Annotated in this window: 57 protein-coding genes and 1 tRNA gene (1 of these 58 only partly in view); 22 read left to right on the forward strand and 36 right to left on the reverse strand. The window is 65.5% G+C overall.

All coding sequences use genetic code 11. The features are described from left to right. A protein-coding gene (locus J0J06_RS15930) for a hypothetical protein (RefSeq protein WP_294043688.1) crosses the window boundary here: on the reverse strand, nucleotides 1-234 show its 5' end (the start). It extends 279 nt beyond the left edge of the window; the window shows 234 of its 513 coding nt (coding positions 1-234); it begins with the start codon at nucleotides 232-234; the stop codon falls past the left edge of the window. Next, the gene (locus J0J06_RS15935) at nucleotides 221-628 is read right to left on the reverse strand and encodes an EVE domain-containing protein (RefSeq protein ID WP_294043689.1); all 408 of its coding nucleotides are present in this window, start codon (nucleotides 626-628) and stop codon (nucleotides 221-223) included. Before J0J06_RS15935 ends, J0J06_RS15930 begins: the two co-directional genes overlap by 14 nt. Nucleotides 629-771: 143 nt before the next feature. On the opposite strand from J0J06_RS15935, the gene J0J06_RS15940 reads away from it, so the two are divergent. After that, complete coding sequence (locus J0J06_RS15940; RefSeq protein WP_294043690.1) at nucleotides 772-1,131, forward strand: hypothetical protein; 360 nt, start codon at nucleotides 772-774, stop codon at nucleotides 1,129-1,131. A gap of 112 nt (nucleotides 1,132-1,243) precedes the next feature. Here J0J06_RS15940 and J0J06_RS15945 read toward each other — a convergent pair whose 3' ends face one another. Then, nucleotides 1,244-1,684, reverse strand: coding sequence for a hypothetical protein (locus J0J06_RS15945; protein ID WP_294043691.1), 441 nt, complete (start codon nucleotides 1,682-1,684; stop codon nucleotides 1,244-1,246). A 129-nt stretch (nucleotides 1,685-1,813) separates the two neighbouring features. Between J0J06_RS15945 and J0J06_RS15950 the strand changes: the two genes are divergently transcribed. The 6 genes from J0J06_RS15950 to J0J06_RS15975 all read left to right on the forward strand — a co-directional run bounded on the left by J0J06_RS15950 (nucleotide 1,814) and on the right by J0J06_RS15975 (nucleotide 4,477). Next, on the forward strand, nucleotides 1,814-2,080 hold the full coding sequence (locus J0J06_RS15950) for a DUF3297 family protein (protein ID WP_294043692.1): 267 nt from the start codon (nucleotides 1,814-1,816) through the stop codon (nucleotides 2,078-2,080). A gap of 347 nt (nucleotides 2,081-2,427) precedes the next feature. Beyond that, nucleotides 2,428-2,673, forward strand: coding sequence for a translation initiation factor IF-1 (infA, locus tag J0J06_RS15955; RefSeq protein WP_146574510.1), 246 nt, complete (start codon nucleotides 2,428-2,430; stop codon nucleotides 2,671-2,673). A 2-nt stretch (nucleotides 2,674-2,675) separates the two neighbouring features. Then, complete coding sequence (locus tag J0J06_RS15960; RefSeq protein ID WP_294043693.1) at nucleotides 2,676-3,272, forward strand: nucleoside triphosphate pyrophosphatase; 597 nt, start codon at nucleotides 2,676-2,678, stop codon at nucleotides 3,270-3,272. Next, nucleotides 3,265-4,200 (forward strand): ribonuclease, encoded by a 936-nt coding sequence (locus tag J0J06_RS15965; RefSeq protein ID WP_294043694.1) that lies wholly within the window; start codon nucleotides 3,265-3,267, stop codon nucleotides 4,198-4,200. The genes J0J06_RS15960 and J0J06_RS15965 overlap by 8 nt, the downstream gene beginning before the upstream one ends. Continuing rightward, complete coding sequence (gene yacG / locus J0J06_RS15970) at nucleotides 4,197-4,370, forward strand: DNA gyrase inhibitor YacG (protein ID WP_294043695.1); 174 nt, start codon at nucleotides 4,197-4,199, stop codon at nucleotides 4,368-4,370. Before J0J06_RS15965 ends, yacG begins: the two co-directional genes overlap by 4 nt. A gap of 31 nt (nucleotides 4,371-4,401) precedes the next feature. Further along, nucleotides 4,402-4,477: transfer RNA gene (locus J0J06_RS15975), tRNA-Phe, on the forward strand. A 74-nt stretch (nucleotides 4,478-4,551) separates the two neighbouring features. On the opposite strand, the gene J0J06_RS15980 is transcribed toward J0J06_RS15975, so the two are convergent. From J0J06_RS15980 to J0J06_RS16035, 12 genes are all read right to left on the reverse strand, one after another. Beyond that, nucleotides 4,552-4,911: a PilZ domain-containing protein gene (locus tag J0J06_RS15980; RefSeq protein WP_294043696.1), complete on the reverse strand. Its 360-nt coding sequence runs from the start codon at nucleotides 4,909-4,911 to the stop codon at nucleotides 4,552-4,554. A gap of 140 nt (nucleotides 4,912-5,051) precedes the next feature. Continuing rightward, nucleotides 5,052-5,417, reverse strand: a complete 366-nt coding sequence (gene speD, locus J0J06_RS15985; protein ID WP_294043697.1) for an adenosylmethionine decarboxylase — start codon at nucleotides 5,415-5,417, stop codon at nucleotides 5,052-5,054. Between the two features lie 8 nt (nucleotides 5,418-5,425). Continuing rightward, nucleotides 5,426-7,045 carry an FAD-dependent oxidoreductase gene (locus J0J06_RS15990; RefSeq protein ID WP_294043698.1) on the reverse strand — a complete coding sequence of 540 codons (1,620 nt, stop codon included), beginning with the start codon at nucleotides 7,043-7,045 and terminating at the stop codon, nucleotides 5,426-5,428. A gap of 1 nt (nucleotide 7,046) precedes the next feature. Next, on the reverse strand, nucleotides 7,047-8,582 hold the full coding sequence (locus J0J06_RS15995; protein WP_294043699.1) for a polyamine aminopropyltransferase: 1,536 nt from the start codon (nucleotides 8,580-8,582) through the stop codon (nucleotides 7,047-7,049). Further along, nucleotides 8,575-8,784, reverse strand: a complete 210-nt coding sequence (locus tag J0J06_RS16000; protein ID WP_146572643.1) for a DUF350 domain-containing protein — start codon at nucleotides 8,782-8,784, stop codon at nucleotides 8,575-8,577. The genes J0J06_RS15995 and J0J06_RS16000 overlap by 8 nt, the downstream gene beginning before the upstream one ends. A 15-nt stretch (nucleotides 8,785-8,799) precedes the next feature. Continuing rightward, nucleotides 8,800-8,949 (reverse strand): hypothetical protein, encoded by a 150-nt coding sequence (locus tag J0J06_RS16005; RefSeq protein ID WP_294043700.1) that lies wholly within the window; start codon nucleotides 8,947-8,949, stop codon nucleotides 8,800-8,802. Beyond that, nucleotides 8,949-10,358 carry a DUF4178 domain-containing protein gene (locus J0J06_RS16010; protein WP_294043701.1) on the reverse strand — a complete coding sequence of 470 codons (1,410 nt, stop codon included), beginning with the start codon at nucleotides 10,356-10,358 and terminating at the stop codon, nucleotides 8,949-8,951. The genes J0J06_RS16005 and J0J06_RS16010 overlap by 1 nt, the downstream gene beginning before the upstream one ends. Next, the gene (locus J0J06_RS16015; protein WP_294043702.1) at nucleotides 10,355-11,026 is read right to left on the reverse strand and encodes a DUF4178 domain-containing protein; all 672 of its coding nucleotides are present in this window, start codon (nucleotides 11,024-11,026) and stop codon (nucleotides 10,355-10,357) included. The genes J0J06_RS16010 and J0J06_RS16015 overlap by 4 nt, the downstream gene beginning before the upstream one ends. A 6-nt stretch (nucleotides 11,027-11,032) precedes the next feature. Next, nucleotides 11,033-12,043, reverse strand: coding sequence for an SPFH domain-containing protein (locus J0J06_RS16020; protein WP_366931236.1), 1,011 nt, complete (start codon nucleotides 12,041-12,043; stop codon nucleotides 11,033-11,035). A 42-nt stretch (nucleotides 12,044-12,085) separates the two neighbouring features. Beyond that, on the reverse strand, nucleotides 12,086-13,339 hold the full coding sequence (locus J0J06_RS16025; protein ID WP_294043703.1) for a sigma-70 family RNA polymerase sigma factor: 1,254 nt from the start codon (nucleotides 13,337-13,339) through the stop codon (nucleotides 12,086-12,088). Nucleotides 13,340-13,433: 94 nt separating this feature from the next. Then, on the reverse strand, nucleotides 13,434-13,862 hold the full coding sequence (locus J0J06_RS16030; RefSeq protein ID WP_294043704.1) for a YciI family protein: 429 nt from the start codon (nucleotides 13,860-13,862) through the stop codon (nucleotides 13,434-13,436). Between the two features lie 102 nt (nucleotides 13,863-13,964). Continuing rightward, nucleotides 13,965-16,142, reverse strand: a complete 2,178-nt coding sequence (locus J0J06_RS16035; RefSeq protein WP_294043705.1) for a penicillin acylase family protein — start codon at nucleotides 16,140-16,142, stop codon at nucleotides 13,965-13,967. Between the two features lie 107 nt (nucleotides 16,143-16,249). Between J0J06_RS16035 and J0J06_RS16040 the strand changes: the two genes are divergently transcribed. The 7 genes from J0J06_RS16040 to J0J06_RS16070 all read left to right on the forward strand — a co-directional run bounded on the left by J0J06_RS16040 (nucleotide 16,250) and on the right by J0J06_RS16070 (nucleotide 26,448). Then, nucleotides 16,250-17,338 (forward strand): heparan-alpha-glucosaminide N-acetyltransferase domain-containing protein, encoded by a 1,089-nt coding sequence (locus J0J06_RS16040; protein ID WP_294043706.1) that lies wholly within the window; start codon nucleotides 16,250-16,252, stop codon nucleotides 17,336-17,338. Between the two features lie 110 nt (nucleotides 17,339-17,448). Next, nucleotides 17,449-18,717: a hypothetical protein gene (locus J0J06_RS16045; RefSeq protein WP_294043707.1), complete on the forward strand. Its 1,269-nt coding sequence runs from the start codon at nucleotides 17,449-17,451 to the stop codon at nucleotides 18,715-18,717. 50 nt (nucleotides 18,718-18,767) lie between these two features. Next, nucleotides 18,768-23,375 carry an NAD-glutamate dehydrogenase domain-containing protein gene (locus J0J06_RS16050; protein ID WP_294043708.1) on the forward strand — a complete coding sequence of 1,536 codons (4,608 nt, stop codon included), beginning with the start codon at nucleotides 18,768-18,770 and terminating at the stop codon, nucleotides 23,373-23,375. A gap of 117 nt (nucleotides 23,376-23,492) precedes the next feature. Then, on the forward strand, nucleotides 23,493-24,131 hold the full coding sequence (locus tag J0J06_RS16055) for a PepSY-associated TM helix domain-containing protein (RefSeq protein ID WP_366931237.1): 639 nt from the start codon (nucleotides 23,493-23,495) through the stop codon (nucleotides 24,129-24,131). 11 nt (nucleotides 24,132-24,142) lie between these two features. Further along, nucleotides 24,143-24,655 (forward strand): DUF2271 domain-containing protein, encoded by a 513-nt coding sequence (locus J0J06_RS16060; protein WP_294043709.1) that lies wholly within the window; start codon nucleotides 24,143-24,145, stop codon nucleotides 24,653-24,655. Nucleotides 24,656-24,667: 12 nt separating this feature from the next. After that, nucleotides 24,668-25,477, forward strand: a complete 810-nt coding sequence (locus J0J06_RS16065) for a DUF4198 domain-containing protein (RefSeq protein WP_294043710.1) — start codon at nucleotides 24,668-24,670, stop codon at nucleotides 25,475-25,477. A gap of 71 nt (nucleotides 25,478-25,548) precedes the next feature. Continuing rightward, nucleotides 25,549-26,448: an FAD:protein FMN transferase gene (locus tag J0J06_RS16070; protein WP_294043711.1), complete on the forward strand. Its 900-nt coding sequence runs from the start codon at nucleotides 25,549-25,551 to the stop codon at nucleotides 26,446-26,448. Here the strand turns inward: J0J06_RS16070 and J0J06_RS16075 are convergent. From J0J06_RS16075 to J0J06_RS16105, 7 genes are all read right to left on the reverse strand, one after another. After that, on the reverse strand, nucleotides 26,445-27,128 hold the full coding sequence (locus J0J06_RS16075) for a Fe2+-dependent dioxygenase (protein ID WP_294043712.1): 684 nt from the start codon (nucleotides 27,126-27,128) through the stop codon (nucleotides 26,445-26,447). The two genes, J0J06_RS16070 and J0J06_RS16075, sit on opposite strands and share 4 nt — an antisense overlap. Further along, nucleotides 27,122-27,862 carry a tetratricopeptide repeat protein gene (locus tag J0J06_RS16080; RefSeq protein ID WP_294043713.1) on the reverse strand — a complete coding sequence of 247 codons (741 nt, stop codon included), beginning with the start codon at nucleotides 27,860-27,862 and terminating at the stop codon, nucleotides 27,122-27,124. The genes J0J06_RS16075 and J0J06_RS16080 overlap by 7 nt, the downstream gene beginning before the upstream one ends. A gap of 5 nt (nucleotides 27,863-27,867) precedes the next feature. Beyond that, nucleotides 27,868-30,366 (reverse strand): TonB-dependent siderophore receptor, encoded by a 2,499-nt coding sequence (locus J0J06_RS16085; RefSeq protein ID WP_294043714.1) that lies wholly within the window; start codon nucleotides 30,364-30,366, stop codon nucleotides 27,868-27,870. Between the two features lie 54 nt (nucleotides 30,367-30,420). Continuing rightward, complete coding sequence (locus J0J06_RS16090) at nucleotides 30,421-30,699, reverse strand: ribbon-helix-helix domain-containing protein (protein ID WP_294043715.1); 279 nt, start codon at nucleotides 30,697-30,699, stop codon at nucleotides 30,421-30,423. After that, nucleotides 30,696-32,519 carry a cobaltochelatase subunit CobT gene (gene cobT, locus J0J06_RS16095; RefSeq protein ID WP_294043716.1) on the reverse strand — a complete coding sequence of 608 codons (1,824 nt, stop codon included), beginning with the start codon at nucleotides 32,517-32,519 and terminating at the stop codon, nucleotides 30,696-30,698. Before cobT ends, J0J06_RS16090 begins: the two co-directional genes overlap by 4 nt. Nucleotides 32,520-32,529: 10 nt before the next feature. Then, entirely contained in the window at nucleotides 32,530-33,534 is a 1,005-nt protein-coding gene (gene cobS, locus J0J06_RS16100; protein WP_294043717.1) for a cobaltochelatase subunit CobS, read from the reverse strand. Between the two features lie 72 nt (nucleotides 33,535-33,606). Continuing rightward, on the reverse strand, nucleotides 33,607-34,203 hold the full coding sequence (locus tag J0J06_RS16105) for a winged helix-turn-helix transcriptional regulator (protein WP_294043718.1): 597 nt from the start codon (nucleotides 34,201-34,203) through the stop codon (nucleotides 33,607-33,609). Between the two features lie 155 nt (nucleotides 34,204-34,358). Here J0J06_RS16105 and J0J06_RS16110 point away from each other — a divergent pair, with 155 nt between their 5' ends. From J0J06_RS16110 to J0J06_RS16145, 7 genes are read left to right on the forward strand one after another with little or no spacing between them, the layout of a single operon-like run. Further along, the gene (locus tag J0J06_RS16110; protein ID WP_294043719.1) at nucleotides 34,359-34,790 is read left to right on the forward strand and encodes a VOC family protein; all 432 of its coding nucleotides are present in this window, start codon (nucleotides 34,359-34,361) and stop codon (nucleotides 34,788-34,790) included. A gap of 48 nt (nucleotides 34,791-34,838) precedes the next feature. Continuing rightward, nucleotides 34,839-35,543, forward strand: coding sequence for a glutathione S-transferase family protein (locus J0J06_RS16115; RefSeq protein ID WP_294043720.1), 705 nt, complete (start codon nucleotides 34,839-34,841; stop codon nucleotides 35,541-35,543). Next, entirely contained in the window at nucleotides 35,540-36,256 is a 717-nt protein-coding gene (locus tag J0J06_RS16885) for a DUF1428 domain-containing protein (RefSeq protein ID WP_366931238.1), read from the forward strand. Before J0J06_RS16115 ends, J0J06_RS16885 begins: the two co-directional genes overlap by 4 nt. Nucleotides 36,257-36,266: 10 nt before the next feature. Beyond that, nucleotides 36,267-37,043 carry a VOC family protein gene (locus J0J06_RS16130; protein WP_294043721.1) on the forward strand — a complete coding sequence of 259 codons (777 nt, stop codon included), beginning with the start codon at nucleotides 36,267-36,269 and terminating at the stop codon, nucleotides 37,041-37,043. 24 nt (nucleotides 37,044-37,067) lie between these two features. Continuing rightward, a complete protein-coding gene (locus J0J06_RS16135) occupies nucleotides 37,068-37,565 on the forward strand; it encodes a VOC family protein (protein ID WP_294043722.1) in 498 nt (165 codons plus the stop codon). Next, on the forward strand, nucleotides 37,558-38,226 hold the full coding sequence (locus tag J0J06_RS16140; RefSeq protein ID WP_294043723.1) for a dihydrofolate reductase family protein: 669 nt from the start codon (nucleotides 37,558-37,560) through the stop codon (nucleotides 38,224-38,226). The genes J0J06_RS16135 and J0J06_RS16140 overlap by 8 nt, the downstream gene beginning before the upstream one ends. Before the next feature lie 42 nt (nucleotides 38,227-38,268). Further along, nucleotides 38,269-39,546, forward strand: a complete 1,278-nt coding sequence (locus J0J06_RS16145) for a phospholipid carrier-dependent glycosyltransferase (RefSeq protein WP_294043724.1) — start codon at nucleotides 38,269-38,271, stop codon at nucleotides 39,544-39,546. Here J0J06_RS16145 and J0J06_RS16150 read toward each other — a convergent pair. The 14 genes from J0J06_RS16150 to J0J06_RS16215 all read right to left on the reverse strand — a co-directional run bounded on the left by J0J06_RS16150 (nucleotide 39,543) and on the right by J0J06_RS16215 (nucleotide 49,919). Further along, nucleotides 39,543-40,643: a glycosyltransferase family 2 protein gene (locus J0J06_RS16150; protein WP_294043725.1), complete on the reverse strand. Its 1,101-nt coding sequence runs from the start codon at nucleotides 40,641-40,643 to the stop codon at nucleotides 39,543-39,545. The two genes, J0J06_RS16145 and J0J06_RS16150, sit on opposite strands and share 4 nt — an antisense overlap. After that, nucleotides 40,640-41,689, reverse strand: a complete 1,050-nt coding sequence (gene leuB / locus J0J06_RS16155) for a 3-isopropylmalate dehydrogenase (protein ID WP_294043726.1) — start codon at nucleotides 41,687-41,689, stop codon at nucleotides 40,640-40,642. Before leuB ends, J0J06_RS16150 begins: the two co-directional genes overlap by 4 nt. A gap of 43 nt (nucleotides 41,690-41,732) precedes the next feature. After that, nucleotides 41,733-42,344 (reverse strand): recombination protein O N-terminal domain-containing protein, encoded by a 612-nt coding sequence (locus tag J0J06_RS16160; protein WP_294043727.1) that lies wholly within the window; start codon nucleotides 42,342-42,344, stop codon nucleotides 41,733-41,735. Between the two features lie 9 nt (nucleotides 42,345-42,353). Next, nucleotides 42,354-43,271, reverse strand: coding sequence for a GNAT family N-acetyltransferase (locus tag J0J06_RS16165; protein WP_294043728.1), 918 nt, complete (start codon nucleotides 43,269-43,271; stop codon nucleotides 42,354-42,356). After that, a complete protein-coding gene (locus tag J0J06_RS16170; RefSeq protein ID WP_294043729.1) occupies nucleotides 43,268-44,218 on the reverse strand; it encodes a polysaccharide deacetylase family protein in 951 nt (316 codons plus the stop codon). Before J0J06_RS16170 ends, J0J06_RS16165 begins: the two co-directional genes overlap by 4 nt. Before the next feature lie 153 nt (nucleotides 44,219-44,371). Beyond that, the gene (gene uvrC, locus J0J06_RS16175) at nucleotides 44,372-46,297 is read right to left on the reverse strand and encodes an excinuclease ABC subunit UvrC (protein WP_294043730.1); all 1,926 of its coding nucleotides are present in this window, start codon (nucleotides 46,295-46,297) and stop codon (nucleotides 44,372-44,374) included. Nucleotides 46,298-46,336: 39 nt separating this feature from the next. Then, nucleotides 46,337-46,672: a hypothetical protein gene (locus J0J06_RS16180; RefSeq protein ID WP_294043731.1), complete on the reverse strand. Its 336-nt coding sequence runs from the start codon at nucleotides 46,670-46,672 to the stop codon at nucleotides 46,337-46,339. Nucleotides 46,673-46,739: 67 nt separating this feature from the next. Next, a complete protein-coding gene (locus J0J06_RS16185) occupies nucleotides 46,740-47,060 on the reverse strand; it encodes a chorismate mutase (protein WP_294043732.1) in 321 nt (106 codons plus the stop codon). Further along, nucleotides 47,057-47,512: an SgcJ/EcaC family oxidoreductase gene (locus J0J06_RS16190; protein ID WP_294043733.1), complete on the reverse strand. Its 456-nt coding sequence runs from the start codon at nucleotides 47,510-47,512 to the stop codon at nucleotides 47,057-47,059. Before J0J06_RS16190 ends, J0J06_RS16185 begins: the two co-directional genes overlap by 4 nt. A gap of 9 nt (nucleotides 47,513-47,521) precedes the next feature. Continuing rightward, nucleotides 47,522-48,070 carry a hypothetical protein gene (locus J0J06_RS16195; RefSeq protein WP_294043734.1) on the reverse strand — a complete coding sequence of 183 codons (549 nt, stop codon included), beginning with the start codon at nucleotides 48,068-48,070 and terminating at the stop codon, nucleotides 47,522-47,524. Beyond that, complete coding sequence (locus J0J06_RS16200; protein ID WP_294043735.1) at nucleotides 48,063-48,557, reverse strand: ATPase; 495 nt, start codon at nucleotides 48,555-48,557, stop codon at nucleotides 48,063-48,065. The genes J0J06_RS16195 and J0J06_RS16200 overlap by 8 nt, the downstream gene beginning before the upstream one ends. Nucleotides 48,558-48,580: 23 nt before the next feature. Beyond that, nucleotides 48,581-48,811: a F0F1 ATP synthase subunit C gene (locus J0J06_RS16205; protein ID WP_294043736.1), complete on the reverse strand. Its 231-nt coding sequence runs from the start codon at nucleotides 48,809-48,811 to the stop codon at nucleotides 48,581-48,583. A 38-nt stretch (nucleotides 48,812-48,849) separates the two neighbouring features. Further along, on the reverse strand, nucleotides 48,850-49,632 hold the full coding sequence (locus J0J06_RS16210; protein ID WP_294043737.1) for a F0F1 ATP synthase subunit A: 783 nt from the start codon (nucleotides 49,630-49,632) through the stop codon (nucleotides 48,850-48,852). Beyond that, complete coding sequence (locus J0J06_RS16215) at nucleotides 49,632-49,919, reverse strand: AtpZ/AtpI family protein (protein WP_294043738.1); 288 nt, start codon at nucleotides 49,917-49,919, stop codon at nucleotides 49,632-49,634. The genes J0J06_RS16210 and J0J06_RS16215 overlap by 1 nt, the downstream gene beginning before the upstream one ends. A 217-nt stretch (nucleotides 49,920-50,136) precedes the next feature. On the opposite strand from J0J06_RS16215, the gene radC reads away from it, so the two are divergent. Continuing rightward, nucleotides 50,137-50,715 (forward strand): RadC family protein, encoded by a 579-nt coding sequence (gene radC, locus J0J06_RS16220; RefSeq protein ID WP_294043739.1) that lies wholly within the window; start codon nucleotides 50,137-50,139, stop codon nucleotides 50,713-50,715. Nucleotides 50,716-50,795 lie beyond the last annotated feature (80 nt).

Here is a 50,795-nt window from a genome sequence, read left to right on the forward strand (position 1 = left end):
TTCGTCGCCCCAATCAGGCCACCACGCCCCATGCTCTATATCGAATGAGAGCAGATCAAACGGCCATGCGAGCATTTCACGAACGTTGTCGTTCTCCGTCGACCAATCGCATGCACCTTGTCCCACCAACCGCCTCTCGCGCAGCAGTGCAGTCAGATCGTCGGGGAAGATCAGCTCATACCGTGCCTGAGCATCATCTAGCTGGTCCTGAGTGTATCCCTCACCCCATTCCACCCGCCATCTCCATCAACACCTTCCACTCATCCTCGCGCACCGGCGTCACCGACAGGCGCGACTGACGCAGCACTTCGATCTTCGCGAGCCGGGGTTCGGCCTTCATCTCGGCGAGCGTAACATGGTGCTTGAGCGGCGCGACCGGCTTGACCTGGACGCTAGCCCAATTGCCCTTCTCGCCATCGGGCCGCCACGTCCGCGTGATCTCCATCACGCCCGCACACGCTTTCTCGGTGTTGGAATGATAAAGGATCGCGCGATCGCCGACCTGCATCTCCTTCAGGAAATTGCGCGCAGTATAGTTGCGAATGCCGTCCCATTCGGTCTGGCCATCCTTCACCAGATTGTCCCAGCCATACACTTCCGGCTCCGACCGCAAGAACCAATAGGCCATCCATGTTTCCCTATCTAAACCGTAACTGAACGCGCATCTCAGCGGTCGTTCAGACCGACTCGCGTAACAGGATGCAACAGGCTCGGACAGTTCCGCGTTGACGGACAATGCGCAAAGCGAGCTGTTTGAAGAAGGAGTTCGAGATGAACAGGATCATGACCAAGGCGGTGTTGGGCTCGACCCTCGCCGCGACCGCGCTGACCGTGGCGGCTCCCGCCGAGGCGCAGCGCTATCGCCGTTATCGTGATGACGACACCGGCACCGCAATCGTCGCTGGTGTCGCTGGCCTTGCCATCGGCGCGGCTATCGCGTCGAGCGCCAACAATCGCGACCGCTATTATCGCGACGATTACTATTACAACGATAATTACCGCTACAACGACTACAACTACCCGCGATACAACAATTATTATTATCGCGAGCGCTATGTGGAGCGTTGCCGCGTGGAGCGCCGTTTTGACCCCTATTACGGCCGCAGCTACCGGGTTCGTGTCTGCTACTAAACGGGCGAGCGGATTAGCGTGAGTTGATCCGCATCCCTCCACGTCCGGCGGCATAGCGACTCATCAACGCGGCGCGGAGGGCGACTTCCGCGCCGTTCGCTTGCCTGGACCCTTATTTCTTGCAGGCCTGCTCAAACCCCAGCATCATCGTCGCGGATATATCGAGCGCGATCTCCGCGGCGCCCGGCCCTTCGGCGACCGGGGTCGCCTTGCCGATCGTCTTGGCGACGTCCTTGATGTCGCTACACCATTTCTTCTGGCCACGTCGGCTCATCGTGTAGAGCCACAAATCCTTGCTGACCTGACACACCCGGATCAACGATTGCCCCCAATACGGGAATTGGAAACCCTGGCCGATGACGGTACCGGTGACGCCGGAGCAAGCCGCCTTCATCTGGCTTGAATCGGTCTGTTTGAGCGCGGCATCGATCGCCGTCGCGCGCTCAGCCCACGCTTTCCAGCCTTCTTCCTTGCTTTTCGCTTCCGCGGCGGTCGCCGTCACCAGCCCCACAATCGCGATCAGTCCCTTAGTCGCGAAAGATACTTTGTGCATGTCCCACCCCGTCGTGATTTATCGGCTCACCCTGTCGGCGGCCGGGCATCGATTGGATAGGACAAATCAGACCGCCGCCGATCGGGCAGTATTTGCATTTTGCCACGCCGCGCGGCACAGCGCCGCACCATGACCCAGCCTAGCGACACCCCGCCCGACCGTCTGTCGACCAACCCGCGCAGCCCCCATTTCGACCAGCCCAAGCTCGAACGCGGCATCGGCATCCGCTTCAAGGGCGTCGAGCGTCGCGACGTCGAGGAATATTGCATTTCCGAAGGCTGGATCCGCGTCGCTTTGGGCAAGAAGGTCGACCGCCACGGCAACCCCCTGACGCTCAAGCTCAGCGGCGAGGTCGAGGCCTGGTTCGAGAACGAAGCGGCGGAGGACGCGGACTGAGCGTCCGCCCGCGCGTATCGAATTGGGCGCGGCGGACGACGCATCGGCCGTCGTTCAGGGATCGGTGGCGCTGGTGTCACCAACGCCAACCGGATCGTATTGTTGAAACGGCACTGATTGTTTCCTACAACACATGCACAATGCTAGGCTGGCACCGTCTCCTTGCCGGGCCGCGCTATTTACCTCAATCCGTATCTCTCCGGGGCCATTCCCGCTCCGCCGTGGAAAGCACGCCAGTGTGACCCCAGTTTGACCTTTGGCGCTTTCGGATGCTGACATTGTGCGATCCCCGGCTTTCCGCTAAGGGCGCCCATCCCGAATTTCCCACGATTTACCCAGAGGCTTGTTTGGCAAAAGAAGAACTTCTCGAAATGCGCGGCCAGGTGGTGGAGTTGCTACCCAACGCCATGTTCCGCGTCCGGCTGGAAAACGACCATGAAATCCTCGGTCACACCGCCGGCAAGATGCGCAAGAACCGCATCCGCGTGCTGGTCGGCGACGAAGTGCTCGTCGAACTCACGCCTTACGACCTGACCAAGGGCCGCATCACCTATCGCTTCATGCCGGGCCGCGACGGGCCGAGGCCGCAGTAACGATGCCCTCAGGCGCATCGACGCCTGCGCCCAAGCTCGTCCTGGCCTCCACGTCCCCGCGCCGCCGCGAACTGCTCGCGCGGATCGGGATCGAGCCGGTCCGCCTCGCGGCTCCCGATATCGACGAGACACCGCTCACGGGTGAGGCACCACGCGCTTATGTCGCCCGTCTGGCCGAGGGCAAGGCGCTGGCCGTTCCGCGCGCCGCCAACGAGATCGTGCTGGCCGGCGACACGACCGTCGCGGTCGGACGCCGCATTCTGGAAAAGCCGGTGGACGAAGCCGATTTGCGGTGGATGCTCGGCTTGCTCTCCGGCCGGCGGCACCACGTTTTTTCGGGCGTGTGCGTCGTCGGACTCGACGGCCGGGCGAAGGTTCGCGTGATCGATACGATCGTCGGGTTCAAACCGCTCTCCGCAGCGGAGATCGACTGGTACGTCGCGAGCGGCGAAGGCATGGGCAAGGCTGGCGGCTACGCCATCCAGGGCCGTGCAGAAGCGTTCGTGCGCTATCTCGCGGGGAGCCATTCGAACGTCGTCGGGCTGCCGGTGTTCGAGACGCTCGGGCTATTGCGCAGCGCGGGCATGCCGCTTGGCTGAGTGGCTCTACGAGGCCGGCATCGGCGAGGCGCGCGCGGCGCTGGTCGAAGGGGGCAGGATCATTCAGGCGCGGATCGAACGCCCCGGGGCTTTGCGCGTCGGCACGGTGTTCGAGGCGCGGCTGGTCGAACGCGTCGCGCCGGGGCTGTCGCGAGTCGAGGGTGACGCCGGAGCGGCGGTGATCGAACGCGTCCCGCCCGGCGTGACTGAGGGCGCTCGGTTACGGGTCGAAGTCGTGCGCGAGGCGCTACCCGAGCCGGGACGGGTAAAGCTCGCCAGGGTGGTCACAACCGACACTGCGCCGCGCGAAGGCCCGAACCTGCTGGCTCGATGCCGGGCGAGCGGTGAGCCAGTGCGCCTGCTGCGCCCACACGAACCCGACGCGCTGGAGGCGGCGGGCTGGTCGGAAGTGCTCGACGAGGCTCTCTCGGGAGAGATCGCTTTTGCCGGCGGCGCTCTCCGCCTGTCGCCGACCCCCGCCATGACCCTGTTCGACGTCGATGGCCCCGGCGCGGTCTCGCAGCTCGCCGTCACAGCGGGAACTGCAGCGGCCGAGGCGATCGTCCGCCACGGCATCGGCGGGTCGATCGGCATCGATTTTCCGACCGTCACCGGCAAGGCCGAGCGCCAGGCGGTGGCGGAAGCGATCGACGCTGCGCTCCCGCAACCGTTCGAACGCACCGCCCTCAACGGCTTCGGCTTCCTCCAGATCGTCCGTCCACGTCCCCGCGCCTCGCTACCCGAGCTTCTCCGCGCCGATCGCGTCGCCCTGGAAGCGCTGGCACTGCTCCGCCAGATCGAACGGACACCGCCGCCGGTCCCGCCCGTGCATCGCGCACCGTCCCCCATCGTCGCCTGGCTAGCCGCCCGGCCCGAACTAACGACCGCATTGTCGCGCAGCGTCGGCGTGCCCATCTCGTTCGCATGAACAAACAGACCTGCCCGATGTGCGGCCAGCCGACCGATCCGGCGCACAAGCCATTCTGCAGCGGCCGCTGTCACGACCGCGACCTGCTCAACTGGCTCGGCGACGGCTATGCTATTCCCGGGACGCCTGCCGATCCGGAAGCCCTAGACATGCCCGAAACCCGCGACTAAGAGGCCCGCTCTTTCGCGTGTGACGCGACATGCCCAGGTAGCTCAGTTGGTAGAGCATGCGACTGAAAATCGCAGTGTCGGCGGTTCGATCCCGTCCCTGGGCACCACTTTCCATCGACACTCATGGTCCTTTTAGCGTCGCGTCCGAGGGAGCCCATGGCTCCCAAGATACGTACCGCGGCTATGAAACGAAAACCGGGGACACCGGCCGCACCGCGCGCCGTTTCCGGAAGCCGTCGAAATAGTCGCTGTTTTCTCGCACAATTTGCAAAGGATTGACGGTTCGCTCGAAACTGACGCCGGCAAGCCCGTCGTTGCGCCACATCACGCGCCCGCCAATGATCAGCGACCTGGCGATAAGTTGGATCTTCGCGCCCACCATCGGCAGAAACCTGCCCTTGATCAACGCACCGTGCGCCGAAATGTCGCCGACGATGACTCCTCGTGGCAGACCGTCGGCCCGTAGCGTCGCGTTGAACTCGGTGGCGAAACGGACGTCTCGGCGAAGATCAGTTTTGGAAACGCGCGTTGCGTGGGCCATTTTTCCCTCTCCTTTCAAATGCTAAACAGCGTCGCGGGGAGAAGGTTCACCCAAAAGATGGTCAATGAAAGATGAACGATACGGGTGCTCGTTCGATCGGATAGGCGGCTGACCGATAGCCCGGACAGCCATCAGTCATCCTAGCCGCGCATCGTCTCAGCGACGCCGAACCCGCGCGCGAACCGCCTTTCCTCGATCCGGCGCGCATTGAGCGCGGTCGCCAGCGCGCGCAATCCGGCCTCGACATCGTGGCGGCGGCCGCACAAGAACATGTCTACCGCCGCATATCTGCGCTCCGGCCAGCTATGGATCGAGATATGCGATTCCGCCAGCAATGCGACGCCGGTCACACCGTGCCCTTCACCGAAGCCGTGAACGTACAGGTTGAGTAGGGTCGCCCCCGCCACCGCAACGCTGCCACGCAACGCCGCCTCGATCCGCGCTTCGTCGGCGAGGTGATCGCACTCGAACAAATCGGCGAGGAGGTGCGTGCCGGTGAAGTCCACAAACCCTACTACGACAGCGCTGACGAATGCGGAATAGCGAGATGCGCCATCGCGTCCTCCGCCGCGCGCGTGCCGCGATAGTGCGCCTCCTCGAACAACGAGAGACCGCTGAGGTCGGAATGCGCGAAGAACAACGGCGGTTGTGGCTTGGCCGCGGCCTGGCGTGCGCCGCTCCAGAAAAAGCCCGGCGTCGGGCGAATCATCGCATGACCCCAGCGCCACACGTCGATCCTCCGAATCGCGCCTTTCAAATCGGGGTTGGTCTCCAGCAAATCATCGCGAACCATCCCTTGCCAATACTCAAGCGGTTGCTTTAGCATTTCGCGCCGCGCGTCGCCGGGCGCCATGTCCGACAGCGGCAGATACCAGCTAAGCACCGTCGCCTGCGGCACGCGGTCGAGCGCCTGGTGCGTATCGACGACGTAGCCCAGCGAGCGGCTAGTCCACGACACATTGTCCCACGCGCGCTCGAAACCGGGCCCGGCGGGTGGGCGATCTACGGTTACCGCAGCAACGATCCAGGGGGCGTAGTCGAACTCCTTGGTGTCTATCCCGCCCGGCACGATCCGCGCAGTAACGAAATGCGGCGCCGCGAGGATCGCCGCTTCCGCCTCAATCGCAACGCCCTTGCCGGTCGCAACGTCGAGGCAGTCGATCCGCACCCCCTGCCCACTCGGCGCGACGCGATGGACGATCCGGCCGCAGATCAGGTTCGCCTTCAGTCGCGCCGCCATGCGGCCGACGAGATACCCATTGCCCTCCGGCCAAGTCAGTACCGCGTCCGGATCGGCATTGGCCGCGTGCCCGCGGCGGCTGGCGAAATAATGGATGCCAGCCCAGGCCGAGACCTGATCCGGCTCGGTGCCGTAATCGTCGCGGCAGGCGTAGCGAACGTGCCCTCGCAGGATCGGCGAGGTCCAGCCTTTCTGGTCGAGCCATTGGGTAAAGCTGATCGTGTCGAGCGCGAGCAGATCGGGCTCACGCGAACTTAGCTCCATCGGGATCGCGAAGGCGGGGCTGCCACTCGAATCGCGGCGCTCGCTATACGCCTTCATCGCGGCGAAGAACGCTTTCAAGTCGGCGGCGTCCTTGTCGGTCAGCCCTTTTTGCGGGACCAGCCCCTCCTGCCATTTGCCGAGATACAGCAGCCGCTCGTCCGGATCGGCAACGATCTGGTACGGGTCGTAGACGGGCTTGCCATCCTGCCACCCGGTCAGGATGCCGAGTTGTTCGAGCAGGTGAATGACACCCTTCGCCTCGGCGTTCGGCAGCGGCAGATAGTGTGCGCCGAGCGGATAGGCGGACACCGCATTCTTGCCCGAGCGCGCATTGCCGCCGGTTCGATCCTCGAGCTCGAACAGGCGGAAATCGCTGACCCCGGCGTCGGCCAGCGCCCATGCCGCCGACAGCCCGGCGACCCCACCCCCGATGATCGCGATCCGAGTCTTCTCGACCCTCTCGGCGGCCGGAAAGGTGCCGCCGCGCAGCTTATGCCCGCGGGCGAAATCGGCCCCACCGAGCGTGCCCGGGATCGCCTCGTCGCCCGGCATCAACGCCGCCGCACCCACACCGACTACCGCCGCGCCGGCTACCGATCCCGCGATCAGGGTGCGGCGCGAAACTGGCATGTCAGCTCTCGTAGACCGCCCACTCGGCCTCGAACTCACGCACCAGCGCCTGGTTGTCGAGCCGGTTCACCGGCGTCGGCCGCCGCGCCATGTCGGGCGGGAAGAAGAAGGCGAGGCTGTCGGCGTTGGGGGTCAGGAACTTGAGCCCCGCGGGCAACCGGCCCGGCTGACCGATCGGACGGTTGGAGGCGAGCACGAAGCCCCATTCGCCGAAGCTGGGGACATAAACGTGATAGCCCCGGGTAGTCAGCCCTGCGGCCTCCAGCGTGGTCGACACGGTCCAGTACGCGTTGGGCGCGACGAGCGGCGACGTGCTCTGCACGCTCAGCACCGCGCCGGGGTTCAGCGCGCGGGCAAGCTCGCGATAGAAGCTGACGGTATAGAGCTTGCCGATCGCGAAATTGGTGGGGTCGGGGAAATCGACCAGCACGGCATCGAAGCCCTTCTGGTTCGTGCGCAGCCAGCTGAATGCGTCGGCAGTAATGACGTGCACCTTCGGCGACCGCAGCGAGCCTTTGTTGAGCGCGAGCAGCATCGCGCTCTTCGAGAAAAGCTGCGTCATCGCGGGGTCGAGGTCGACCAGCGTCACCGACCGCACGCTGGGATATTTGAGGATTTCGCGCACCGCGAGGCCATCACCGCCGCCCAGCACCAACACGTCGCGGGGATTGGCGACGCGGCTCAGCACGGGATGCACCAGCGCCTCGTGATAACGATATTCGTCGCGCGACGAGAATTGCAGGTTGCCGTTGAGGAACAGCCGCAGGTCGCCGCCGCGCTTCGTGATGACGATCCGCTGATAGGGCGTCGCGTCGGCATAGATTATCGGGTCGCCATAAGCCGCGACCTCGGCGGTGCGCTCGATCCGTTCGGACGCGAAGAAGCCGGCGATCAGCGCGACCGCGACGAGGATCGCCACGGCCAGTTCGACCGTCAGTCGCCGCCGTTCGGGCAGCGCCAGGATCACCGCAATCGCTACGGCGACATTGGCCAGACCGAACACGAACCCGGTGCGGATCAGCCCGAGATGCGGCACCAGCAGCAGCGGGAACAGCAGCGACGCCGCGAGCGCACCGATATAGTCGAACGTCAGCACCTTGGAGACGAGATCGCCGAACTCGAGTCGATCCTTGAGGATGCGCATGAGGAGCGGGATTTCGAGACCCACCAACCCGCCGATTGCGAACACCAGACCATACAGCGGCAAGCGGAAATCCTGCACGCGGTCGAAAATCAGAAACAATAGCGCCGCCGAGCATCCGCCGATCGCGGCGATCAGCACCTCAACCCGTACGAACACCGCGAGCTCTGCCTTCTTCACGTAGCGCGAGCACCACGACCCCACGCCCATCGCGAACAGATAGGTGCCGATGATGGTGGAGAATTGGGTGACGCTGTCGCCGAGGAGATAGCTGGCCAGCGTGCCGGCGAGAAGTTCGTAGATCAGCCCGCACGTCGCGACGACGAACGCCGAGACGAGCAGCAACCCACCTATTCTGGAAGGGCGGGCCGTTCCGCCCTTCAGGTCATCAGCCATGAATGGCGGAGGCGATGATCAGCGCCATCGAAATCGCGATCGCGCCGCAAAAGATCGCCAGCGCGACGTTCTTTTCGCGACAGATCTCGCCCCACATGTCGACCGGCGTGATCTTGTCCCACAACCAGAACCCGCCGAGCAGGATGATCAGTCCGATGAACGTGTAGAGCAGGGTCGTGACGAGTATCGGTATCGAGATCATGGGTCCCTCCTTTGCTTATTTGTGGGTGGGGCCGTAGCCGCCGAAGAATATCGGCCCGCGCGCGCCGCCGCTGGCGAACGGCGAATAGCCGTCGCGGATCGCGAAGACGGATAGCCCTACGACGCCGAGGCAGAACAGGCCGTAGATCAGGGCATGGCGAGTCATCAGTCGTCGCTCCCGCTGTCATCGTCATCGCTGCCGCCGCTGGACAGGACGGCCTTGCGGCGCTTCTCGAAGCCCAGGTGGCGGAACAGTACGATGATCGGCCAGATCAGGATCACCAGAAACCCGAGCAGGATGTTGCCGCCGAAAACGCCGCCGCGATCGACCGTTACCGTCACCGGCACCGTCGCGCCCTCGGTGGAGCTGCCGCCCCAGCCGCCGTCGGCGAAGCCGTGCCCGCCCATCAGGCTCGTGTCGGTCACCGGCGCGCTTGAGCTCGACCCCGCACCGTTCCATTTGTGCGCGGACAGCGTAACGACAAGGTCGTAACGCCCGCCGGGAACGCTCGACAGGTCGGTCGTCGGGCGCCGATCGCCTTCCGACCAGGCGCCGTCGCTGTCGGTGCCCGAATAGAATTCCGCGGTGCCGTAGCTATCGACGCTGTCCTGCGTCTTCTGGTCGGTCAGCGAATAGTCGAGATCGACCCAGCTATTGTCGAGACTCGATGCCTCGGCGTCGATCTCGACCCGGCTCCGGCCCGGCGGCAAATCGAGGTTTTTTATCACGACCGTCTTTTCGGGGCCGTCGAGCACCGCATCTGTCGTCGTACTGGCCAGGCGCTGCTGGCTGCCCGCCATACCTGAGACGACGAACAAGGTGACCGCGGCAATGATGCCGATCACCCAGGCTTCCAACAGTTGCGAATTGAACGGCGATCGCTCGTGCGGCGCGGGATGGCTGTATTCCCTGCGCCGCTTTGGCGCGGCGAATGCGGCTTCCGCTTCGCCCCAGTCGAGCATGTCCAGCCGGGTCCAGGTCCGCTCGCCCTCATAATCCTCGCACGCGAGCATGGTGCCCCGCGTTACATAGTCGGTTTCCTGAACCGTCTCGCCGACCGCCGCGCGCCAATAGAATTCGCCGACGACGAACGTGGTGCGCACCGGATAGGGATCACCAAAACGCGAGAAATTCTGCCCGTCGGCCTGTAGCCCCAGACCCCAGTTCGACGTCGGCAACCTAGTCAGTAGCTGGCCGAGGTTGAAGCGCCGCCCGTCGTCGACCAGAAAAGCGTAACCCTCATACGGGTTGAACAGCAGGTATTCGGCCCAGACCACATCGTCGTCGGTCCGCTCCTGATAGCCGACTACCTCCCAGGTCTTGCCCTTCAGAACCCCGCGCGTGCCCAACGGGATTTCCGGCGTCTTGAGCGCCTGATCCGCCTTCGCGATGACTTGAAGGTCCGGGCTGGTCGCATCGAGCGTCGATCCGCAATGGCTGCAGATTACGCTGACCGTCGTGCCCGCGACGCGAATGTCGACCGTGCCGCCGCAATTCGGGCAATTGACCGGCTTGACCGTCGAGGGCGGCGGACCCGGTGGCGCGGGCGGCGCGAGGAGCGTGTCGTCGCTCATGCCGAATAGCTCGGCATCGGCCAACCCTCGAACTCGCGCAATCCGGTCGCGGCAATGTCGGCCAGCGAGACATATTGCCCGGCGTAGACCTCGACCTCTTCGTCCCCGGCCCGCTGGATGCTCGCGCAATGCTCGTCGGCAGACATCAGGTCGACGCTCATCGCTGTCAGACCGAGCGAGTTGAACGGCAGCTCGCCCTCGCTCGCGACGCACGACACGCGCTTCACGTCGCTGGCCCAATATTCGACATTGTCGATCACCGCCCGGGTGCCCGGCATGACGCTGAACCCGGATTGCAGCAGCTTAACGACGTCCGACACGACGTGCGACAGATCAACCTGGCGCAACAGCATATGGCGCCCCATCGATTCGCCCAGCCAGGCGGTCGAGCCGTCGTCGAAATAGGCGAGCCATTCGTTCCACGCACCGTCGGCATAGCGCCAGCGGACGCGGCCGATCAGTTCGAAGCTGCGTGCTCCCAACCGTCCGCGGACCCCGAGCCGGAGCGGGCTGACATCGTCGGGCACATCGGCGACCTTGCCCATAGCCTCCAGATTGCCGCCGGTGCGCAACACCGAGCTGTGGCAATAGTCACACACCTTCACCGGCAGGTCGGCCGACCGGAACGCGATCGGCGCGCCGCAATTGGGACAGGAGGCGCGGAGCATTGTCGCTTAGATCTTGGCGAGCAGCTCGGCCTTCTTGGCGTCGAATTCTTCCTGACTGAGCGCGCCGATCGTCACTAACTTGTGGAGCTTCTCGATCTGTTCGTATGGATCGGACGCCGGTGCACCACCGCCGCCGTTCCCGCCGAGTACACCCGCCATCTGCTGGCCCATCGCCAGCCCGGCCGCCGCAGTCGCGCCGATCCCGGCCATCCCGCCTTCATTGGCCGCGGCGGTCTTGATCGAATCCGCCGCCTGGAACTTGGCATATTGGTCGAGATTGCCGACGACGCGTGCTTGGCTGCCCTTGTCGAGATATTCCTGCACGTTGTCGGGCAACGACACGCTCTCGACGAAGAAGGTGCGACACGACAGGCCCCATTCCATGAAGGCAGCGTCGACCGACGCCTTCAGTTTCTCCGACAGCGCCTGCTGGTTCGCCGCGAGGTCGAGGAACGCGATGTCGCTGCCGCCCAGAGCCGTCGCGATCGCCTGATTGATCACCGCGCGCAGCTGCTGGTCGAGATCGGCGGTCGTCAGCCGGTCCAGCGAGCCCATCATCTTGGTGCCGAACACCGCGACATCCTCGACCCGGAACGAATAAGTACCGAACGCGCGGATGCGGATCGCGCCGAATTCCTTGTCGCGGACCGTGATCGGCTGCGGCGTGCCCCATTTGAGGCCCGCCTGCTCGCGCAGCGAGAAGAAATAGACGTCGGCCTTGAACGGCGACTGGAACCCCTTGTCCCAGTTCATGATCGCGGTCAGCAGCGGCAGGTTCTGCGTGGTCAGCGTGTGTTGCCCTGCCTTGAACGCGTCGGCGAGCTGGCCCTCGTTATAGAACATCGCGACCTGGCCTTCGCGCACGGTCAGCTGGCCGCCATTCTGGATCTCGCGGTCCTGCATCGGGTAGCGGATCGCCAGCACGCCCGGCTCGTCCACCCAATCGATGACATCGACGAACTGCTTCTTGAGGAAATCACCCAGACCCATTGCATCCTCCACTTCGAAGGTCGGCACTGTAACGTCCGTTGGATCGCGCGAGTAGTGGTATTCGCGCGCCTAACCGCAGGCGCGGGCGCGGGCGGTCAGGAACGCGGCCTCGCGCGCGTTGCGGGTCAGACTGGCGGCCGCTTCGAATTCGATCCGCGCCTCGGCGAAGCGACTGGCGCGGAACAGGAAATCGCCCCGCGCGGCCGGATATGGCGCGTAATTGCCAAGTACTTCACCGGGAATCGCGTCGATCAGCGCGAGGCCCGCCTCGGGACCGAACGCCATCGAATGGGCGATGGCGCGATTAAGGTCGATCACCGGCGATGGCGTCACAACGCGCAGTCGGTCGTAGAGCGCGGCGATACAAGGCCAGTTCGTATCTTCTGCGCGGCGCGCCCGGGCATGACAGGCGGCTAGCGCAGCTTGCAGCACATAGGGTCCATCCGCGCCGCCGAGCGCCTCCGCCCGGGCCAGCGCATCGAGGCCACGGCGGATCAACAGCCGGTCCCAGCGCGTGCGATTCTGCTCCGTTAGCGGAACGAACGATCCGTCTGGCCTGGTGCGCGCGGCGAGGCGCGAGGCCTGGATTTCCATCAGGGCCAGGAGGCCCAGCACCTCGGCATCGTGGGGCAGCAAAACCGCGAGGATGCGACCGAGCCGCTGCCCCTCGAAACACAGGTCCGGCCGGACCAGATCGTCGCCCGCGGTCGCGGCATAGCCTTCGTTAAATATGAGGTAGATCACCTCGAGCACCGACGGGAGCCGTTCGGCCCGCTCCGCCCCGCGCGGCACGGCGAAGGTCAGCCCGGCCCGGGCGATCGCCTTCTTCGCGCGGACGATGCGCTGCGCGATGGTCGGCTCGCTCGACAGGAAGGCGCGGGCGATCTCTTCGGTCGTCAGCCCGCCGACCACCCGCAGCGTCAGCGCCGCGCGCGCATCGGGCGACAGCATCGGATGGCACGCCGCGAAGATCAGACCGAGGAGTTCGTCGCCGAGATCGTCGTCCAGCGCCGCGTTGGCGCGATCCTCGCCGTCGAACGCCTCATCGGCCGTCCACGCAATCTCGTAATGCTTGCGCGCCAGCGTCGTGTCGCGGCGGAGCAAATCGACCGCACGGCGTTTCGCCACTGCCATCAGCCACGCGCCGGGATTGGCCGGCACACCCGTTTTCGGCCAATCGGCGAGCGCCGCAACCAGCGCGTCCTGCGCCAGTTCCTCCGCCCGGTCGATGTCGCGCACCATCCGGGCGAGGCCGCCGATCAGCCTCGCCCGCTCAATGCGAAAAGTCGCCTCGATCGCCTGATGCGTCTCACCCGCAGTCATGCCACTTTGTCAGCGAGCTGCACCGACGACGCAAGCACGCTGGCGCACTCATACGGCGCAACATTCCCCGTTACGGGAGGATCGATGAAGCGAACTAGGCGACGCCCAGCTTGCCGCGATCGCCGTCGCGGCGGCCCATCTCCAGCTCTTCCGGGGTGACGAAATCCGCCAGATCCTTCACCTCGTAGAACGGCCGGATTTCCATCGTGCCCGGCAGCATTGGGCTGCGCTTCGCCCAGGCGATCGCTTCGTCCATGTCCTCCACTTCCCAGATCGAAAAGCCCGCGACCATTTCGCGCGCTTCGGCGAAGGGGCCGTCGATCACGGTGCGATTGCCGCCTTCGGTCACGACGCGCTTCGATTCGGCGCTGGGTTTGAGCCCCGCGGCCGCGATGAACACGCCTGCCTGGACCAGCTCCTCGGTAAAGCGGTCCATCGCCGCGAATGCCTCGACCATTTCGGGTGTCGGTTCCATGATCTCGCCGCTGCCTTCGGGCATCTTCGCGAACACCATCACGCGCATTGTCTATCTCCTTCAATCGAGCCGCCCGTCATTGGCGTCTCATCGGGACGACGAACGAGCGTGGCGCGAATCGACACGGTCAGGGAAATTTTATGCCCGGCGCTATTCTCCCGGCCGGTAACGGCGCTCGACATGCCCCGCGAGCTGATCGGGATAGAAATAGACCGGGCGCAGTTTGCCCGACGCATAGCGCTCGATCTGGTCCGTGAAATGCTTCGATCGCACATCGCCGCTCTGACCGCCGACCATCACCGCCATCGCCCTCACGCGCGGGCCGAATTCCACGACCGCGACGAAGCTGTCGCCGCCGCTGCCGTACCAGCGGCGCGTGCCGGGATAGGGTTTGGCGCCGAACGAGGCGAGGCTGCCCCAGATCGCCGATGTGAACGGCACAGCGACGCTTGGACCGGCATCGTCGAAGCGCGGTGCGTCGATCGCGTCGTCCAGGCGCTGGAACCGGTTGATCTCACCCCAGGGCACGCGCCAGTCGCCGAACTCACGCGTCAACCGCGCGACCGCCATGTCGAGCGCGGCGATCAATTCGCGTGGCGTCGCCCTTTGCAAATGCTGCCAGACCGGCAAGCCTGCTTCCTCATAATTCGCCGCCGGCATCCGCAGCAGCGCATCCCCCCAGAAAGCCGCGAGCGCGGTCTCCTTCGAATCCGCGCTCCAGCGGCAGTCCCAGCTTCGCAATGCCGCAACGGGTGCGGCCAGCCGCACACGGGCCGGATCGCCGACGGGGAGCGCGTCGAACGCGGCGGAGAGGCGTGGGATGAGAAGGGCAAAAGCGGGAAGATGTGGGTCGTATGCTGCGGTACGCAGCCCCTCCAACGTCCAACCCGTGCTGCCGGCCAGCAGCGCATCGGCGTGCGTCCCGCGAAAATTGGGGCCGACCTGATCCATGTATTTCGGATAGCTCGCCGCCTTCGGGCTGTCCGCCCCCGCAGCCTGCCACGGCCAGTCGTTGGTGTTGCGCACCCAGCCGACCATCGGGTCGAGAACGCTGGGCAAGCTGACGAGCGAATGCAGCCCTTTCCAGTCCGTCGCGGGGTCCGACCCATCGACCGGCTTCGTATAGTCGAACCGCCCGTCGCGCACCGGCATGAACTGCGGCATCAGGAAGGCGATCTCGCCCTTGCTGTCGGCGAACAGCGTGTCGTTCGACGAATTGGACTTGCGCTCGGCGACCGCGAGGTAGCTTTTGATATCGGTTGCCTTGGTGCGCAGGAAGCTTTGTTCGAGGGCGGGGACGGGCTTCCACATGAGGGCGGTCGCGATCCACTTGCCATCGCGCGCTGCCGTGATCGGCCCGTGATGCGACCGCCAAGTGGAAAAGGTCCGCGAACCCATCGACCCATCGGGCTTGCGATAGGTGATCGTCACCGGTCGGATGTCGAACGCGCGTTCGCCCTTTCCGTAGCGATACAACGCCAGCATGCCGGACTTTGACGACACCGTTTCCGCAAACTCATCGACATTGTCGACCGTGGACGAGGTGTGCATCCACCCCGCCTTCGCGTTGAATCCCTGATAGACGAAGAACTGCCCCCAGGTGCTTGCGCCATATGCGTTCAACCCCTCGCCGCTCGTCACTTGCGCTTCGGAGCGGAAATAGAAGCTGGTGTGCGGGTTGATGAGGAGCAGCGCGTGGCCGTCCTTCGTCAGCTTCGGCGCGATCGCGATGCCGTTCGATCCGGTCGGCTCGCGTGGCCCCATCTCCATCGCGGTCTTTGGCGTCGGCTTGCCGTAGAAGGTCTTCAACTCGCTTAGCGAAATCCGCTCGATGTCGCCGCCGATGCTGCCTTCGGTGAAGCTCAGTGCCATCCAAGGCTCGAACCGGGTCAGCACCTTCGGCTTCACCTCGGGATGCGTCGCCAGATAGAAATTGAGCCCGTCCGCCCAGGCGTCCATCAGCTTCTTTAGCCACGCCGGACTCGCCGCATATTGCCGCTGCAATTCGGCCGGATCGACGAACAGCCGCTGGCGCAAATCGGCCCAGACCGCGTCCTCCCCTGCCCCCGGCGCCTCCGCCGTCCGGCCGAGCGCGGTCAGATAATTGGCCTCGATCCGCGAAAAGTCGTCTTCAGCCTGAGCATAGATCATCCCGAACACCGCGTCGGCGTCAGTCTTTCCGGTGATGTGCGGGATACCCCAATCGTCGCGGACGATCGTCACGTTCGCCGCCTCGGCGCGCCATCGCGTCATCTCGGGATCGGGCGAGGATGGCGCCATCGCGCCAAGCGCGAGGGCTAGGATCGGCAGACGGGCGAGGCTAGGCATGCGGAGAGCGTAATACGCCAACGGGGAGATGACCATGCGCTTGCCAGCCTTGCTATCGGCGATCCTGGTTGGTGGACCAGCGGCAGAGGCGCGGTCGTGACGGCCCGATGAGCATACCGGCAACACCCCGCACGCGCGACAACGCGCTCGATGCCCTGCGCGGCATCGCGATCGTCGGCATGGTGCTTGCCAATCTGCAAGGATCGGAAAGGGACGCTTTTCCCTGGATCGCCCATGCGGCGTGGAATGGACTGACCGTCGCCGACCTCGTCTTTCCGATGTTCCTGCTCGCGGTCGGGATGTCGCTACCGCTGGCGCAAGACGGGCGCGAGCCGCAAGTCGGGGTCGGGCGGATCGTGCGGCGCGCGCTGCTGTTGTGGCTGATCGGGTTCGGTATCAGCCTGATCGCCCACCCGAGCATCTATCGCGAGGACATGCGCTTTACGGGCGTGCTCCAGCGGATCGGGATCGTCTATCTGGTCTGTGCGCTGACGGTGCGGTCGACCAGGACGTGGCGGGCGCCGGCGATCGCTGCGTTCGCATTCCTGATCCTGCACGGCGTCTTGCTCTATCTGCCCGCTCCCGGCGAGGCCGTTGCCAGCATGGAACCAGGCCGGGGCATGTCGGCATGGATCGACCGCGCGATCCTGGGCGGCACACGAATGTATGGCGGGACGTTCGATCCCGAAGGGCCGCTCAGCACCCTGTCGTCGATCGCCACCGCGATGATCGGGGTGGCGATGCAGCGGCTAGCAATGCGGGCGAATCGGCCGCTCGTCACGTGGAGCGCCGGGGCAATATTGGCGGCCATACTCGGCGGCCTCGCCTGCGCGTGGTGGCCGGTCAACAAGACGCTGTGGACGCCGAGCTTCGCGCTGGTCAACGCCGCGATCGGGCTGGCGCTGCTCGCAGCGCTCAAGGCGGCATGGCCGCGGATCGCCCCCTGGCCGCCGGTCAGACGGCTCGCGACGCTCGGGGGAGCCGCGCTTACGCTTTTCGTCGTGCACGATTTCGTCGCGATCGCGCTCGGCTGGCGGTTCGGCGCGTGGAAGCTCGGCGCTCAAGTGTATCGGGACATCTTGGGGACCGGGATACCGCCGGGCTGTGCATCGATGCTTTACGCGGTGCTTGCCGGCGGGCTCTCCATAACGATCACATTGCGGCTGATTCGGCGCGGCTGGACCCTACGCGTCTGACGTCGCGGCGCTCCCCGGCGGGGGCAAAAGCCGGTTTACGCAACCTTTACCACGTTGGGTGCAGAAGGATCGCCGTGACTGGGCGAGTGATGCCCCGTGAGGATTGGTGCATGGATACGCAGCGTGGCTTTGACGAAGACCGGGACGACGCCGACCAGTTGACCGGCGGCGCACACGACTCGGGGGTCGACGAACCCACGCCAGCGGTGATCGGCACCGACGAGCGCCGCATGCATGTGCGCGCCTATAACCATTGGGTTTCGCTGCTGCGCGGCCGCGCCTATCCATCGATCGAGGATCTCGACCCCGCCAATATCGCCGATTTCGGCCCGCATTCGGTGCTGCTCGATTTCTCGCGCGGGATCGAGGATCCCAAGATTGCTTATCTCGGCGCGGCGCTGCGTGAAGAGACGGGCCACGACAAGTCGATCACGCATATTTCTCAGGTGCCGAGCCGCTCGCTGCTGTCGCGCCTCACCGACCATTATCTGCAGATCATCGCCAACCGCGCACCGATCGGCTTCGAGGCCGAGTTCATGGGCTTGCGCGGACACAACACGATGTATCGCGGCATCCTGATGCCGTTCTCGTCGAACGACGACACGATCGATTTCATCTACGGCGTGATCAACTGGAAGGAAATGGTCGACGCCGAGACCCAGGCCAGCCTGGATGCCGAAGTCGATGCCGCGCTGCGCACTGCGCCCGCCCGGCACGCGACGGCGCCCGTCTGGGCTGACGGCCCGGCGGCGGACGTCGCTGTCGAAGTCGAGGCCGAAGGCTCGGAAGAAGAAGCCGACGATCTGCCCGGCAAGCTGCATCTGGCGCGCGAAAGCGCGGCCGCAGCCACCAGCGCCGACACGCGCAGCCGCGCCGCGCTCTACCGCGCACTCGGCCGCGCCCATGATTTCGGGCTCGCCGCCGATGAGGATGGCGAGACCTATCGCGAATTGCTCGAAGATGCCGGCGTCACGGTGCAGGACCGCGCGCCGATGACGGCGGTCGCCAAGCTGGTGTTTGGCGCCGGTTACGACAAAGCGCGCCTGACCGAATTCGCCGCCGTGCTCAGCCATGCGCGCCGCCACGCCATTCCTGCGGGCGAGCTGACCAACGTGCTCGAAACCGTCGAGGGCGGCATCAAGGCCGTCGTCGCCGCCGAACGCGCCGCGCGCAACCCGGCCAAGGCCGAGGCGCGTGACCCGCTGGCCGACATCGCCGAACGGCTGGTGCTGGCAAGCGTCGAATTCGCGACGGGGCTGGAGGCGGGCGACCTCGTCGTCCTGCTCGGCCGCGCAACCGGCGACGGGATGGTCGATATCGTCGCGTCGGTGGCCAATGACCGGGGCCTTGCGGCGCGCACCCTTAAAGCCGCCAAGTAACATCTGAAACTATCCTTGAGCCTTGCGCGCAGTCAGCGCATAGGGCGCTGATGCCAAAAACCACGTTGAAATCGCTGTCGGACGCGCTCGCGGATCGACTGGTGAAGGGTGCGCTTCCGGGCGAGTTGCAGGGCTTCGGCAAAGCCGAACGTGCGGAGGCCGCCGCCTTCGTCGCAACTGCCGCCTATAACCGGCCGCCCGGCGAGCCGACGATGGTGATCGAGCCGATCGCGGCCAACGATCCCAACCGCCGGATGCGCGTCGCGATCGTCAACGACGACATGCCCTTCCTGGTCGATTCGATCGCGGCGACGATCGCGAGCCATGACATCGCGGTCGACCGAATCATCCATCCCGTCATCCCGGTCAGCCGCGATCCGCATGGCGGGCTGATGGGCGTCGGCGAGGGTTCGCCCGAGTCGATGATCTATATCGAGATGGAGCGCGCCGACGCCCGCGAGCGCCGGAGCCTTCTCACCACGCTCGAAACCAACCTGAAGGACGTCCGCGCCGCGGTGACGGACTGGGTCGCACTGCAGGATGCGATGGCGAAAGATGCCAGGACGCTGACCGGCGAAGGCGCGGCGCTGCTCGACTGGTTCCTCGATCGCCATTTCACCCTGCTCGGCCACGCGAAATATGGCCGCGATGCCGGCGCAAAATCGCCGCTCGGCATTTGCCGCAACAAGCATGACGTGCCGATCCTGGCCGAAGCATCGCGTGCGTTGGCAGTTAAATGGTTCGAAGCGGGCAATGAGGGTCCGCTGCTGCTCAAGTCGAATCTGATCTCGGGCGTGCATCGGCACATCCCGCTCGACTTGGTCGTGGTGCCGATCCGCGATGGCGGCAAGATCGCGGGCCTGTCTATCCATGCCGGTCTGTGGACCTCGTCGGCGCTTAACAGCCCGCCGGACGATATTCCGCTGCTCCGCATGCGCCTTTCAGACCTGCAGAAGAAATTCGGCTTCGATCCGAAGGGCCACGCGGGCAAGGCGCTGGAACACGCGCTGACCACTCTGCCTCACGACTTGCTGATCGCATTCACACCGCAAGCGCTCGAAGACGTCGCGCTGACCGCGATGAGCCTCGCCGATCGACCGCGACCCAAGCTGGTGCTCGCGAAATCGATCCTGGGCCGACACCTGTTCGCTTTCGTTTGGCTGCCCCGCGACGAACTGACCACGGCGCGACGCATCGCGATCGGTGAGATGCTGAGCGGAGCGGCGAGCGGCCCGCTGCTCAACTGGGCGGTGGCGATGGACGACGTGATAGCGCTGATCCGCTACACGATCGACCTGCGCGATGGCGGCGAGATGCCCGACGAAGCGGCGCTCGACGTGCGCCTCGCACGGATGATGCGCGGCTGGGCGCCGGGGGTCGAGGCGGCGCTGAGCGACGCCGACCCGGCACGTTCGACGCGGCTCGCATTGCGCTGGGCGAATTGCTTCCCGCAAAGCTATCGCACGGTTAACACCCCTGATGAGGCGGCGCGCGACATCCTGAGCCTCGCCACGCTCGAAAATCCGGACGAACGCGCGGTTCGGCTGTATCGCGACGACAATGGGCAGGCGCGGCTCAACCTGTATCGCCTGGGTGGAGCGATCGCGCTGTCGGACGCGGTGCCAGTACTGGAGAATTTCGGCTTCCGCGTGATCGAGGAAGTACCGACCGCGCTGACGGACGACAATCAAGGTTTCATCCACGAATTCCTGATCGAAGCGACCGGCGGCAGCGCCAGCGTGTTCGACGGCGACACCACCGTGCTGGAAACCGCCATCGCGCAAGTGCTGGAAGGCACGGCGGAGAATGACGCGTTCAATCGCCTGATCGTCGATCTCAACATGGCGCCCAAGTCGGCGGTACTTTTCCGCGCTTGGTTCCGGTATTTGCGCCAGGGCGGCCTGACCTATGGCCTGACCACGGTGGTCGATGCGCTGCGCCGCGCGCCCGACGTGGCGCTGGCGCTGATCGATCGCTTCCTTGCCGCGCACGCGCCCGACGGTGCGCGCGAAGAGGGCGTGGCGCTGGCCGACAAGGCGATCGCCAAGGGCCTCGACCAAGTGTCGGCGATCGACGACGACCGCATCCTGCGCTCCATCAAGGGCGTCGTGGCGGCGACGTTGCGGACCAACGCCTTCACTCCGGCCGCCGACGAAGCGCTGGCGTTCAAGCTCGACAGCCACAAGGTGCCTGGCCTCCCCGCGCCGCTGCCCTGGCGCGAGATCTGGGTCTATTCGCCACGTGTCGAGGGCATCCACCTGCGCGCTGGCCCCGTGGCGCGCGGCGGGCTTCGCTGGTCCGACCGGCGCGACGACTTCCGCACCGAAATCCTCGGCCTGATGAAGGCACAGCGCGTCAAGAATGCCGTCATCGTGCCCACCGGCGCGAAGGGCGGTTTCTATCCCAAGCAGCTTCCCAACCCCGCCACCGACCGCGACGCATGGCTGGCCGAGGGGACCGAAAGCTACCGCATCTTCATCCGCACCCTGCTGTCGGTCACCGACAATATTGTCGAGGGCAAGGTCGTACACCCGGCGGGGGTCGCGATCCATGACGGCGAAGACCCCTATTTCGTCGTCGCCGCCGACAAGGGCACGGCGACGTTCAGCGATGTCGCGAACGAAATCGCGGTGTCGCGCGGCTTCTGGCTGGGCGACGCGTTCGCCTCCGGCGGGTCGCAGGGTTACGATCACAAGGCGATGGGCATCACCGCAAAGGGCGCGTGGGTATCGGTCCAGCGTCATTTCGCCGAACGCGGGATCGACGTGCAGACCGACACGATCCGCGTCGTCGGGTGCGGCGACATGTCGGGCGACGTGTTCGGCAACGGCATGCTGTTGTCGCAGACGCTCAAGATCGTCGCCGCGTTCGATCATCGCCATATCTTCCTCGACCCCGATCCCGATCCCGCGGCAAGCTGGGCGGAACGCGCGCGGATGTTCGCGCTGCCGCGGTCGAGCTGGGCCGACTACAATCCTTCGCTGATCTCGAAGGGCGGCGGGGTGTTCCCCCGCACCGCCAAGACGGTGCCGCTGACGAAGGAAGTGAAGGCCGCGCTCGGCATCGCCGCCGACGAGCTCGAACCGACGGCGTTGATCTCCGCCATCCTCAAGAGCCCGGTCGATCTGATCTGGTTCGGTGGCATCGGCACCTATGTGAAGGCGGCAAGCGAGAACAACATCCAGGTCGGCGATCCGGCCAACGACCGCCTTCGCGTCGACGCGGAGGATCTCCGCGCGACCGCGATCGGTGAGGGCGCGAACCTCGGCGTGACGCAGGCCGGGCGCATCGCCTTTGCGAGCGCGGGCGGGCGCATCAACACCGACTTCATCGACAATTCGGCCGGCGTCGATTGTTCGGACAATGAGGTCAACATCAAGATCGCGCTCAACCGCGAGATGATCGAGGGGCGCATCAAGTTCGACGCGCGCAACACCTTGCTCGCGTCGATGACCGACGACGTCGCTCACCTCGTTCTCGAGGACAATCGCCTCCAGACGCTCGGCCTGTCGATCATGGAACAGGACGGCGCGCAGGCGCTGCCGAGCTATGTCCGGCTGATCGAGATTTTCGAGGCCGCCGGCCGCCTCGACCGCGCGGTCGAGGGGCTGGGCGACAACGGTACGCTGCTGCGGCGCGAGGCCGAGGGGCACGGCCTGACCAGGCCCGAGCTCGCCGTGCTGCTCGCGACCGCCAAGCTCGCGCTGCAGGACGCGATCGAGCATACCGAGCTCGGCCAGGACCCCGAGCTCCGCGCCGACCTCCACGCCGCCTTCCCGCCCGCGATGCGAAAGAAGTTCGCGACCGCGATCGACGAACACCGGCTGCGTAGCGAGATCGTCGCGACCAAGCTCGCCAACCGCATCATCAACCGCCTCGGCGTGCTCCACCCCTTCGAGCTGGCGGAAGAGGAAGGCGCGGCGATGGGTGACATCGCGGCGATGTTCGTCGTGGTCGAACGGCTATTCGGCCTCGACAAGCTGTGGGCGGAGATCGAGACGACCCCGATGCCCGAAGCGGGCCGCCTGGCGCTGTTCGACGAGGTCGCGGTCGCCGTCCGCAGCCAGATCGCCGATCTGCTGCGCGTGACCAAGCCGGGCACGAGCCCCGGCGCAGCGTTGGCGCGACTCGGCAAGGGTGTGGGCGCGCTCGACCGTCAGACCAAGCAATTGCTGCTCGAGGAGGCGTCGACCCAAAGCGCGCGGATCACCGCCAATCTACAGGCGACGGGCGCCCCGGCGGCACTCGCCAAGAAGGTAGTGCGGCTGTTCGAACTCGACGGGGCGGTCGGGCTCGCCGATCTCGGCGCAACGCTCGGCATCGACGAGACCGTGCTGACTCGCGCGTTCACGCATCTGGGACAGGCGCTCGGTCTCGACTGGGCGCAAGCCAACGCGGCACGGATCGTTTCGAGCGACCCGTGGGAGCGTTTGCTGATCGCCGGCCTGGCGCGCGATTTCCAGCAGTTGCGGCTCGAGTTCTTGGCGCGCAGTGCGGGCAAGGACCCCGAGGGCGCAGTCGACGCGTGGCTGGCGGCGAACGCCGGGCGCGTGGCGCAGTTCAAGGGCGTGGTCGATCGCGCCCGTACGGCAGCCGCCCCCAACGCCGCGATGCTCGCGCAGATCGCGGGACAGGCGCGGGTGCTGTTGGGGAGGTAAAAAGGGGCAGGCTCGCGACAGATTGCAATAATTTAGCGCGGCCGCCCCAATTGCTTTTGCGAATCGTTCGCGTTATCGAACGGCCTCGTTCCCAATCTCCGGATTCGCGCTGACTCGATGACCTCCGCTCCCGCCCGTGCGCGGCCCGGCCGCAAGGCGTTCTGGCTGAAGCAGCTCCACACCTGGCACTGGATCAGCTCGGCGGTCAGCCTGATCGGGCTGCTGCTGTTCGCGATCACCGGCTTCACGCTCAACCATGCCGGCGACATCGAAGGCAGCCCGAAGACGGTGCAGAAGGCGGCGACATTGCCCGTGCCTCTGCTCAAGTCGGTCGCGGCTGACGACCAACCCGACAGCAAGAAGCCCCTGCCCGCGCCGGTGGCGGACTGGGTGCGCGCCAATTTTCCGACCCGCGCCGAGGGCGAGGCGGAATGGTCGGCGGACGAAGTGTATCTCGCCCTGCCCCGCCCAGGCGGCGACGGCTGGATCGCGATCGACCGGCACAATGGCGCGGTGACGAGCGAGACGACCGATCGCGGCTGGCTCGCCTATCTCAACGACTTGCACAAGGGCCGCCATACCGGCGCGGTGTGGTCCGCTTTCATCGACGTTTTCGCCTTTGCCTGTCTTGTCTTCGCGCTGACCGGGCTGGTCCTGCTGTGGCTACATTCGCGGCGCCGCAGGCTGACCTGGCCGCTCGTCGCACTCGGTATGGCTATACCCTTCGCGCTCGCCGCGATCTTCATTCACGTCTGAGGAGTATCCCGATGTATCGCTATCGCCTGATCATGACCGGCCTCCCGGCTACCGCGCTGATCGCCGTGCCCGCCGCCGCGCAGACGATGGACGTCCAGGTCACGATTCCGCGCATGTCGACCGCCGAATATCATGCGCCCTATGTCGCCATGTGGATGGACGGCGCGGGTCAGCCGGCACGGACGCTGTCGATCTGGTACGACTACGACAACAAGGAAGCGGGCGGGAAGAAGTGGCTCGCTGAAGTTCGGGGCTGGTGGCGCGCGTCGGGCCGATCGCTGAGCCTGCCCGCCAACGGCGTGTCGGGGGCGACCCGCCCACCGGGGGTGCAGAAGATATCGTTCCCCGCCGCCAAGTTCGCGGGGCTGAAACCCGGCGCTTACAACTTGGTTATCGAGACCGCGCGCGAGGATGGCGGCCGCGAAGCGGTGCGCGTGCCCTTCTCGTGGCCAGCCAAGCCGGGCCAGCGCTTCACCGCCGCCGGCAAGTCTGAGCTCGGCGCCATCTCCGTCACCTTCCGCTGAGGAGCCAGAGCCATGAAGCGATTCCTGACTGCCACCGCTGCCATTGCCCTTGTCGCGATTCCCGCCAGCCTGTCCGCGCACAAGATGTGGTTGCTGCCATCGACCACCGTCGTATCGGGCGATGACGGCTGGGTGACGTTCGACGCCGCCGCGTCGACCGATCCCTTCTATCCCGATCACCAGCCGCTCCGCATCGAACCTGTGGTCACCGCGCCGGACGGCTCGTCCGCCAAGGTCGAGAATTTTACCGTCGGCAAGTTCCGCGCGACCTTCGACCTCCATCTGACTCAGCAGGGCACGTGGAAGCTCGCCATTACCAACGGCGGCGTGATGGGCAGTTGGAAGGTCGACGGCGTCGAGGCGCGGTTGCCGCGCGGGACTACGCCGGACAAAGTCGCGAGCCTGATCCCGGCCAACGCCACCGACGTGAAGCTCGCCGAAGTCGCCAACCGCAACGAAGTGTTCGTGACACTCGGCGCGCCGACTGACGCGGTGCTCAAGCCGACCGGGCAGGGACTGGAGTTCACGCCGGTAACGCATCCCGACGATCTGGTGCTGGGCGAGCCTGCGACGCTCGGCTTCACGCTCGACGGCAAGCCCGCGGCGGGTCTGGCGGTGACGATCGTCCCCGACGGCGCGCGCTATCGTGATGCGGTCGGCGAGATGACGTTGACGACCGACGCCAAGGGCCAGATCAAGGTAAAGTGGCCGCGTCCCGGCAAATACTGGCTCAACGTCACCGCGACCGGCAAGAGCACGGCCGTGCCCAATGCCGACAAGCGCATGGGATACGTCACCACGCTCGAAGTGCTGGGCCGCTGAGCGAGCCGCGCGTCGCCATTCCCGAGATCACGCCGGGCGCGTTCTACCGGCGCGACGCTGGCGCGCGCGTCATGCGGCTGTCGGGCGTGGCGTTGGGGACAAGCTGGTCCGCACTGATCGCCGCTCCCCCTGTGGGGTGCGAAGCGGCGATCGAGGCGACGCTTGCCGCGCAGGCGATAGCGTTGTCGCAATGGGAACCGCGGTCGGCTTTGTCGCGGTTCAACCGTGCGCCGATCGGCGAATGGCAAGCGATCGATGCCGATCTCGCGGCGGTGATCGATGCCGGGCTGGCGATCGGACGCGCGAGCGACGGATCGCTCGACATCGCGATGGGAGAGCTCACGGACCTTTGGGGATTCGGTCCCACAGGACCACGCGATACCGTTCCCGACGATACGGCGATCGCGGCAGCGCTGGCGAAGTCGGGCAGCGGGGCGATCCAGCGAGACGGCAATCGTGCGCGCCGCACAGCCGACGTCGCGCTTGATTTCTCGGGGATTGGCAAAGGCTACGTTGTCGACCGCGTCGCCGATGCACTTGAGGCACTTGGAACGGAAGATTTTCTCATCGAAATCGGCGGCGAATTCGTCGGGCGGGGCATCCGGCCCGACGCGCAGCCCTGGTGGGTCGAACTGGAAGACCCGCCCGGCATCGACTTGGCGCCGTTCCGCATCGCGGCACATGGCGTCGCGATCGCGACATCGGGCGACTATCGCCGTTTCTTCCGCGACGGCGAGAGGCGGCTGGGCCACACGATCGATCCGCGCACCGGCCGTCCCGTAGAAAACGGGATAGTGTCGGTCAGCGTGATCGCGGGCGATTGCATGGCCGCCGATGGCTGGGCGACGGCGCTCACGGTCTTAGGATTGCAGCGCGGCATGGACATATCCGCACGCGAGGGGATTGCGTCACGGATCGTGACGGCGGACGGCGCGGAGGCGCTGTCGCCGGCATTGGAGGTAATGCTTTAGGCCTCGGCCCAGCGCCGCAACAGATTGTGATACGTGCCGGTCAGCCGCACCGCCGCCGGATCGTCCTGCCCCAGCCGCCCTGCCACGTCCTGCACCGCCTGGTCGAGTTCGAACAGGATTCGCCGCGCGCCATCGTCGCGGACCATCGACTGGGTCCAGAAGAAGGAAGCGACGCGGGCGCCGCGCGTTACCGGCTCGACGCGATGCACGCTGGAGGCGGGATAGAGCACCATGTGCCCGGCCGGGAGCTTCACGCGCTGTTCGCCGAACGAATCCTCGATCACCAGTTCGCCGCCGTCATAGCTTTCCGGGTCGGCAAGAAAGAGCGTTGCGGACAAATCGCTGCGGATGCGGAAATCGGACCCACGCCGGATGCGGATCGCGCTGTCGACATGCGCGCCGAACGTGTCGCCACCGGCATAACGGTTGAACAGCGGCGGGTAGACCTTGAGCGGCAACGCGGCGGCAACGAACAATGGGTTGGCCGACAGCGCATCGAGCACCATCGTCCCCGCCTCGCGCGCGGCGGCGGAATCCTCGGGGAGTTGTTCGTTCTTCTTGGCGAGCGCCGATTGGTGCCCCGACGTCGCGTTGCCGTCGATCCAGTCGGCGGCGTCGATCAGCGCGCGGGCCTTCGCGACGCCGGCCGCGTCAAGCAGGTCGGGAATCGCGATCAGCATTGCGCCGCCCCGCGTTCGATCGCCGCCCGACCGCGTGCCCGGAAAGCGGGCAGCGGCGAGGTGTCCAGAAACGATGCGGCCTTTTCGACGAACGCCAGAGTCGCGGTCGCGCCGGCGCGCTCGATCCACGACAACGCTTCCTCGGTGCGCCCCTTGTCGCCCAGCATCCGCGCATGGTTGAAGCAGCCGCGGAAATCGCCGCCCTCGGCCGCCCGCGCGTAGTATTTTGCCGCCTTTGTCATGTCGCGCGACACCACCCATCCATCCTCGTGGAAACTGCCGACGAAGTTCGCCGCCTTGGCCCCGATGAGCCCCGTGCCCATCCGCGCGGCTTTCCGGAACCAAGCGAGCGCCGCCTCCTTATCCTCGGTGATCCCCTGCCCCAGTGCGAGCAGAGTGGCATAGTTGTACATCGCCCAATCGAGTCCCTGCTCCGCCGCGATCCGATAACATTCCGCCGCGCGCGCCTTGTCGACCGCGACACCCCAGCCAAGATCATAACAGCGCCCGACCATGTTGAGCGCCATCAGATGCCCCTGCGCCGCCGCCCGGTTGAACCACGCGAAGCCCGCCTTAGCGTCGGGCGTTACGCCGTTCCCGTCGAGCAGCAACTGGCCATACAGCGCCTGCGCCTCGGCCTCGCCGTCCTCGGCGAGCGCACGAAGGAACGCCGCGCGCTCCCGGGGATCGTTCGGGATGCACGCGGCGGGGTCGGCCAGGAGGGGCTCAGCCATGGTCGTCAGAACTTGAACTCCAGCGTTCCGAACACCGTCCGCCCCGGCGCGATCGACGCATAATGGCTGGCATAGACGTTCGAGAAATAGGCCTTGTCGGTCAGGTTTTGCGCGTTGACGCTAACCGCGACATTGTCGGTCAGGCGATAGCTCGCGCGTGCGTCGAAGCGCCAATAAGCCGGAACCATGCGATAGAGCGTCTTGGTCGCGGCGTTGACCGTCACCACGCCCGCGGCCGTCTGCGTGGCGGTCCGGTTGTCGGCATAACCGCCGAACTGGCGATCTGTGTAGAACGCGCCGCCGCCGATGGTGAAACGCCGGGTCACGTCGAGCGACGTCCAGAGGGTGAACGAATTGCGCGCGACCTGCGGCATCGGTTTGCCGGTGTTGACCGACGGGACCAGCACGGTCTTCGCCGCCGCCGCGCCATTGGCCGCCGCGGTCAGCGCGCTGAATCCGCCGTCGATGATCTTGGCGTCGAGGAAGGTATAGCCGCCAAACACCGTCCAGCCGGGCAGGATCGTGCCGTTTGCGGTAAACTCGACGCCGCGGATGCGCGACTTGCCGAGGAAGGCGACATTGTTGCTGCCGTCTGTGACACGGGCATTGTCGATCTTGGTCTCGAACGCAGCGATGCCGAGCGCGAGCTTGTCGTGCAACAGGCTGGCCTTGGCGCCGACCTCATAGGTCTTCGTCTTCTGCACCTTCAGCGCGTCGAGCAGCGCTAGGTTCGCCGCGGTGGTCGTCGTGGGCAGCGCATTGTCCTCACGACCTTCGCCGAGCAGCGTGTTGGGTGGCGTCGCCGCCGTTGCGTAGCTGGCGTAGATGCTGGTGTCCCTGGTCGGTTTGAACACCAGACCGGCCTGCCAGTTGAACAGCTCGTCGGTACGCGAAAGCTTGACCGTGGTCGTCGCCGCATAAGCCTGGCCAGGCGTGACGGTCGATTTGAAGCGGTCGTAGCGCGCGCCGACGTTCAGGATCAGCTGCGGCAGGAGCGTGATCGAATCGAAGCCGTAGACGCTGATCGTATTGGCGTCGTTCTGCGTTTCCTCTATCGGCAGCGTCTTCACGATCGGCGACAGCGTGGTCGATGTGTCGCTGGCGTAGTTCACCCACGGATCGTTGGGGTTCGGGTTGAACAGGCTGGTGCAATAGTAGCGCGACACCGTCGCCGTGTTGCAGCGCGGGCTGATCGTCGAGCCGTTCGACAGGATTTCGGTGCCCGACGCGTTGAAATAGCCACGTGTGACGAACGTGCCTCGGCGCGCCTTTTCCCACGAAAACTCGGCGCCGACCGCGAAACTGTGCTCGATGCCGCCGGTCTTGACCGTGCCGTAAAGGTCGATCTGGTCGGTCAGGCCCTGCGAATAGCCATAGCGGGTGTTCGACCGGCGCCAGACCTGGCCGGTATTGTAGACGTTGCCGGTGCTGTCATCCGGCAGCAGGAAGATATAGGCCTGATCGCTGTGAGTGAACCGCGCCGTGTTGCGGATCGTGACGTTCGACGTCAGGTCGTGTTCGAACCGCAGTGTCGCCTGGTGGATCTTCGCGTCGCGGAAATCGCGGCTCTTGAGTCCGTAATAGGTGCTGCGATCGACATAACCGGTTGTGCCGTTCGCGAGCGTCACGTTGCCTATCGCGGGCGTGGTGTAGATGTCGCCCGTCCCGGGCGCGTTGGCGATCGTGTAGAGATAGGGCAGCCCGCTGTCGGGAAGCTCATGGCTTTCGAGATAATAATAGCTCGCGGTCAGCCGGGTGGACGTGCCCAGCCCGATCGTCACCGATGGCGCGACGCCCCAGCGGCGGCTGTAGATCGCGTCACGGCCGGCAATGTCCTGATCATGCCACAGCCCCTCGATACGGAACGCGACGGTGGGCAGGATCTGGACGTTCAGGTCGCCGCTGATCCGCTTGTAATCGGCGTTGCCGAAACTGCCGGCGACGCTGCCGAACGTGCCCGCCTTGGGCAGTTTCGAGATGATGTTGATCGTGCCGCCGGCCGAGCCGCGCCCGCCGAGAGTCGAGTCCGAACCGCGCACGATCTGGATCGAATCGACCGCGAAGGTCTCGCGCGTCTGCGACGACAGATCACGCACGCCATCGACATAGATCGAGCCCTGCCCGTCGAAGCCGCGGATGAAGGGGCGGTCGCCGATCGGGTTGCCGCCCTCCGCCGCGCCGAAGGTGATGCCTGGCACGGTGCGCAGCGCATCCTGCAGCGAGTTGGAGCCGGTTTCCTCGATCACCTTGTTGGGAATGAGCACCACCGACTTGGGCGTGTTGACGATCGGCGCGACATCCTTGGGGGTCGGCTGGTCCTTGAGCATTTGATCGGTGACGACGATGTCGTCGCGGCGGCGGTCCTGATCGTTGTCGCCCTCCTTCGCGCGCACGGGATCGGGGCCGTCGGTCGCCAGCGCCGGATGCGTCGCGAAGGCACCGACGCAGGACAATGCCAGGAAAGCAGGCTTTGCAACGCGGTGGGCGGCGGTGGTGCGAGTCATTCTTGTCTCCCTTGTCGGGAGATCCGCTATTGAGAGTCGTTCGCAGAGTCAACGCTATTGCGAGTAATTTTCATCTTGCGAAACCACACGCCTTGCATCCGCGAGCGCCCAAGCCCGCAAGGCGCTGGCGAGGTTCGGGGGATTTTTGGCATCGATGCGGAGCGCGTCGATCTCCGCAACCAGCGCGCTGAGCGGCAGTCCGCGTAACCGTGACGCTTCTTCCAGCGCCTGCCAGAACAGGGGTTCGAGCGTGATCGAGGTCTCATGCCCTGCGATTGTGATCGATCGCTTGACCGGACCGGCAAACCCGCCCGGTGGCGGATCGACGCTCAAGGCTTGTCGAACAGCGCCGCGAGCTGTTCGATGATCGTCCCGCCGAGCTGCTCCGCATCCATGATCGTGACGGCGCGCTCATAATAGCGCGTCACGTCATGGCCGATCCCGATCGCGACGAGTTCGACCGGCGACCGGCTTTCGATCCAGCCGATCACCTGGCGCAGATGGCGTTCGAGATACGACCCGGAATTGACCGACAACGTGGAATCATCGACCGGCGCGCCGTCCGAAATCACCATCAGGATCTTGCGCTCCTCGGGCCGTCCGATCAGCCGGTTATGCGCCCAGAGCAAAGCCTCGCCGTCGATATTCTCCTTGAGCAGCCCCTCGCGCATCATCAACCCGAGGCTGGGTTTGGCGCGCCGCCACGGCTCGTCCGCCTGCTTGTAGATGATATGCCGGAGATCGTTCAGCCGGCCCGGCTGCGGCGGACGCCCTGCGGCGAGCCAGTTCTCGCGCGCCTGCCCGCCCTTCCACGCGCGCGTCGTGAAGCCGAGAATCTCGGTCTTGACCCCGCAGCGCTCGAGCGTGCGCGCCAGGATGTCCGCGCTGATCGCCGCGATCGAAATCGGCCGTCCGCGCATCGAGCCCGAATTATCGATCAGCAGGGTGACGACGGTGTCCTTGAACTCGGTCTCGCGCTCGACCTTGTAGCTGAGCGACGAGCCCGGCGAGACTACGACGCGCGCCAGCCGAGCGGCGTCGAGCAACCCCTCCTCCTGGTCGAAATCCCAACTACGGTTCTGCTGCGCCATCAGCCGCCGCTGCAGCCGGTTGGCGAGCTTGGTCACGGTGCCTTGCAAATGGACGAGCTGCTGGTCGAGATACGAGCGCAGCCGCACCAGTTCCTCGGCATCGCACAGGTCGGTCGCGGCGATCACCTCATCGTAGGCCGTCGTCCATGCCTTGTAATCGAACTGCGGCGACAGGTCGCTGAACGGGCGGTTGGGGCGGACGGGGAGCATCCCCTCCTCGCCCTCGTCGCCGGCCTCGCCTTCGGACTCCTCGTAATCGTCCTCGCCGCTCTCCGCGCCTTCGCCCTCGTCGCTCTCGGCCTCGGACTGCTCGCCGCGCGCCTCGACCTCGCCCTGGCCCTGCTCGCCCTGATCCTCGCCCTCGTCGCCCTGGTCCTGCTCGTCGGTGCCCTCGTCGTCGCTGCCGCCTTCGTCGGTATCCTCGGGAATCTGGTCGCCCTCGACCAGTTCGAGATCCTCGAGCAACTTGGTCGCGAGGCTGGCGAACGCACGCTGGTCGTCGAGCGCCAGCCGCAGCGCGTCGAGATCCGCGCCAGCCTTCTCCTCGATCCACTCGCGAACCAGCGCCATGCCGGGTTGCGCCGCCGCGGGCGCCTCCTCGCCGGTCAGCCGCTCGCGCACCATCAGGCCGATGGCGGTCGACAGCGGCACCTCGTCCCGCGTCCGCGCGCGCGTGATCGGGTCGCTACGCAGTTTCTGGTCGAGCGCATGCGCCAAGTTGTCGGCGATCCCCTGATAACCGCGCGACCCCAAAGCCTCGACCCGCGCGCCCTCGGCGGCGTCGAACACTGCGCGCGCCACTGCATCGTGCGGCGCGGATTTGAGGTGGAGCGCGGCGTTATGGTGCTTCAACCTGAGCGCGAACCCGTCGGCGAACCCGCGCGCCTCCGCCACTTGATCGGCCGGCAAGGTCCGCGCGGGCATCGGCACCTTGATATGCTTGCCCGATTGGGTCGGCGCGTCGGCGGTGAACGCCAGCTCGATCTCCGGCTCGTCGGCAAGCGCACGCGACGCGCCGCCGAGTACGGCCTTGAAGCGATCGAGGGGAGTTTCCTGCGCCACGCTCCCCGGATCAGGCCTTGGCGACCACGCTTTCGGGCAAATCCTTCCCGAACACGCGCTGGTAATATTCCGCTACCAGTGCACGCTCGGCCTCGTCGCACTTGTTGAGGAACGACAGCCGGAAAGCGAAGCCGACGTCGTTGAAAATCATCGCATTCTGCGCCCATGTGATGACCGTGCGCGGACTCATCACGGTCGAGATGTCGCCGTTGATGAAGCCCTTGCGGGTCAAATCGGCGACGCGGACCATGTTGTCGACGATCGCCTTGCCTTCGGGCTTGTCGTATTCGCCCGACTTGGCGAGCACGATCTGGGCCTCGACCTGCGCGGGCAGGTAATTGAGCGTGACCACGATGTTCCAGCGGTCCATCTGGCCCTGGTTGATCTGCTGCGTACCGTGATACAGCCCGCTCGTGTCGCCCAGGCCGACCGTATTGGCGGTCGCGAACAGCCGGAAATAGGGGTTCGGGCGGATCACGCGGTTCTGGTCGAGCAGGGTCAGCTTGCCCTCGGTCTCCAGCACGCGCTGGATCACGAACATCACGTCGGGGCGGCCGGCGTCATATTCGTCGAACACCAGCGCCGTCGGCGTCTGCAGCGCCCAGGGCAGCAGGCCTTCGCGGAACTCGGTCACCTGCTGGCCGTCGCGCAGCACGATCGCGTCGCGGCCGATCAGATCGATACGGCTGATATGCGCGTCCAGGTTGATGCGGATGCACGGCCAGTTGAGGCGGGCCGCGACCTGTTCGATATGCGTCGACTTGCCGGTGCCGTGGTAGCCCTGCACCATCACGCGGCGATTGTGCGCGAACCCCGCCAGGATCGCGAGCGTCGTGTCGGGGTCGAACACATAGGCCGGGTCGAGATCGGGCACGCGCTCGTCCGCCTCGCTGAATGCCGGGACTTCCATGTCCGTATCGATCCCGAACAGGTCGCGCACCTTCTTCATCTGGTCGGGCGCGTCGAGCAGGGTGGTCTCACGGCTGTCGGGCTGGATGTTGGGGATGTCGGTCATGCTGCTTCCTTCGCGCGCCCTCCTACGCGCAGGCGCAAGGCGAAGTCGAGACTCGTTCTGTCTTGCAACGTGTCAGGCGCCGACCTTCTCCGGCAGGGCGAACAGGTCGACGAACGCCTGCGCCAGCGCGCGGTCACCGGACACCGTCAGCAGGCCCTCGCCGTCGAAGCCGCGCTTGCCGTAGATGGTGTGCCGCATCGCCAGCGTGTCGCCGGTCAGCGTGACGTCGGCGTCGGGCGCATCGCCGCGCACGACCTCGACCCCGCTCTCCCCCACGCGAGCGACGAAGGCGTCGCTTGGGAAATGGAATGCGACGGTCATCGGGTTCGCCGCTGCCTTGGCCGGATCATAGAGCGTGCGCAGCGAGGTCATCGCCGATGCGGTCGACATGAACGCCAGCGGATCGTGCCTAGGTGATCGCGCCGCCCATCGTCCCATTTCGCGGATCGCGACCTCCGCCTCGCGGCCCCAGTCGGTCAGGTCATAGACCTGGACATTCGCCGGCGACGGCAATTTCCGGCGCACGAGTATCCCGGCCTCTTCCAGGCTTTCGAGGCGTTGGGTCAGCACGTTGGCGCTAATCCCGGGTAAGTTGGCCTTGATCTCGCCGAACCGTCGCGGGCCGTACATCAGCTCACGGATCACCAACAGTGACCAGCGTTCGCCCACGAACTCTAAGGCTAGGGCCGTGCCACAGGCATCATCATACCAACGCTTTTCCGCCGCCTTCGAAAATTTAGTCACTTTTTGTAACTTCATGGTTGTTTTTGATAACTTTGGAGAGCACAAAAAAGCAAGCCCGATTCGCGTAGGAGTTGTTTGAGATGCCCAAGATGATCTTCGTGAACTTGCCCGTCGCCGATCTGGGCAAGGCCACCGGGTTCTACGAAGCGATCGGATTCGAGAAGAATCCGATGTTCAGCAACGATGTCGCCTCCGCGATGGTATGGTCGGACACGATCCATGTGATGCTGCTGAGCCATGACTTCTACAGCACCTTCACCACGAAGGAGATCGCCGACACGAAGAAGGTCAGCGCGGCGCTAATCTGCCTGTCACGCGACAGCCGCGCCGATGTCGACGCGATCACCGAACAGGCGATTGCCGCCGGCGGGCGAGAGACACGCGATCGCCAGGATATGGGCTTCATGTACGGCCGCGCGTTCGACGATCTGGACGGCCATACGTTCGAGGTCATGTTCATGGACATGGAGGCGGCGATGGCCGCCGGACCACATGCCGACGCCGCCGCCTGAGCGGCGACCGCCCCATCGTCATCGAAATACAAAAAGCAGGAGAGCATCGTGGCCGGACCGATCATCACCGCGTTCGACTGGGTGCCGCCCTTCGCGCAAGGCCAGGTCCGCGACTTGCGCGTGCGCTGGGCGCTCGAGGAGGTCGGCCAGCCTTATGAGGTCCGCTACCTCAGCCAGGGCGAACAGAAGGAACCGCCTCACCGCCAGCGGCAGCCATTTGGCCAGGTGCCGACGCTCGAGGACGGCGATCTAATCCTGTTCGAGTCGGGGGCGATCGTTCAGCACGTCGCGGAGACCTATGGAACGGGCCTGCTGCCGAGCGACCGAGCGGCACGGGCGCGCGCGATCGAATGGATGTTCGCCGCGCTCAATTCGGTCGAGCCGGCCATCATGGACCTGTCCTTCGTGACCGTGTTCGAGGCCGATAAGCCCTGGTCCGCGATGCGCCGCGGCGCAGTCGAGGAACGCATCCACGGCCGGCTGAAGGATTTGTCGGCACGGCTCGGCGACCGTCAATGGCTCGACGGCGACGCGTTTACCGCGGGCGATCTGCTCATGGTGACAGTGCTGCGGATCCTGATCGATCAGGGCTTCGTGGAGGCCTATGACAATTTGAACGCTTACATGCACCGCGGCATCGACCGCCCAGCTTTCCAACGCGCGCTAGCCGCCCAGATGGACGGGTTCACCGGCGAGCCGCCGGAATGGTTCGCGGCCTGGGCGGAGAAGATGAAACATGGAGAGACGGCATGAGCTATTTCCAGGGTTTCGTGATCCCGGTGAAGCCGGATCAGAAGGACGCGTATCGCGCGATGGCCACCAAGGCCGCGCCGCTGTTCGCTGAATATGGCGCGACCGGCATGGTCGAATGCTGGGAGGAATCGGTTCCCGACGGCAAGCGCACCGACTTGCGCCGCGCCGTCGCCGCTGAGCCAGACGAGAAGATCGTCTATTCCTGGGTCTGGTGGCCCGACAAGGCGACGTGCGACGCCGCAGCGCAAAAAATGATGGCCGATGAACGGATGCAGCCCGACGGGCCAATGCCGTTCGACATGAAACGAATGATCTATGCCGGATTCGATATAGTCTATGACAGCGGCGACGGCGGCAAATTCGGCTATGTCGATGCGATCGTCGCCCCCGCGCCCGATGACCGCACCGGTTATGCCGAGAATGCCGCGAAGCTCGACGCCTTTTTCCTTCGGGAAGGCGCCCTGCGCACGGTCGATGGCTGGGGCGCGGACGTGCCCGATGGCAAGGTGACGGACTTCAAGCGCGCGGTCGCCGCGGGACCCGGCGAGCAGATCGTGTTCGGCTGGATCGAATGGCCCGACAAGGCAACGCGCGAAGCAGCTTTCGCCAAGGTGATGCAGGACCCGGAGATGCAGGCGATCAAGCCCGCTTTCGACATGCAGCGCGCGATATTCGGCGGGTTCGAGCCGATCCTCGACACCGAGCACGATTAGGAGAATGACAATGCGTAACCCGGAAGGCACGCCTATCTGGTACGAGCTGCTGACGCCCGACCATGACGCGTCGAAGGCTTTCTACGACCACGTCATCGGCTGGACGATCGGCGGCAAACCAGACGGCGGAATGGACTATCGGATGATCGGCACGTCGAGCGGCGAATTCGTCGGCGGCGTGATGCAGCTGACCGGCGAGATGACCGCGAACGGCGCGAAGCCCACCTGGCTGTTCTATATCGGCGTCGAGGACGTCGATGCTTCGTTCGACAAGGTGAAGGCGAATGGCGGCGGCGTGCTGATGCCCCCGTTCGACATTCCCGGCGCCGGTCGCGCGGCGTTCGTCACCGATCCGCAGGGCAACCCGTTCTACATCATGCGCGGCAACACCGATCAGGCGAGCACTGCGTACGACCGGACCGGCATGGGCAAGTGCAACTGGAACGAACTCAATACGCCCGATCAGGTCGGCGCCAACGCATTCTATGCCGACACGTTCGGCTGGACCTATCCCGACAAGATGTCGATGGGCGACCTCGGCGACTATTTCTTCGTCATGGCCGGCGACACGACCATCGGCGCGACGATGACGGTCCAGCCGCATGATACGGCGGGCTGGCGCTTTTACTTCCGCACGCCGGACATCGACGACACCGCGAAGAAGGTCGTAGAGACCGGCGGCGCAGTTTTGGCGGGACCAATGGAAGTCCCCGGCGGGGATCGCATCATCGTCGCGACCGACCCGCACGGCGTCGTGTTCGGCGCGGTCGGGCCCGGCAACCCGTAATCTCGCTCCCCGGGAGAAAAGAAGATGCCGACCAAGATGACCACCTGCCTGTGGTTCGATCAGGGCCGGGCGCGCGAGGCCGCCGAATTCTATGCCCGGCTGTTCCCCGACACCTATGTCGGCACCGGCCAGAATTCGCCCGCCGACAATCCATCGACCAGACAGGGCGAGGAGATCACCGTCGAGTTCACCCTGCTCGGCCAGTCGTTCGTCGGTCTCAACGGGGGCCCGGCCTTCAAGCCCAGCGAGGCGATCAGCTTTCAGGTATTCACCGACGATCAGGAGGAAACCGACCGCTACTGGAACGCCATCGTTGCAAATGGCGGGCAGGAAAGCATGTGCGGCTGGTGCAAGGACCGCTGGGGCTTTTCGTGGCAGATCGTGCCGCGCGCGCTGACGGCGGGCATGACCGACCCCGATCCCGCGGCGGCCAAGCGCGTGATGGAAAAGATGATGACGATGCGCAAGATCGACATCGCCGCGATCGAGGCGGCGCGCGCCGGGGAGACCGCCGATGCGTAGGATCACCGGCGCGGCCTTCCTGTCGTTGGATGGCGTGATGCAGGCGCCCGGCGGCCCGACCGAGGATTATACCGGCGGGTTCGATCAGGGCGGCTGGCTGTTCCGGTTCGGGGACGACGGGATATTCGACACGATCGGATCGCTGTTCGGCGGCGAATACGATCTGCTGCTGGGCCGGCGGACCTATGACATCTTCGGGTCCTATTGGCCCTATGTCGAAGGCGAGGCTGCTGAAATGGGCGCGGCCTTCACGCGTGCGGGCAAGCATGTCCTGACGCGCGGCGACCGCCCGCTCGAATGGGAGAACAGCCATCGGCTGACGGGGATCGGCGATGTCGCGGCGCTCAAACGCACCGACGGCCCGGACTTGATCATCCAGGGGTCGAGTACAATCTATCCCGGGCTGCTCGCCGAGGGTTTGATCGATCGTCTGATTCTGATGATCTTTCCGGTGACGATCGGCAAGGGCAAGCGGCTGTTCGGTGACGGCACGCCCGCCGGCGCGTTGAAAATGGTCGATCACAAGGTGACGGCGAAGGGGACCGTTGTTGCGACGTATGAACCTGGCGGGGGGATCCCGACCCATGGCGCGTTTCCCGAACCGAGCACCAGCGATCGCGAAGCCGAGCGGCAAAGAAGGATGAAAGCCGGATCCTGGTGATCGCGGTTGGAGGCGCGCCCCGCCCGCGCTAAGCGTCCGGCGATGCCCAGCCGTCCCCGCCCGTTCCTTGTCGCGATCCTGATCGGGCTGGCGGCGGAGATGCTGTTCCTATGGGGTGTCGCGACGCCCCATACGCTGGTGTTCGACGAAGTCCATTACGTTCCCGCGGCGCGCGCGCTGCTGGAGCTTGTGGGGCCCGTCAATACCGAGCATCCCTTGCTGGGGAAGGAGTTCATCGCGGCCGGAATCGCCATATTCGGCGACAATGCGTTCGGCTGGCGTTTCTTTTCGACCGTGGCGGGAAGCGCGACGGTGATGGGGGTGTTCGCCATCCTGTGGCTGCTGTTCCGCCGGATGCGGCCAGCGGTGCTTGGCGCAGCGTTCGCGCTGCTGAATTTCACCACCTATGTCGAGGCGCGGATCGCGATGCTCGACGGGTTCCTCGCGGCGTTCGTCGTGCTTGCGGTCGCGGCCATGCTGTGGGCGATGGACGCGCCGCCGGGGCGAGTGTGGCCGCGCTGGTTGCTAAGCGCCGCGTTGTTCGGGTTGGCGGTGGCGGCGAAATGGCTGGCGCTGCCCTATCTCGCGTTCGCGGGGCTGGCGTTCCTGATCGTCCGCTGGCGCGATGCGCGGGCGGCGAAGCGACCCGTCGCGGCGATTTTTTCGGCCGGGGACCAGAAGCACTGGGCCGGCCTGCCCGCCATCCCGGCGCTTGCGGTGTTCGGACTGGTCGCGGCGGCCTCCTATTTCCTGACGTTCCTGCCCGCCTTCTTCTATCGCAGCGATCCGATGACGCTGGCGCAGCTACTGCCGTTCCAGGCGAAGATGTATGGCCAGCAGATTCAGGTGCTGCCGCATCACACCTACCAGTCAGACTGGTGGACCTGGCCACTGATGATCCGGCCGATCTGGTATCTCTACGAGCATGCCGATGGAGCGATGCGGGGCGTGCTGATGATCGGCAATCCGGCAGTGCTATGGGGCGGACTGATCGCGGTTCTGGTGTGCCTGTGGGGCGGACGGCGCGACGGGCGACTGCTGACGGCTGGGCTGTTGTGGGTCGCGGCTTATCTGCCGTGGGTCATGATCCCCAAGTCGCTGGGCTTTTTCTATTATTATTACGTCCCCTCGATCGCGCTGCCGGTCGCGCTGGCGGGCGCATGGGACTGCTACGCACGCGGCAAGCTCCGATATTGGGACGAGGGCTTTCTGGTGCTGACGTTCGGACTCGCGGCCTATTTCTTCCCGATCCTGTCCGCCGCGCCACTCACCAACGAGCGTGCGTTCGAACATTGGATGTGGTTCAGCACCTGGCCCTAGTAACGGCCCCACACGAAGCGTGACGACAGCGCGAAATTCCACACCGCGCTGACCAGAATCCCCGCCAGCGCAGAGACGATCCACGTGTCCGATCGCGCGTCGTAGAGAAACGCCGCCACGCCGACATTGGCGATCGCCCCGACCGAACACACCGCACAAAATGACACCCAGCCGTCGAACAGCGCCCTCGCCCCCTTCAACCGGCCATCACGATAGGTCAGCGCGTTGTTGACGAAGAAGTTGAACGTCATCGCCGCCGCCGTCGCCGCGATGGTCGACTTGATGAAACCGACGCCAAGCTCGCGGAAAAGGATGCCGAGCACGAGGAAATGGACCAGCGCCCCGATCGCCCCGATCGCGGAGAACATCGCAAACCGCACCGGAATGAAGCGCCCCATCACCCGGTCATAGAGCGCGATCAGGAATTCCATCGCGACGACATGGTCGAGCTTCGACTCGCCCTCCGTCCGCACGCGGAACGTGTAGGGCAGCTCCTTGAACTTGAGCGGCCGCGGCGCGGTCGTCATGATGTCGAGCAGGATCTTGAACCCGATCGCCGACAAGTGCGGCGTAATCTCCCGCACCATCGCGGTGCGCGCCATGAAGAACCCGCTCATCGGATCGCCGAGGTCGGCTTTGAGCACGCGGCGCGACAGCTTGGTCGCAAAGGCCGATTTGGCGACGCGGTCCTTGTCCCATTCGCCGGTGCCGCCGCCTTCGACGAAGCGTGAGCCGACCACCAGATCGAGCGCCGGGTCGGCCTGAAGCTCGCGGACCATTGCGGGCAGGATCGTCTCGTCATGCTGCAGGTCGCCGTCGATCACTGCCACCAACGGCGCGGCGGTCGCGCACATCCCCTCGATCGTCGCCGACGACAGCCCGCGCCGCCCGATCCGCTGGATCACCCGGACCCGCCGGTCGCGCATCCCGAGGTCGCGCGCCGCGTCGGCGGTACCGTCGGGGCTGTCGTCATCGACGAAGATCGCTTCCCACGACAATCCGGCCAGCGCCGCGTCGAGCTTTTCGGCCAGCAGCGGCACGTTCTTTCGCTCGTTGAACGTGGGGATGACGACCGCGAGGTCGAGGGTTTCTGTCATAGGTGCGCGAGGATCGCGTCGCCCATCGCATTTGTCGATAGGGTTCCGCCCAGATCGGGCGTCCGCGCACCGCCGGCAATCGCCTTCGCCACCGAGCCTTCGATCCGCGCCGCCGCCTCTGCCAGGCCGAGCGAGTGGCGCAGCATCATTGCCGCCGACAGGATCGCCGCGCACGGATTGGCCTTCCCCTGCCCGGCAATGTCGGGCGCAGAGCCATGGATCGGCTCGTACAGGCCGAGCGTATCGCGCCAACTCGACAGCGTGGCAGACGGCAGCATCCCGATCGATCCCACGCACATGCTCGCTTCGTCGGACAATATGTCGCCGAACATGTTGCCGGTCAGGATCACGTCGAACTGGCCGGGATCGCGCACCATCTGCATCGCGGCATTGTCGACGTACATATGGGTCAGGGCGACGTCGTCATATTCCACCGCGACCTCCTCGACGATGTCGCGCCACAATTGCGACGTTTCGAGCACGTTGGCCTTGTCGATCGAGCAAAGCTTGCGCTTGCGGCGGCGGGCGATGCCGAAGGCGACGTGCGCGATGCGCGCCACTTCGGTCTCGTCATACTTCATCAGGTCGAAGCCCTCACGCATTCCCTCTTCGGTCGTGCGGTTGCCCTTCTCGCCGAAATAGATGTCGCCGTTGGATTCGCGGACGATGATCATGTCGATACGCTTGGCGATTTCGGGCTTGAGCGGCGAGGCGTCCTCCAGCCCCGGCGTCAGCGTCGCCGGGCGCAGATTGGCAAACAATCCGAGTTCGCGGCGCAGGCCCAGGATCGCGGCTTCCGGGCGCAGGCGGCGTTCGAGCGCGTCGAACTGCGGATCGCCGACCGCGCCGAACAGGATCGCATCGGCGCGCTTGGCGAGCGCGAGCGTCTCGGGCGGGAGCGGCTGGCCCTGCGCTAGATAGGCCGCTCCACCGACGGGCGCTTCCTCGAAGGTAAGATCGAGCGCCAGAGCATCGAGCACGCGCCGCGCCTCCGCCACGACTTCCGGTCCGATCCCGTCTCCGGGCAGCAACGCGATCAACGGCAAACGACTTCCCCTTTCGCCGCCGCCTTTGCCGAGCCTTGGCGCGTCACGCAACCGCGCGCTTGAGCCGGTCGACCAGCCGCGCACGCGCCGCCAGCGCCTCCGCCCGCCGATCGGTCAGTAAATGCGCTTCGATCTCGCCGCCGGTCAACGCAAGGCCGGCGAGGATATCGGGCCAGCCGCTATCGCCCAAAATCGCCGGCGGTTCGTCCAATCCGTACCCCAGTTCAGCGAGCAGCAAATCTTCGTACCGCACCAGCGCCACCGCCCAGCCGCGCGCCGCAGGGGCAGCCTCGATCGCGCCGATCATCCCGTCGAGTGCGGCATAGAGGCGCGGATAGGGCTGGCTCTCGGGCAATGCGACCGCAGTCAGCGCTGTTACCCATTCGAGCGCGGCGGCGGCGAGCGGCTCGGTGTAGAGCGGCGCGCGGCTGTGGACGAGCTCGACGGTCAGCCCCGCGAGCTGCTCCTCGGTTCGCGCGCGCCATTCGCCCGTCACGAGATTGGCGGGCTGGAGGACGGGCCGGATCGTCCGCGACCGCCCGCCGCGGACGTACCCCGCGATCATCCCAGCTTCGTGCGTCAACGCCCGCACGATCGCGCCGTGCTCGCCATGTTGGCGAACGCCGAGGATCAGGGCTTGCGCGCGCAGGTGCATCGCGCCGGTCTACGCGCGGCGGACCCTCTTGGCCATGTCGTGCAGCCCGAGGCGCTGTACCGCCGACTTTGCGAGCGCCGTCGCGCCGTCGAACCCGCCGAGCGCGGCGATCACCGCCCGGTTGGCGATCGTGAGACGCAGCAGCAGCAGGTCGCAACACTCCACTCCGCCGGTCGCGAACTGCCGTTTGTGCTGGCCGTCGCCCTCGGTGAAATCGAACCGCGCCACAGCCGGTTCCTCGAACAGGTCGCGCAACGCCTCGACCTGCAGCACCGCGCCGACCGACAGATCGTTGAACTTAGGATCATGCCCGACGAACGCGTAGATCGCGGTGCCGCCATGGATCGGGCAATAGAGGTAGGCCGCCGGCTCCTTCCCGACGAACAGCAACCAGGCGCGGACATCGCCGTCCGCCGCCATCGCATACATGGCTCGGACGAAATCGGGCGTGTCGGGCAATCCCGCACCCATCAGTTTTTCCTGATAGGTGCCAAGCGCTAGCCGCCGCGCGATGACGTGGAAATCCGCGAGCTGGTCGTGTGTCGCATAGCGTCGCACGTCGATCTGGCCACCGGACGCTTGCGCGACTTTCTTGCCCTTCCGCTTGATCGCCGAGCGCATATTGGCGGAGAGCTGCGCCAGATAGGCGTCGAACCCGATCGTCAGGTCGGCATAGCGGCGCGTGTAGCGCTGGCGCACGAACGCGATCATCCCGCCCCCCGCCGAGACCAACGTGTCGCGATGCATTTCGGGGAGCGACGTCACCAGATAACCGTCCGCCGCCGCATCGAGCGCCGGAAGCGCGGGTAACCGCCCTTCGATCGCCGCGTCGAGATCGAGCGGCACGCGCACCAGGGTCCGGCGAATCGACGCCAGCGTCCGCGCCCCGACCTGAAATTTCAGCGGCAACGGACGCGCCGTCGTCACGCCGCGCGTTCCTCGACCAGGTTGGACCAGAGCTGTTCCGCCTGACGCCAGCGCGTGCGCAGCAGGTTGGGGCCGAGCGGCGCCGCGGCGCTTTCCCACGCGAACCTGGGACGGTCGCGAAACTGGGCGGTCGGCAATGTGTCGCGCGCGTCCGCGAGCATCCGGCACAGGCCTTCGAACCGGCCGACATGCACGCCGTTCGCCCGCGTGCCTGCGCGATTGGCGAGTTCGAAACTGTGCCCGACGATCGTCACCGCCTGATGCCCGGCGTCGACGGCATGGTCGAGCGCGGCGCGCATCTCGCCCTGCGACAATGCGCAGATCTGGAAATGGCGGAGCGATCCCGGCGCGTCCTCGATCACCGTCACCGGTACTTCGACCACGCCCCTGTGCTCTACCGGCGCGATCTGGCGGCGGGGCAAGCCGATCTCGCTCGGCCAGGGCGCGTCGGCGCCGTTATGGCTGCTGTCATAGACGAAGCCGAGCTCCGCGAGTGCGGTCAAAGTATCGTCATTGGCGGCGTAGCTTCCGGCACGAAACGCAACCGGATCGGGCGCCCCGCAGGCCTTCAGCAAGTCCCGCGCGCCGGCAATCAACGCGCGCTGTTCGTCGAGATTATAGTCGATCAGTTCGAATCGCGCAGACCGCGTCACGTCGTCCACACGCGCGCCGGCCCAATTGGGGTGCAGGTGCAACTGCAGCTCCTGCCCCGCATCCACGATAGCCTCGACCACCGGACGGATGGCGTCGAGCCCGAACACCATGGTCGGCATCGGATCGACGAAGAACGTCGCCTTGAGGCTATGTTTCGCCAGCGTCGCGAGCTGATAGGCGACGCCAACCCCGGCGGGCTCGATCGAACGCGCGATCTGGGTTGCAAGGTCACAACCGGCCGCGTGGTGGTGCCACATCAGCTCGGTATCGATGGTGAGAAAAACGGCTGTCACAAGGCCGCGATAACCCGCGGGGGTGAAGATTTTGCCAACCCGCCGGGCCAGCCGGAAACCCAGATCGCCGGTCGACGGAATTATCGACCCTAACGCACGCGAAATGGACTTTCACGACCGCATCTACGCGGCGGGCGGGCGCTGACCTTGCCGCTACCGCGAATGGTAGAAGTCGTACACCTGCTGCGCCACCGCCGCGCTGACCCCGGGCGCCTTTTGCAGATCTTCCAGGCTCGCGCCGCGCACCGACCGCGCGGTACCGAAATGCATCAGCAGCGCCTTCTTCCGCGCCGGGCCGATCCCCGGCACCTCATCGAGCGGACTGGCGCCGATCGCCTTGGCACGCTTGTCGCGGTGTGCGCCGATCGCGAAACGGTGGACTTCGTCGCGTAGCCGCTGGAGGTAGAACAAAACCGGCGCGTTCGTCGGCAGCGTGAAATCGCGCCCGTCCATCAGGTGGAACACTTCGCGCCCCTCGCGCCCATGCCCCGGCCCCTTGGCGACGCCGACCAGCACGACGTCCTCGATCCCCATATCCTCGAGCACGCCCTTCGCGGCGTTCAGCTGCCCACGCCCGCCGTCGATCAGTACCAGGTCCGGCCAATCGCCCGCATCGCGGTCCGGATCCTCGGCCAACGCACGCGCGAAGCGGCGCTGAAACACTTCGCGCATCATGCCGAAATCGTCGCCCGGGACGGTTTCCTTGTTCTTGATGTTGAACTTGCGATACTGGCCCTTGCGGAACCCCTCGGGCCCCGCGACGACCATCGCGCCGAGCGCGTTGGTGCCCTGGATATGGCTGTTGTCGTACACCTCGATGCGATCGGGCGGCTCGGGCAAGTCGAACAGGTCGGCGACCTCGCGCAGCAACTTCGCCTGCGTCGTGCTCTCGGCCAGCCGCCGGTCGAGCGCCTCGACGGCGTTGCGCTTGGCTTGCTCCATCAGCCGCCGCCGGTCGCCCCGCTGCGGCACCGACAGCGCGACCTTATAGCCGTTGCGCTCGGCGAGCGCCTCGCTCAACAGCGCGACTTCCTCCAGCTCGCGGTCGAGCAGAATTGTTCGCGCGGGCGGCACCTCCTCGTAGAATTGCGTCAGGAACTGCGTCAGCACCTCATCTTCGGGCACGTCGGCGGTGTGCGCAGGGAAGAAGCTGCGATGGCCCCAATTCTGGCCGCCGCGGATGAAGAAGGCCTGGATGCCCATCGTGCCATCCTTGCTCGCCAGCGCGAACACGTCGGCGTCGCCCACCCCTTCCGCGTTGATCGCTTGGGTGCCCTGGATGAAGGTCAGCGCCTTTAACCGGTCGCGCAGCACCGCCGCCAGCTCGAAATCCATATTTTCGGCGGCGGCCTGCATCTGCGCGCCGAGCTTGGTCTGCACCTTGGTCGATTTGCCCGCGAGGAAGTCCTTCGCGTCGCCCACGAGTTCGGCGTAATCCGCCTGGCTGATGCGCCCCACGCACGGCGCGGAACACCGCTTGATCTGGTAGAGCAAACACGGCCGGTCGCGCGTTTTGAAGAAGCCGTCGGTGCAACTCCGCAGCAGGAACAGCTTCTGCAGCGCGTTGAGCGTGTTGTTGACGCTGCCCGCGCTCGCGAACGGCCCGTAATAATTGCCTTTCGCCCGCCGCGCACCGCGATGCTTCTGCACACGCGGGAAATCGTGATCGGCGCGCAGCAGGATGAACGGGAAGCTTTTGTCGTCGCGCAGCAGCACATTATAGGCGGGACGGAACCGCTTGATCAGCTGCGCCTCGAGCAGCAGCGCCTCGGCCTCGTTATTGGTCGTGACGATCGTCATCGACCGGGTCTGCGCGACCATCCGCTGCAGCCGCTTAGGCAGCCGATCGACCTGCGTGTAGTTGGTCACGCGGTTCTTGAGAGCGCGCGCCTTACCGACATACAGCACGTCGCCACGCGCATCCTGCATGCGATAGACGCCGGGCCTCGCGGGTAGGGTCTTCAGGACATTGCGGATCGCGGCGACACCGGCCGCGAGGTCTAGAGCGCTGCCCTCACCGCGAACGGCGTAGGTTGCCTTCTCTTCATCGAACCTGTTGGGGGAATTCGGGTCGGACATGCCCGGCGAATCTAGGGATTCGCCAGGCGTCCGGCTAGGTCACTTGATCGCGGCCAAATCGGTCGCAATCTTGGCCGTCAACGTGTCCGGCAGCTTGTCCGGCGCGTACGGCTTGATCTGGTTGATGCTCATGCTCTTGAACTGGTCGTATGACGGGTTCGCGGTGATGTCGCCGCCCAGATCGGCCGTCAGCACCGCCTTCGCAGCCGGATCAGCGACCAACAATTCGATCGGTGTGTCGAGCGAGAATTTAGCGGCCGCGACGGCCGGCCCGGCCGGCGCTGGCACCGCGACAGGAGCGGGCGTGGGAGCAGCAGCGGTTTGGGCGACCGCCGGAGTGGCTGCGAACAGGGCAACGGCAAGCAGATACTTCATTCGGGGCATCCTCTCAAAGGGAATGCCTTGCTAGGCCGGACTCGCGTCACGACGCAAGCGGCCTCGATCAGGTGCGATGCTCGTCCCAGCGATCGAATTCGAAGGCGATCGATCCCTCGACCAGCCGTTCCCAGATGTCGCCTATCACGTCCGCCGGAATTCCAGCGCGTTCGGCGGCGGCGCGAGCGTTGGCGATTACCTGCGCCTTGCGATCCCCATCGCGTACCGCGCCACGATCGGCCTTGATCCGCGCGGCGGCGGTCATGAAGCGGAAGCGGATCGCGAGCATTTCGACGATCTGCAGGTCGAGCGCATCGATCCCGGCGCGCACCTCGGCCATCGATTGACAGTCCTCGGGCGCGATCATGTCGCGCGGGGCGTCCGTCATGCCGGCAACGGACTGAGCGGGTGCGGCCAGTCCAGCACCGGCTGGTCGCTCATCGGATCGGTGATCATAACGTTTTCGGCGGTGCGGATTTTCCACGCGCCATCGCGCTCGGTCGCTACGAACAGCATCAGCGTGTTAAGCGCGCGCGGTCCGTGCGGCATCGACGGGCCGATCGCCATGCGGCTGAGCATGTGGACGACCACCACGCCGGGGGCGATTTCCTCGACATGCGCCGCCTCATTGGCGACGGTCGTGTCGCGATAGACGCCCTCGTGGATGAAGCGATGGCCCTCATAGACCGCGTCGCGCCCCAGCCACAGCATACCGTAGCGGTTCACGAAGCTGGCATCGTCATGAAAGATCGCCGCGAAGGCGGTCATGTCATGCGCGTTCCAGCTGTCCTCCAACGCCTGCGCCAACTGCTGGGCAACGACGGCGGGCGTGTCGGTCATGCGAAAATCCTAGTTCAGCCGGCCCAGCCCGGCGATCGCCTTGTCGACCAGCGGCTTGTCGGCGGTCGCGCCGTGCGTGTCGGCGATGATCGCGGCAGCGGCCTTGGTCGCCGCATCGGCGGCCTTGGCGCGAACCTCGGCGACCGCAGCGCGTTCTGCGGCGGCGATCTTGTCCTCAGCCATCTGGCCGCGGCGCGCGACCAGATCGGCGGCGTCGGTCTTTGCCTTGGCCAACAGCGCCTTGGCCTCGGCCTCGGCGTGCTCGACGATCGCCTTGGCATCGCTTGCGCTCGACGCGTCACGCTTCTTGGCGTCCGCCAGCAGCGCCTCGGCTTCGGCGCGCAGCGCGGCGGCCTCGTCAAGTTGCTGCCGGATCGTTGCGATCTTGCCGTCTAGGATACGGCTGATCATCGCCGGCACCTTCGCCAACACCATGATACCGACGACCACCAGCATCGCCAGGGCGACCCAGGCCGGGGCCGTCAGACCCAACGCAGACGGTTCGTGATGCAGTTCGGCCGTACCCGTCGCCGCGGTGAGCGTATTACCCTCAGACATTGGTCAATTCTGCCTTCACGCGTGCCGCCACCGTCGCGCGGTCGGGCTTGGCGCCCGACAGCTTACCGACGATCGCCTCGACCGCGTCGACGGTCGTGCTTTCGATGTCGGCCAGGGCCTTTGCCTTGGCCTTGCCGATCCGCGCGGTCGCGTCGGCCAGCGCCTTTTCCTGGTCGTCGTTGCCCGCCTTGACCGACTTTTCGGTCGCCGCCGCAGCTTTCGCCTTCGCGTCGGTGACCAGCTTCAGGGCCGAGCCCCGCGCCGTGTCGAGGCTGGCATTATAGCCCTCCTCAGACGCGAGCGCGGTGTCACGCGCTGCCTGCGCCGCCGCCAGGTCGGCCGCTATACGAGCGTTACGATCATCGATCGTCCGCTCGATCTTCGGCACCATCGCCCGGCCGATCCCGAAATAGACGGCCGCAAACACGATCGCGAGCCAGAACAGCTGCGAGGCGTAGATGGACGCTGCTTGGGATATCTGAGGCATCGGAAGCGCTCGTTTCTAGTGGCTTACTTGACGACGAACAGGATAAGGATCGCGACGACGAACGCGATCAGGCCCAGAAGTTCGGCGGCGGCGAAGCCGATGAACAGGCGACCCTGCTGACCGTCGGCGGCCGACGGGTTACGCAGCGCGCCTTCGAGGAACGAGCCGAACACGTTGCCGACGCCGATGGCCGACATGCCGATGCCGATCGCGGCAAGACCGGCGCCCAGATACATTGCAGAAGTATGATCCATTGTAAGCTCCTTGGGAATTCAAAGCGTTGATTGATGACTTAGTGCAGATGCACCGCGTCGTGGAGGTAAAGCGACGTCAGCAGCGCAAACACATAGGCCTGGATCGCGCAGACCAGCAGCTCGAGCGCGCTGACGCCAATGATCATCGCGAAGCTGCCCAGCCACACGACGAAACCGATCGGGCTGCCGTTGAAACCAGCGTTGAGACCCTGCACCGCGAAGCTGCCGAACACTTCGAGCAGGATGTGCCCCGCGGTCATCGCGACGAACAGTCGCAGGCCCAGCGAGAACGGGCGGACCAGGAACGAGATCAGCTCGACCGGCACGATCACCGGCAACAGCACCATCGGCGCGCCGTGCGGCACGAACAGCGAGAAGAATTTCAGGCCGTGCTTGAAGAGCCCGACGAGCAACACGATCCCGAACGAGAAGAACGCGAGCACCGCGGTGACGGTGATGTGGCTGGTCACGGCGAACGTGTGCAGCCCGGGCACGATCGCCAGCGGCAGGATGCCGACCAAGTTCGCGAACAGGATGAAGAAGAACAGCGAGAAGATGTAGGGCGCGAACTTCTTGCCGCCCTTGCCGATGTTCACGTTGACCATTGAGTCGATGAACGACACCGCACCTTCCGCTGCGACCTGCCAGCGGCCGGGGATCAACTGACGCTTCAGTCCGCCCACCATGAACGCGGCCAGCAGCACGAACACGACGACCATGAACAGCGCCGAATTGGTGAACGAGAGGTCATAGCCGCCGAGCTTGAACTCGATCAGCTTGCCGACCTCGAACTGTTCCATCGGATTGATGTCGCCGGCCATTACTCGGCACGCTCCTTCGAAATGCGGAAGATGTTGCGGAACGCGACGACGACGCCGAGCGCGATACCGACGATCAGTCCCCAGTGGGAACCGGTGAACCAGTGATCGATGGCCCAGCCGAGCACGCCGCCGCCGAGCGGCGCGCCGATCAGCTCCATCAGCACGCGCGACCCCTGGCCATAACCCTTTGCTGGCTGCGCCGGCGCCGTGCCGACCCGCGCCTCTTCGACGGCGCGCGCATTGGCGATCCGGCGGTCAAGGTCATCGATCTGGCTGTTGTCGGCCAACGCGTGCAAAATCCTGATAAAGAAACGCCGCCACGCTTCGGCAAGCGGGCGACGGCCAATAACAAACGGACGGAAAGCGAAAAGGCCGTAGCCCCGTTTGCTAGGCGCGCGTTTAGGAAAGGGGTCCGGCCGAGTCAACCGTTGTGGTCGGCATCGGCCGGCCGGGCCGCGTTCGCCGCAATTGCGCGCCTGCTATCATGCGGATAACGCTTGCGGGATGAGCGACGGGGGCAGCGACAATGCGGGGCATCGCGCGCGGCTGCGCGAGCGGCTGTTCGCCGACGCCGATGGACTGCTCGATCACGAGCTGATCGAATATCTGCTCGCGACCGCCATTCCGCGCCGCGACACCAAGCCGCTGGCGAAGGCGCTACTCAAGGAGTTCGGCGGGATCGGCGCGCTGTTGACCGCGCCGCCCGAGGCTATCGCTGCGGTCAGGGGCATGGGCGACACCTCGGTCGCGGCGATCAAGATCGCGCACGCCGCCGCGCTGCGGATGCTTCGTGCCGAGGTCGCGGCAAAGCCGGTGCTGGCCAACTGGCAGGCTCTGCTCGACTATCTGCGCGCCGACATGGCACACCACGGCAACGAACGCGTCCGCGTCCTTCACCTCAATACACGCAACATGCTGATCCGCGACGAATTGATGAGCGAAGGGTCGATCGACGAGGCTCCCTTATACGTCCGCGAAGTCATTCGCCGCGCGATGGAGCTGAAATCCGCCGCGATCATCCTCGTCCACAACCATCCCACTCAACCTATTTCCATCACGCTCGATCACGCTCCTAACCGTTGAATCACTTGAACTTTTAGGCTTGTCGTAGCGCAGGACGTTGTGGCATATTGGGGTCGGTTTTGAGGGGGATCGATCGCCCT

The sequence above is a fragment of the Sphingomonas sp. genome (assembly GCF_017304615.1).
GTDB lineage: Bacteria > Pseudomonadota > Alphaproteobacteria > Sphingomonadales > Sphingomonadaceae > Sphingomonas.

Bases quoted from the DNA above. Each gene is read 5' to 3' on its own strand.
- J0J06_RS15935 (WP_294043689.1), bottom strand. From the start codon at position 628: ATGGCCTATTGGTTCTTGCGGTCGGAGCCGGAAGTGTATGGCTGGGAC.
- J0J06_RS15940 (WP_294043690.1), top strand. From the start codon at position 772: ATGAACAGGATCATGACCAAGGCGGTGTTGGGCTCGACCCTCGCCGCG.
- J0J06_RS15945 (WP_294043691.1), bottom strand. From the start codon at position 1,684: ATGCACAAAGTATCTTTCGCGACTAAGGGACTGATCGCGATTGTGGGG.
- J0J06_RS15950 (WP_294043692.1), top strand. From the start codon at position 1,814: ATGACCCAGCCTAGCGACACCCCGCCCGACCGTCTGTCGACCAACCCG.
- J0J06_RS15960 (WP_294043693.1), top strand. From the start codon at position 2,676: ATGCCCTCAGGCGCATCGACGCCTGCGCCCAAGCTCGTCCTGGCCTCC.
- yacG (WP_294043695.1), top strand. From the start codon at position 4,197: ATGAACAAACAGACCTGCCCGATGTGCGGCCAGCCGACCGATCCGGCG.
- J0J06_RS15980 (WP_294043696.1), bottom strand. From the start codon at position 4,911: ATGGCCCACGCAACGCGCGTTTCCAAAACTGATCTTCGCCGAGACGTC.
- J0J06_RS15990 (WP_294043698.1), bottom strand. From the start codon at position 7,045: ATGCCAGTTTCGCGCCGCACCCTGATCGCGGGATCGGTAGCCGGCGCG.
- J0J06_RS15995 (WP_294043699.1), bottom strand. From the start codon at position 8,582: ATGGCTGATGACCTGAAGGGCGGAACGGCCCGCCCTTCCAGAATAGGT.
- J0J06_RS16000 (WP_146572643.1), bottom strand. From the start codon at position 8,784: ATGATCTCGATACCGATACTCGTCACGACCCTGCTCTACACGTTCATC.
- J0J06_RS16005 (WP_294043700.1), bottom strand. From the start codon at position 8,949: ATGACTCGCCATGCCCTGATCTACGGCCTGTTCTGCCTCGGCGTCGTA.
- J0J06_RS16010 (WP_294043701.1), bottom strand. From the start codon at position 10,358: ATGAGCGACGACACGCTCCTCGCGCCGCCCGCGCCACCGGGTCCGCCG.
- J0J06_RS16015 (WP_294043702.1), bottom strand. From the start codon at position 11,026: ATGCTCCGCGCCTCCTGTCCCAATTGCGGCGCGCCGATCGCGTTCCGG.
- J0J06_RS16025 (WP_294043703.1), bottom strand. From the start codon at position 13,339: ATGACTGCGGGTGAGACGCATCAGGCGATCGAGGCGACTTTTCGCATT.
- J0J06_RS16030 (WP_294043704.1), bottom strand. From the start codon at position 13,862: ATGCGCGTGATGGTGTTCGCGAAGATGCCCGAAGGCAGCGGCGAGATC.
- J0J06_RS16035 (WP_294043705.1), bottom strand. From the start codon at position 16,142: ATGCCTAGCCTCGCCCGTCTGCCGATCCTAGCCCTCGCGCTTGGCGCG.
- J0J06_RS16040 (WP_294043706.1), top strand. From the start codon at position 16,250: ATGAGCATACCGGCAACACCCCGCACGCGCGACAACGCGCTCGATGCC.
- J0J06_RS16045 (WP_294043707.1), top strand. From the start codon at position 17,449: ATGGATACGCAGCGTGGCTTTGACGAAGACCGGGACGACGCCGACCAG.
- J0J06_RS16050 (WP_294043708.1), top strand. From the start codon at position 18,768: ATGCCAAAAACCACGTTGAAATCGCTGTCGGACGCGCTCGCGGATCGA.
- J0J06_RS16055 (WP_366931237.1), top strand. From the start codon at position 23,493: ATGACCTCCGCTCCCGCCCGTGCGCGGCCCGGCCGCAAGGCGTTCTGG.
- J0J06_RS16060 (WP_294043709.1), top strand. From the start codon at position 24,143: ATGTATCGCTATCGCCTGATCATGACCGGCCTCCCGGCTACCGCGCTG.
- J0J06_RS16065 (WP_294043710.1), top strand. From the start codon at position 24,668: ATGAAGCGATTCCTGACTGCCACCGCTGCCATTGCCCTTGTCGCGATT.
- J0J06_RS16070 (WP_294043711.1), top strand. From the start codon at position 25,549: ATGCGGCTGTCGGGCGTGGCGTTGGGGACAAGCTGGTCCGCACTGATC.
- J0J06_RS16075 (WP_294043712.1), bottom strand. From the start codon at position 27,128: ATGCTGATCGCGATTCCCGACCTGCTTGACGCGGCCGGCGTCGCGAAG.
- J0J06_RS16080 (WP_294043713.1), bottom strand. From the start codon at position 27,862: ATGGCTGAGCCCCTCCTGGCCGACCCCGCCGCGTGCATCCCGAACGAT.
- J0J06_RS16085 (WP_294043714.1), bottom strand. From the start codon at position 30,366: ATGACTCGCACCACCGCCGCCCACCGCGTTGCAAAGCCTGCTTTCCTG.
- cobS (WP_294043717.1), bottom strand. From the start codon at position 33,534: ATGACCGACATCCCCAACATCCAGCCCGACAGCCGTGAGACCACCCTG.
- J0J06_RS16110 (WP_294043719.1), top strand. From the start codon at position 34,359: ATGCCCAAGATGATCTTCGTGAACTTGCCCGTCGCCGATCTGGGCAAG.
- J0J06_RS16885 (WP_366931238.1), top strand. From the start codon at position 35,540: ATGAGCTATTTCCAGGGTTTCGTGATCCCGGTGAAGCCGGATCAGAAG.
- J0J06_RS16130 (WP_294043721.1), top strand. From the start codon at position 36,267: ATGCGTAACCCGGAAGGCACGCCTATCTGGTACGAGCTGCTGACGCCC.
- J0J06_RS16135 (WP_294043722.1), top strand. From the start codon at position 37,068: ATGCCGACCAAGATGACCACCTGCCTGTGGTTCGATCAGGGCCGGGCG.
- J0J06_RS16140 (WP_294043723.1), top strand. From the start codon at position 37,558: ATGCGTAGGATCACCGGCGCGGCCTTCCTGTCGTTGGATGGCGTGATG.
- J0J06_RS16145 (WP_294043724.1), top strand. From the start codon at position 38,269: ATGCCCAGCCGTCCCCGCCCGTTCCTTGTCGCGATCCTGATCGGGCTG.
- J0J06_RS16150 (WP_294043725.1), bottom strand. From the start codon at position 40,643: ATGACAGAAACCCTCGACCTCGCGGTCGTCATCCCCACGTTCAACGAG.
- J0J06_RS16160 (WP_294043727.1), bottom strand. From the start codon at position 42,344: ATGCACCTGCGCGCGCAAGCCCTGATCCTCGGCGTTCGCCAACATGGC.
- uvrC (WP_294043730.1), bottom strand. From the start codon at position 46,297: ATGTCCGACCCGAATTCCCCCAACAGGTTCGATGAAGAGAAGGCAACC.
- J0J06_RS16180 (WP_294043731.1), bottom strand. From the start codon at position 46,672: ATGAAGTATCTGCTTGCCGTTGCCCTGTTCGCAGCCACTCCGGCGGTC.
- J0J06_RS16185 (WP_294043732.1), bottom strand. From the start codon at position 47,060: ATGACGGACGCCCCGCGCGACATGATCGCGCCCGAGGACTGTCAATCG.
- J0J06_RS16190 (WP_294043733.1), bottom strand. From the start codon at position 47,512: ATGACCGACACGCCCGCCGTCGTTGCCCAGCAGTTGGCGCAGGCGTTG.
- J0J06_RS16195 (WP_294043734.1), bottom strand. From the start codon at position 48,070: ATGTCTGAGGGTAATACGCTCACCGCGGCGACGGGTACGGCCGAACTG.
- J0J06_RS16200 (WP_294043735.1), bottom strand. From the start codon at position 48,557: ATGCCTCAGATATCCCAAGCAGCGTCCATCTACGCCTCGCAGCTGTTC.
- J0J06_RS16205 (WP_294043736.1), bottom strand. From the start codon at position 48,811: ATGGATCATACTTCTGCAATGTATCTGGGCGCCGGTCTTGCCGCGATC.
- J0J06_RS16210 (WP_294043737.1), bottom strand. From the start codon at position 49,632: ATGGCCGGCGACATCAATCCGATGGAACAGTTCGAGGTCGGCAAGCTG.
- radC (WP_294043739.1), top strand. From the start codon at position 50,137: ATGAGCGACGGGGGCAGCGACAATGCGGGGCATCGCGCGCGGCTGCGC.